Annotated in this window: 47 protein-coding genes and 3 pseudogenes (1 of these 50 only partly in view); 21 read left to right on the top strand and 29 right to left on the bottom strand. The window is 39.9% G+C overall.

Going from position 1 to position 47,255, the window contains the following annotated elements; genetic code table 11:
* A pseudogene (locus FTT71_RS07665) lies at window positions 1-117 on the top strand (transposase); the annotation flags it as partial.
* Between the two features lie 47 nt (window positions 118-164).
* Here the strand turns inward: FTT71_RS07665 and FTT71_RS07660 are convergent.
* Window positions 165-518 carry a hypothetical protein gene (locus FTT71_RS07660; protein WP_004973479.1) on the bottom strand — a complete coding sequence of 118 codons (354 nt, stop codon included), beginning with the start codon at window positions 516-518 and terminating at the stop codon, window positions 165-167.
* Window positions 519-783: 265 nt separating this feature from the next.
* Between FTT71_RS07660 and FTT71_RS07655 the strand changes: the two genes are divergently transcribed.
* The 3 genes and pseudogenes from FTT71_RS07655 to FTT71_RS07645 all read left to right on the top strand — a co-directional run bounded on the left by FTT71_RS07655 (window position 784) and on the right by FTT71_RS07645 (window position 2,897).
* Window positions 784-1,089 carry a DUF4298 domain-containing protein gene (locus FTT71_RS07655; protein ID WP_154320729.1) on the top strand — a complete coding sequence of 102 codons (306 nt, stop codon included), beginning with the start codon at window positions 784-786 and terminating at the stop codon, window positions 1,087-1,089.
* 237 nt (window positions 1,090-1,326) lie between these two features.
* Window positions 1,327-1,527: pseudogene (locus FTT71_RS07650) on the top strand (I78 family peptidase inhibitor); the annotation flags it as partial.
* A 188-nt stretch (window positions 1,528-1,715) separates the two neighbouring features.
* Window positions 1,716-2,897, top strand: a complete 1,182-nt coding sequence (locus FTT71_RS07645; protein WP_180160840.1) for an MFS transporter — start codon at window positions 1,716-1,718, stop codon at window positions 2,895-2,897.
* 83 nt (window positions 2,898-2,980) lie between these two features.
* Here FTT71_RS07645 and FTT71_RS07640 read toward each other — a convergent pair whose 3' ends face one another.
* Window positions 2,981-4,471, bottom strand: a complete 1,491-nt coding sequence (locus tag FTT71_RS07640) for an amidase (protein WP_131261947.1) — start codon at window positions 4,469-4,471, stop codon at window positions 2,981-2,983.
* Between the two features lie 51 nt (window positions 4,472-4,522).
* Complete coding sequence (locus tag FTT71_RS07635) at window positions 4,523-5,956, bottom strand: GGDEF domain-containing protein (protein WP_207973578.1); 1,434 nt, start codon at window positions 5,954-5,956, stop codon at window positions 4,523-4,525.
* A gap of 230 nt (window positions 5,957-6,186) precedes the next feature.
* Between FTT71_RS07635 and FTT71_RS07630 the strand changes: the two genes are divergently transcribed.
* Window positions 6,187-6,669, top strand: coding sequence for a hypothetical protein (locus FTT71_RS07630; protein ID WP_004973490.1), 483 nt, complete (start codon window positions 6,187-6,189; stop codon window positions 6,667-6,669).
* Window positions 6,670-7,156: 487 nt separating this feature from the next.
* On the opposite strand, the gene FTT71_RS07625 is transcribed toward FTT71_RS07630, so the two are convergent.
* The 7 genes from FTT71_RS07625 to plsB all read right to left on the bottom strand — a co-directional run bounded on the left by FTT71_RS07625 (window position 7,157) and on the right by plsB (window position 16,237).
* Complete coding sequence (locus FTT71_RS07625) at window positions 7,157-8,443, bottom strand: mechanosensitive ion channel family protein (RefSeq protein WP_096901601.1); 1,287 nt, start codon at window positions 8,441-8,443, stop codon at window positions 7,157-7,159.
* 273 nt (window positions 8,444-8,716) lie between these two features.
* Window positions 8,717-9,250, bottom strand: a complete 534-nt coding sequence (locus tag FTT71_RS07620; RefSeq protein ID WP_004973493.1) for a DUF2058 domain-containing protein — start codon at window positions 9,248-9,250, stop codon at window positions 8,717-8,719.
* Window positions 9,251-9,265: 15 nt separating this feature from the next.
* Window positions 9,266-9,940: a YoaK family protein gene (locus tag FTT71_RS07615; protein ID WP_131261946.1), complete on the bottom strand. Its 675-nt coding sequence runs from the start codon at window positions 9,938-9,940 to the stop codon at window positions 9,266-9,268.
* A gap of 37 nt (window positions 9,941-9,977) precedes the next feature.
* A complete protein-coding gene (sstT, locus tag FTT71_RS07610; protein WP_179988981.1) occupies window positions 9,978-11,174 on the bottom strand; it encodes a serine/threonine transporter SstT in 1,197 nt (398 codons plus the stop codon).
* Window positions 11,175-11,386: 212 nt separating this feature from the next.
* Entirely contained in the window at window positions 11,387-13,111 is a 1,725-nt protein-coding gene (locus tag FTT71_RS07605) for a SulP family inorganic anion transporter (RefSeq protein WP_136143917.1), read from the bottom strand.
* Between the two features lie 118 nt (window positions 13,112-13,229).
* Window positions 13,230-13,541 carry a metalloregulator ArsR/SmtB family transcription factor gene (locus FTT71_RS07600; RefSeq protein WP_154320733.1) on the bottom strand — a complete coding sequence of 104 codons (312 nt, stop codon included), beginning with the start codon at window positions 13,539-13,541 and terminating at the stop codon, window positions 13,230-13,232.
* A 191-nt stretch (window positions 13,542-13,732) separates the two neighbouring features.
* On the bottom strand, window positions 13,733-16,237 hold the full coding sequence (gene plsB / locus FTT71_RS07595) for a glycerol-3-phosphate 1-O-acyltransferase PlsB (RefSeq protein ID WP_004973503.1): 2,505 nt from the start codon (window positions 16,235-16,237) through the stop codon (window positions 13,733-13,735).
* A 242-nt stretch (window positions 16,238-16,479) separates the two neighbouring features.
* Between plsB and cysK the strand changes: the two genes are divergently transcribed.
* Window positions 16,480-17,478 (top strand): cysteine synthase A, encoded by a 999-nt coding sequence (cysK, locus tag FTT71_RS07590; RefSeq protein ID WP_179988979.1) that lies wholly within the window; start codon window positions 16,480-16,482, stop codon window positions 17,476-17,478.
* A gap of 180 nt (window positions 17,479-17,658) precedes the next feature.
* On the opposite strand, the gene FTT71_RS07585 is transcribed toward cysK, so the two are convergent.
* Window positions 17,659-18,267, bottom strand: coding sequence for a TetR/AcrR family transcriptional regulator (locus FTT71_RS07585; protein WP_004973506.1), 609 nt, complete (start codon window positions 18,265-18,267; stop codon window positions 17,659-17,661).
* Between the two features lie 438 nt (window positions 18,268-18,705).
* Between FTT71_RS07585 and FTT71_RS07580 the strand changes: the two genes are divergently transcribed.
* Window positions 18,706-19,875, top strand: a complete 1,170-nt coding sequence (locus tag FTT71_RS07580; protein WP_096901606.1) for a thiolase family protein — start codon at window positions 18,706-18,708, stop codon at window positions 19,873-19,875.
* Between the two features lie 99 nt (window positions 19,876-19,974).
* Here the strand turns inward: FTT71_RS07580 and pcaD are convergent, their stop codons facing one another.
* The 12 genes from pcaD to FTT71_RS07520 all read right to left on the bottom strand — a co-directional run bounded on the left by pcaD (window position 19,975) and on the right by FTT71_RS07520 (window position 31,209).
* Window positions 19,975-20,754: a 3-oxoadipate enol-lactonase gene (pcaD, locus tag FTT71_RS07575; protein WP_096901607.1), complete on the bottom strand. Its 780-nt coding sequence runs from the start codon at window positions 20,752-20,754 to the stop codon at window positions 19,975-19,977.
* Window positions 20,755-20,824: 70 nt separating this feature from the next.
* Entirely contained in the window at window positions 20,825-22,030 is a 1,206-nt protein-coding gene (gene pcaF, locus FTT71_RS07570; protein ID WP_070155120.1) for a 3-oxoadipyl-CoA thiolase, read from the bottom strand.
* Window positions 22,031-22,168: 138 nt separating this feature from the next.
* On the bottom strand, window positions 22,169-22,822 hold the full coding sequence (locus FTT71_RS07565) for a 3-oxoacid CoA-transferase subunit B (protein ID WP_104851987.1): 654 nt from the start codon (window positions 22,820-22,822) through the stop codon (window positions 22,169-22,171).
* Between the two features lie 22 nt (window positions 22,823-22,844).
* Window positions 22,845-23,531 carry a 3-oxoacid CoA-transferase subunit A gene (locus FTT71_RS07560; RefSeq protein WP_180009200.1) on the bottom strand — a complete coding sequence of 229 codons (687 nt, stop codon included), beginning with the start codon at window positions 23,529-23,531 and terminating at the stop codon, window positions 22,845-22,847.
* A gap of 27 nt (window positions 23,532-23,558) precedes the next feature.
* Complete coding sequence (benE, locus tag FTT71_RS07555) at window positions 23,559-24,779, bottom strand: benzoate/H(+) symporter BenE (protein WP_004973520.1); 1,221 nt, start codon at window positions 24,777-24,779, stop codon at window positions 23,559-23,561.
* 59 nt (window positions 24,780-24,838) lie between these two features.
* A complete protein-coding gene (gene benD, locus FTT71_RS07550) occupies window positions 24,839-25,624 on the bottom strand; it encodes a benzoate diol dehydrogenase BenD (protein ID WP_131261939.1) in 786 nt (261 codons plus the stop codon).
* 38 nt (window positions 25,625-25,662) lie between these two features.
* Window positions 25,663-26,679: a benzoate 1,2-dioxygenase electron transfer component BenC gene (gene benC, locus FTT71_RS07545; RefSeq protein ID WP_019837573.1), complete on the bottom strand. Its 1,017-nt coding sequence runs from the start codon at window positions 26,677-26,679 to the stop codon at window positions 25,663-25,665.
* A 95-nt stretch (window positions 26,680-26,774) separates the two neighbouring features.
* Window positions 26,775-27,266 (bottom strand): benzoate 1,2-dioxygenase small subunit, encoded by a 492-nt coding sequence (gene benB / locus FTT71_RS07540; protein WP_154320736.1) that lies wholly within the window; start codon window positions 27,264-27,266, stop codon window positions 26,775-26,777.
* On the bottom strand, window positions 27,263-28,651 hold the full coding sequence (gene benA / locus FTT71_RS07535) for a benzoate 1,2-dioxygenase large subunit (protein WP_180005949.1): 1,389 nt from the start codon (window positions 28,649-28,651) through the stop codon (window positions 27,263-27,265). Before benA ends, benB begins: the two co-directional genes overlap by 4 nt.
* Before the next feature lie 74 nt (window positions 28,652-28,725).
* On the bottom strand, window positions 28,726-29,646 hold the full coding sequence (catA, locus tag FTT71_RS07530; RefSeq protein ID WP_180060056.1) for a catechol 1,2-dioxygenase: 921 nt from the start codon (window positions 29,644-29,646) through the stop codon (window positions 28,726-28,728).
* A 149-nt stretch (window positions 29,647-29,795) separates the two neighbouring features.
* Window positions 29,796-30,086 (bottom strand): muconolactone Delta-isomerase, encoded by a 291-nt coding sequence (gene catC / locus FTT71_RS07525; RefSeq protein ID WP_096901615.1) that lies wholly within the window; start codon window positions 30,084-30,086, stop codon window positions 29,796-29,798.
* A gap of 13 nt (window positions 30,087-30,099) precedes the next feature.
* The gene (locus FTT71_RS07520; protein ID WP_004973532.1) at window positions 30,100-31,209 is read right to left on the bottom strand and encodes a muconate/chloromuconate family cycloisomerase; all 1,110 of its coding nucleotides are present in this window, start codon (window positions 31,207-31,209) and stop codon (window positions 30,100-30,102) included.
* Window positions 31,210-31,325: 116 nt separating this feature from the next.
* Here FTT71_RS07520 and FTT71_RS07515 point away from each other — a divergent pair, with 116 nt between their 5' ends.
* From FTT71_RS07515 to FTT71_RS07505, 3 genes are all read left to right on the top strand, one after another.
* Window positions 31,326-32,240 (top strand): LysR family transcriptional regulator, encoded by a 915-nt coding sequence (locus FTT71_RS07515; RefSeq protein WP_179988978.1) that lies wholly within the window; start codon window positions 31,326-31,328, stop codon window positions 32,238-32,240.
* 288 nt (window positions 32,241-32,528) lie between these two features.
* A complete protein-coding gene (locus FTT71_RS07510; RefSeq protein ID WP_163145796.1) occupies window positions 32,529-33,902 on the top strand; it encodes an MFS transporter in 1,374 nt (457 codons plus the stop codon).
* A gap of 108 nt (window positions 33,903-34,010) precedes the next feature.
* Entirely contained in the window at window positions 34,011-35,360 is a 1,350-nt protein-coding gene (locus tag FTT71_RS07505; protein ID WP_225530761.1) for a DcaP family trimeric outer membrane transporter, read from the top strand.
* Between the two features lie 76 nt (window positions 35,361-35,436).
* Here the strand turns inward: FTT71_RS07505 and FTT71_RS07500 are convergent.
* A pseudogene (locus FTT71_RS07500) lies at window positions 35,437-36,860 on the bottom strand (PLP-dependent aminotransferase family protein).
* A gap of 207 nt (window positions 36,861-37,067) precedes the next feature.
* Here FTT71_RS07500 and FTT71_RS07495 point away from each other — a divergent pair.
* The 5 genes from FTT71_RS07495 to FTT71_RS07475 all read left to right on the top strand — a co-directional run bounded on the left by FTT71_RS07495 (window position 37,068) and on the right by FTT71_RS07475 (window position 39,946).
* Complete coding sequence (locus tag FTT71_RS07495) at window positions 37,068-37,217, top strand: hypothetical protein (RefSeq protein WP_004973540.1); 150 nt, start codon at window positions 37,068-37,070, stop codon at window positions 37,215-37,217.
* Window positions 37,218-37,404: 187 nt separating this feature from the next.
* Complete coding sequence (locus tag FTT71_RS07490) at window positions 37,405-38,292, top strand: DMT family transporter (protein WP_096901623.1); 888 nt, start codon at window positions 37,405-37,407, stop codon at window positions 38,290-38,292.
* A 141-nt stretch (window positions 38,293-38,433) separates the two neighbouring features.
* Window positions 38,434-38,811: a hypothetical protein gene (locus FTT71_RS07485; protein WP_096902818.1), complete on the top strand. Its 378-nt coding sequence runs from the start codon at window positions 38,434-38,436 to the stop codon at window positions 38,809-38,811.
* Window positions 38,801-39,259, top strand: a complete 459-nt coding sequence (locus tag FTT71_RS07480; RefSeq protein WP_228274460.1) for a hypothetical protein — start codon at window positions 38,801-38,803, stop codon at window positions 39,257-39,259. Before FTT71_RS07485 ends, FTT71_RS07480 begins: the two co-directional genes overlap by 11 nt.
* 198 nt (window positions 39,260-39,457) lie before the next feature.
* Window positions 39,458-39,946: a helix-turn-helix domain-containing protein gene (locus tag FTT71_RS07475; RefSeq protein WP_004973550.1), complete on the top strand. Its 489-nt coding sequence runs from the start codon at window positions 39,458-39,460 to the stop codon at window positions 39,944-39,946.
* 31 nt (window positions 39,947-39,977) lie between these two features.
* Here FTT71_RS07475 and FTT71_RS07470 read toward each other — a convergent pair whose 3' ends face one another.
* The 4 genes from FTT71_RS07470 to tusD all read right to left on the bottom strand — a co-directional run bounded on the left by FTT71_RS07470 (window position 39,978) and on the right by tusD (window position 41,460).
* Window positions 39,978-40,289 (bottom strand): TusE/DsrC/DsvC family sulfur relay protein, encoded by a 312-nt coding sequence (locus FTT71_RS07470; RefSeq protein ID WP_026438386.1) that lies wholly within the window; start codon window positions 40,287-40,289, stop codon window positions 39,978-39,980.
* A 58-nt stretch (window positions 40,290-40,347) separates the two neighbouring features.
* Entirely contained in the window at window positions 40,348-40,632 is a 285-nt protein-coding gene (locus FTT71_RS07465; RefSeq protein ID WP_179994191.1) for a DsrH/TusB family sulfur metabolism protein, read from the bottom strand.
* A 65-nt stretch (window positions 40,633-40,697) separates the two neighbouring features.
* Window positions 40,698-41,048 carry a hypothetical protein gene (locus FTT71_RS07460; protein ID WP_004973555.1) on the bottom strand — a complete coding sequence of 117 codons (351 nt, stop codon included), beginning with the start codon at window positions 41,046-41,048 and terminating at the stop codon, window positions 40,698-40,700.
* A 43-nt stretch (window positions 41,049-41,091) separates the two neighbouring features.
* Entirely contained in the window at window positions 41,092-41,460 is a 369-nt protein-coding gene (tusD, locus tag FTT71_RS07455; protein ID WP_154320742.1) for a sulfurtransferase complex subunit TusD, read from the bottom strand.
* A gap of 61 nt (window positions 41,461-41,521) precedes the next feature.
* On the opposite strand from tusD, the gene FTT71_RS07450 reads away from it, so the two are divergent.
* The 5 genes from FTT71_RS07450 (at window position 41,522) to FTT71_RS07430 (ending at window position 45,669) form a co-directional block, all read left to right on the top strand.
* On the top strand, window positions 41,522-42,526 hold the full coding sequence (locus FTT71_RS07450) for an SDR family NAD(P)-dependent oxidoreductase (protein WP_180037746.1): 1,005 nt from the start codon (window positions 41,522-41,524) through the stop codon (window positions 42,524-42,526).
* A gap of 173 nt (window positions 42,527-42,699) precedes the next feature.
* On the top strand, window positions 42,700-44,094 hold the full coding sequence (fumC, locus tag FTT71_RS07445; RefSeq protein ID WP_096902814.1) for a class II fumarate hydratase: 1,395 nt from the start codon (window positions 42,700-42,702) through the stop codon (window positions 44,092-44,094).
* Window positions 44,095-44,227: 133 nt separating this feature from the next.
* A complete protein-coding gene (locus tag FTT71_RS07440) occupies window positions 44,228-44,416 on the top strand; it encodes a type II toxin-antitoxin system HicA family toxin (RefSeq protein ID WP_004973562.1) in 189 nt (62 codons plus the stop codon).
* 2 nt (window positions 44,417-44,418) lie between these two features.
* A complete protein-coding gene (locus tag FTT71_RS07435) occupies window positions 44,419-44,802 on the top strand; it encodes a type II toxin-antitoxin system HicB family antitoxin (RefSeq protein ID WP_180009042.1) in 384 nt (127 codons plus the stop codon).
* 375 nt (window positions 44,803-45,177) lie between these two features.
* The gene (locus tag FTT71_RS07430; RefSeq protein ID WP_004973565.1) at window positions 45,178-45,669 is read left to right on the top strand and encodes a hypothetical protein; all 492 of its coding nucleotides are present in this window, start codon (window positions 45,178-45,180) and stop codon (window positions 45,667-45,669) included.
* A 104-nt stretch (window positions 45,670-45,773) separates the two neighbouring features.
* On the opposite strand, the gene FTT71_RS07425 is transcribed toward FTT71_RS07430, so the two are convergent.
* On the bottom strand, window positions 45,774-46,691 hold the full coding sequence (locus FTT71_RS07425; RefSeq protein ID WP_180160838.1) for a LysR family transcriptional regulator: 918 nt from the start codon (window positions 46,689-46,691) through the stop codon (window positions 45,774-45,776).
* Window positions 46,692-46,784: 93 nt separating this feature from the next.
* On the opposite strand from FTT71_RS07425, the gene FTT71_RS07420 reads away from it, so the two are divergent.
* Window positions 46,785-47,255 carry the 5' portion of an acyl-CoA dehydrogenase family protein gene (locus tag FTT71_RS07420; protein ID WP_004973568.1) on the top strand. The gene runs 771 nt beyond the window's last position, so the window shows 471 of its 1,242 coding nt (coding positions 1-471); it begins with the start codon at window positions 46,785-46,787; the stop codon falls past the right edge of the window.

Below are 47,255 nucleotides of genomic sequence, written 5' to 3'. Positions count from 1 at the left end.
TGGAAGCAGATGAAATATTATTGGCGAGATTTTCAAGTCATGACAGCTGATAAAATAGAGCAATGGGTGGAGAGAGTATCAAACCAATTCGGAAAAGAATACATGTTTACTTTTTAATGACAGCTTACTTTCGTCCTTATGTATGCCTAAAATCAGCAAAAAATCTATTTTTTAAATTCAGTAATATTAATAGGCTGATCTTTGACTAACTCAAGTACTCCTTCACCACCTTTAAAGTGAATAGATACACCATCATCATTGCTCAGTAAAATACCGCTACCAGATACAGCACGTTTTAAATGATAAACTGTGTCTGAATTATCTACCATTTCTGCAGTTTCAAAATTATCTGAAGATTTTAATTCAATGGTTAAATCTTGTGGGCCATTAAAATAAATAACTTGTGTTTCTGCAGGTGCATTACTTTGTACTTTTTCTTGGCTCACTTCATTATTTAAATTTGAGTTACATCCCATTAAACCGAATGCAAGTAATGTTGCCCCTAAAATATATTTCATTTTTGTACCTTTTCTAAAAAATTGAAGCAAACTTATACTAATGACTTTAACTTTTGATAAAAAGATGGAATTACACTTTTATACTAAATTTTACTGAAAGTAATGAAGCTAAAGTTGACTAAATAAATCAGGAATTGTCTTCTTTAAAAATTAATGCAAAAAAATATAGCAATATATGTTTCTTTAAATAAAACCTACATACACTCACATTCCTTGATCTTGAATTATTGTACGCTCATGTCATCTTAATTTTTGAATTTCAGCTATGAGTAAAAATAAAATGTACGATGCTCAAGTTTTACAGCAACAATATGAGCAATGGCATGATTTACATCGACAGATGCGAGAAGCGCAGCAAAAATGGCAAGCTGCAGAAAAGCTCTGGCAAGAATTACAGGCCTATTATCAAAGTGAACAATGGCTTGAGGACTATGAAAATGCGCCTGAACTTAGCTGCCGCGAAGGGGAATATTCTATATTATCGCAAGATACGCTATGGAATGCTTTAGAAGAGCGTCGCCAACATGCAATTGATTGGATGAAACTGAGTTTAAGTGTGATTGAGAATTAAACTTAATCCAAACTTACATCTAATTTATTTTGATCAATAAAACTATCATCACAGTTTTATTCAGTAAATTTACTGCATATTTAATCAGTTATGTTATTTTGAGTTGGTTTGAAGAAATTAAAAACGAGTATCAACATGAAAAAGTTATATAGTGTTTTGGCTGTTTTAAGTGTGGCAACTTTAGCTGCGTGTAGTAATCAGCCTATCAATGAACAAACTCAGGTGCCACAGACCATGCAAAATTGTGTCCCAGAATCTGCTGCGCAGTTAGTTGGTAAAACAGGTTTGACTGAAACACAAATTAAAGCGCTTACCCGAGCTGAAATTGTGAGAATGGTTACACCAGGTCAGCCTGTAACAATGGATTATCGTATGAATCGCGTCACTGTGGTGGTCGATCCGAAAACTAAAATTATTCTACAAGCTTCTTGCGGCTAAACAATTTTAAGAAATTTTCTCAATATTACCCTGAAAATTTGATCTGATTTTCAGGGTTTTTCGTTTTAATCAGCCAATCACTCAAAATTAAAGTACTACAGTGTTAATATATCGGTTGTCTTAAAATTTTAGATCAGGTTAGAAATGCACTTATTTATGTGTTTGAAAAATCAAGGAAATATACATTGATGCAAGCCTTGAATATATCGACACGTTTAGGTGGATTCTACTTTTTCTACTATGCAATTGTTGGGACGTTTTTGCCTTTTTGGAGCCTGTACTTAGAAGATCAAGGCTTTAATTATCAGGAAATTGGTGTTTTATCTTCCATTGCCATTTTAACGCGCTTTTTCGCGCCTTTTATTTGGGGATGGATTGCCGATAAATCAGGCAAACGGATGCTTTTGGTACGCATCGCAACTTGGATGGAAGCCAGCATTTGGTTGCTGATTTTTATTGTTCCGAATAGCTTTCAGTCTGTTGCATTACTCATGCTGATTTTTAGCTTTTTCCAAAATGCAATTTTGGCACAATTTGAAGGCGTGACTTTGTTTTGGTTGGGCGAGAAACGTGCAGAACTCTATGGCAAAGTGCGAAAATGGGGTTCTATAGGCTTTATTGTCGGGGTTTTTGGCATAGGTGCTATTTTAGAAATTATACCAATCTCCATGTTACCGATGTTGCTACTCAGTATTTCTTTACTGGCATTTCTATGGTCGTTCAGTATTCAAGAACCAAGCACCGCACCCATTGCACAAAAACAACTTGAACCCTTATTGCCCATTTTAAAGCGCCCAGTGGTCTATTCATTTTTTATTATTGAATTGATTTTGCTGTTTTCGCATGCACCATTTTATAGTTTTTATAGTAATTTTTTAAGTCAGGCAGGATTTAGCACAAGTCAGATCGGTTTATTGTGGTCTGTCGGGGTGGTTGCTGAAATCATTATGTTTGCCTATGCGAGTTTGTTTTTAAAGCGTTGGTCTTGGCGTTCACTGGTTGCCGTATGTTTAATTTTAACAGGCTTACGTTGGGTGATAGTTGGTTTATTTCCATCCATATTTTTTGCACATTTTTTTGCACAAAGCATCCATGCCTTTAGTTTTGGATTATTTCATATCATTGCCATGCGGGTGATTTTTCAAAACTTTTTTGCAGGGCAACAAGGTCGTGGGCAAGCACTTTACAGTACCATGTGGGGTTTAGGTGTTGCACTGGGGAGTATTTTGGCAGGGCATTATTGGGATATTGTTTCAGGCGAATGGATTTTTATTTTTGCAGGATTATCTACACTCGTTGGTCTGTGTTTTATTTGGGGATTGCCAAAGCAATTAGAATCGCAGTCAATGTCGAGTGATACCAAAGCCTAGTTGGTAATAGCGTTCTTTTATCAAAAATAGAAGCAAGCAACGTTGGATTAGCATAGTTTGCTTGCTTCTTACTCATTGCTACATCAAATACGGATTTTAGCGTATTGATGCCACCACGGTTGAGCCGTTTCAAGTTGTGCAGCCAGTTGTAAAAGCACATCTTCACGTGCAAAAGGCGCAATAAACTGCGAACCCAATGGTAAGTTATCTTTATTCCAATACAATGGCACAGACATTGCTGGCAGCCCAGTAATATTGGCAAGTTGAGTAAATGGCACCCATTTTAGGTTTTCTTTGACAATGCGATCGACCAATTTACCTTGCGCTAACCAATGTGCTTTACCTGCATGTAATAGTGTTTTTAAAATTGGTTTTTGCCATGCAGGAGTTTTAACTTCGCCATTTTTTGGTGCAACTGAGGCAGTTGCAGGGATGAGGTATAAATCATAACGCTCAAAGAATTGATTCATTTGCGCGACATATACCCCCCAATTATTCAAATTACGAATGTAATCTACTGACGTGGTTTTTGCGCCAAAGGCAGCCAAAGCCAAAGAGTCGAGCTCAAAATTATCGGAATGATTTGGCAGGCGAGTTTGAATTTCAGCAATTAAATAAGCAAATTGGCTAAACCATGTGGTAATAAAATCTTTGGCCAATTGCATACCATCAATAGCCGGGCGGTCTTCAACAACTTCATGCCCTAAAGATTCTAAAAGCTGTACGGTTTTTTGAATGGCATTGATCGCATCTTGTGAAACAGCTGTACCAATCGGAGATTGGGTCGAATATGCGATTCTTAATTTTTTTGGCGCTTGCTGAATTGCATCTAAATAACTGCGTTCAGGAGCTTCAATTTTGAAAAGTGAATGACCATCTGCGCCATGCGTTGCATCGAGCATTGCCGCACTGTCACGTACACTTTTACTTAAAATATGTTGCATCGCTGCACCATGCATGGCTTCACTGAGTTGTGGCCCCCACGGGGTGCGTCCACGACTTGGTTTTAAACCAAACAAACCACAGTAAGACGCAGGAATACGAATTGAACCACCGCCATCACTTGCCCCTGCAATCGGCACAATACCTGCCGCAACTGCAGACGCAGAACCACCAGAAGAACCACCACTATTGTGTTTCAAATTCCATGGATTTTTACATGCACCCCAAGCATCTGGCTCGGTTATCCCTTTAATCCCAAATTCAGGCGTGTTGGTACGTCCAAAGGTAACGATTCCGCTATTTTCCCAACGATTTACAATTTCTGCATTTTGTTCTGCAAGATGATGCGCACGTTTTAAACCCTGACAACCAAATGAAGTCGGATAGCCTGCATATTGTTGAAATAAGTCTTTGACTAAAAAGGGCACACCTGCAAATGGGCCTGTTAATTTTGTTTGTGTGCGCTGCCGTGCATGTTCATGCATAGGAATAATAATGGCATTTAATTGTGGATTGGTTTGTTCAGCACGTTGTAACGCAATATCTAATAATTCTGAGGCCTGAACATCCTTTTTGGCAACCAGCTCTGCCAAGCCTAAAGCATCATATTGGAGGTATTCTGCAAGTTTCATTTCAATCCTGAAAATCTGTATTGTCAAATTGATGTTGTATGCTATTTTTGTTTAAGAAGCAAGAATGACCCGATTACGACCTTGCATTTTTGCCTGATATAGCGCCTGATCTGCCTGAATAATTAAATCTTGTAAAGGGAGATTGGTGGGTAAGTGTGTATGTGACACGCCCATGCTTACTGTAAAATGAATGGGTTCAAGGTTTTCTAAATTTAACGCTTGATGTTCAATACACATACGAATACGTTCTGCAATGCGTTGAGTTTTATTTAAGTTATTATTGTTCAGCAAAATAATGAACTCTTCACCACCAATGCGACAAAATAAATCGTGATCACGTAAATTGCTTTTAACGATGTTAGAGAGATGTTGCAAAGCACGGTCACCGACATAATGCCCATATTGATCATTCATTTTTTTAAAATCGTCGATATCTAACATAATTAAAGACAATGAATGATTGTTTTTATGCTTTAAAGCTTTTTCACTTAACTGAGTAAAACTACGGCGGTTCAGTGTTTCGGTTAAACTGTCATGATTTGCCAAATACAATACTTCTCTATACAACTGATTTCGGTTTTGGCTAATCACACATAAAATTAACGTGGCAAGACCTAAAATAATTAAACCCACACGAATAGAAATAATGGTGGTTAAATAACTCGAATTCACTTGATCTATAAACAAGCCTGTGACGCTGTGATACAGAGTTAAACAGACCAAGCTATTAATCAGTGCCAAATTAAAAAGTTGATAGCTGGCAGCTGCCCAAATTAATGCAGCCAATGGATACAACAATGCACCTGGTCCATAAAAAATATGGGTGCAGGCGATAGAGATCAGTAATGCAAAAAAGGGCAAGATATCCTGAATTTGAGTTTCTTTAGCATATTGATTATTTATAAGTTTTTTGAATTTAGACCAGCCTGGGGCAGCCAAAATTAAAGGTAAGACAATTACCGCATTTAAAATTTCACCAGACCACCAAGTAAAAAAATCAATCCAACGATTTTCTTTTAACATAAAGGTGTGCGGCAAATTTGGCAGCAGAAGAATGGCAAATAAAGCCCCAAAGAAACAGCCTAAAGTTACAGCAATAATATGTGGATATAGCTCTGACACATTATTATTGCTCGCTGGAAGTTTAGCGCGGGCAAAATTAAAGAAAAACAACCCACTAAAAACAGCTACAAAGTTGGAAAGCGTTAAACCTAGCGTCATCAGGAAAGTATTGTCTGTGACCAAATCGGCGCCCATATAGCCAAAAAAAGCACCCAAAATTCCACCAAAACTTTTTAAAGATGGAAAGCGAATGAGTAGCCCCAACAAGAGGGCGTTGCTTGGCCAAAAAAAAGAAAAGTAGCTAAGTGGGCGAGTAAAAATACCCAATAAACAAGAAAAAAATACCACAACGGCTAGCAGTCCAAAGGCAAATATTTGCTTTTGAGTCGAAGATATAGTTTGCGGTATGCTAAAGTTTTGCAAGTACTAAACTCACTTTTGCAATGGGTTGATAATTAAGAAAAAAACTTGAATTAGTGTGACGTTCACAACAGAAAGGCGATCATATCAAATAACCATTACCTACAAAATCGATTAAATGTAAACTAAGTCACATTTTCGTTAAATAAAATTGTTGTCTTATGTTTATGCTTGCAGATTTGGATTAAAAATATGCTAAGTTGTCTAAACGGTTTATATCTTTAAATAAATGTATGAAAAAAATATATCTAACCACAGTTTTAAGCTTATGTTCTGTCTGCGCGATTGCGAATGAAAATACAACAATAGATTCAGCCAAGTTAACGCCAGTAGCAGCAGAAACGACCAATAAATTTCGTGTGGTGACCCGTCCAGAAATTGTGGGGCTGTGGGGCATGCAAATCCCAAATAATCGTAAATGTATTGAATATTACAACTTTAAAAGTAATAGCGATGTGGTGATTAAAAGCGGTCAAGAATGGTCTGCAGGTGTATATGATTATCAACCTTCACAAGACCCTGCAAATTCGTTACCGGCTTTAATTTTGCAAGTTAAATATGACAATAATGAAGTGGATTGTTCTGGATATCAGGAAGACCAAACAGGGGACATTTCACAATATTTTGTAAAATGGAAAAATGCGCACACCATTAATTTCTGTAGTAATGAAAAAGCAGAACAATGTTTTGCGACGTTGTACCGCGTCCTGCCTTAAACTTTTCATTATTTAGTCTATTAGAGATCTTTTATAAACTCGTACCCCTCATCCTGTAGCGCGTGTATTGATCATCTAGAGCGCTAAAGCACAAAAGTAGTGAATTTCAATCTTTCATTAGACGAATTATTGATGATCATTTTTCGAATCCAGAATCAATTAACAAGAGCGACACATTTTAGTGAGTTGAAAAGTTAGGTGAATTCTTAGAATCATTAGACTTTTTCAACCGGCAATGACCTTATTACATAAATTTGGAGCAAGCTGTGATTTAAAGGTTTGAGGAAATTTAAATATAATTAAAACATAGTGTTAGATATTTGTTTCAACAAAGCTCTTACAAATAAGACTTTATTTTCTCTTATTCATATACGAGTGTACGAGTGCATTTTAATTTAATGAAAATTTTATCGTCTTGCTGAAAATAAAAACGGCTACTGAGCCATGCAAGCATTTTGCGACACATGGCTCAGCAATAAATCCATAATTATGCCTCGTCAATTTCTAAAGGATTTAGACTTTGGACAGAACTTGCTTTAAATGGTGCAGCAATTTGCTTTAAATCTGAACCCGATGGGGCTTGATACACTTTTAAGCCAAACTCCGGAATAATTGCCAGCAAATGATCAAAAATATCGGATTGAATACTTTCATATTCTTTCCATGCAGTGGTTTTGGTAAAGGCATAAATTTCTAGTGGTAAACCTTCACTGCTTGGCTGTAGTTGACGAATAATCAATGACTGAGATTGATTAATACCTGGATGTTGTTTCAGATAAAACTCAACATAGGCGCGGAAAGTCCCTAAATTGGTTAAACGGCGTTGGTTGTATTGTGATTGATTTGCTAACTGCTGATTAAACTGCTCAATTTCTTCATTTTTGCTATGTAAATATTGATCCAATAACAAAAACTCTTTAAGTTTGCTTTGTTCATGTTCAGTCATAAAGTGCACAGAACTTTGATCAATTAAAATGGCACGTTTAATACGTCGGGCACCAGCTTCCTGCATGCCACGCCAGTTTTTAAAGGTATCGGTAATGAGTTTATTGGTTGGAATAGTGGTCAGGGTTTTATCCCAGTTTTGCACGGTGACTGTATGTAATGACATATCAATGACATCACCATCGGCATTTAAAGAAGGCATTTCAATCCAGTCACCAATCCGTACCATATCGTAGGAAGAAATTTGTACCGAAGCCACTAGAGATAAAATGGTATTTTGGAAAACCAACATCAAAACAGCAGCCATCGCACCAAAACCTGCGAGTAAGGTAAACACATCTTTTTTCAGGAAAGTGCCTAAAATCATGAGGGCACAGACCACATAAATAATGAGTTTAACTAACTGCAAATAGCCCTTAATTGGCTTGTTGCGTGACTTAGGGTTGCGTTGATAGAACAGGTTAAAAATATTTAAAAATTCAGAAATTGCCAATGCAATGGTCAGGAATATAAAGGCTTGCGCACCCATTTGCACAAAGCTTTCTACTTTATCTGACAAATGCGGTACGGTGGTGATGCCGTTCATAATCACGACAGCTGGGACAATGTTGGCAATACGTCGGATGACACTATGCTGTGAAATAATTTCACTATTGGCAAAGGTCATTTTAGAAATCAGTTTGCGAATCCCGCGCACTACAATTTGCTTGGCAATAAAGTTGGCTAAAATTGCCAGTAGAATCACAATACTGAGTGAGGTCAGCATTTCTAACCAAGGGTATTGGTTATACCATTCCTGAATATTTTGAATAAAATTAAATTCTTGCAAAAGGTCCTCGCTTTAAGGTTGCTGATTTTCGTCTGCACGGCACTTAGAATTTTGGCCTGCAATTCACCTTAATTCTTCATTGATGTATGAAATTGTTAGATAGTGTATCGACTAAAGTTTAAATTTGAAGGTTGAGTAACTTTTTGCTACATTTCAATTATTTGTTTTTACTGAAAGTTTTCAATCAAGTTGCAGTCATAATAAAAAAGCCAGTACAGATACTGGCTTTGAATAGATACCTAGCATAAATATTTGCATAAATACTTGCGTGATCTACCACATTAAATCATCTGGAATCACATAGGCTGCGTATGGATCTTCTTCATCTGTCGTGGCTTCATTTTTCTCGGCATTATTGACAATAATAAAGCCTTCCATTTTGCTATTAATACGTTCAGCTAAAGCTTTAGGCAGGAACGCATAACTGTCATTTTCTTTGGCAATCACCAAACTACCTGCCACGAGTGCATTGTAAATTTGTTGATTGATATACACTTTTTTAATCTTGCCATCTAAAAACTGATAAGCCACTTCACCATCGGTATCACGAATTTTATGCTGCTGAATCATTTGCATAATTGCTGCTTTCAGTTCTTTTTCCTGTAAAGCGGCTTTCTTTTCTTGCTCAATAGCTTGGTCTTTGGCGAGTTTTTCTTGCTGTGCCTGTGCAATTTTGGCTTTCACTTCAGCATCTTTACTTTCACCTGTGCGCTGTTCGTGTAAGGTTTGTTTAGACAGTTTTTTTGCTTTTTTATTATCCACTAAACCCGCTTTGAGCAATTGTGCCTGTAGTGCATTTTTAACCATGATAATTTCCGAAACTTAATGTTGAAGATGTCGATAGCGAAAATAAATAATCCAATACACCAAACTCAAACTTAGGCTGAGTCCTGCAGGTACCAGAAAAGAATTCAGTTTAAATGTAGGATAAATGGCTGCAGCGAGTAATCCACCCACAAAGAAACCAATTAAAATCAGTAGGTGTAAAACAATACGCCTTTTTTCAACTTGTAAGCCCCGCACTCGATAACCGAGAGCTAAGCCTAAATCGGTCAATACCCCAGATAAATGTGTGGTGCGGATGATGGTGCCTTTATAGTAGCTGATCATGGCATTTTGTATGCCCATGGCAACCGATGCCCAAAGCAGGGCATAACGTGGGAAATAAGGCAATAATGCCCAGCAGATTAAAATAAAAAATGCCACCAAACTCATGGGCAAACCATAACGACGCCCTAAGCGAAAATTGCTATTTCCTAAAATGACGCCGCTATAAAATGAGCCAATCACATAGCACAAAATCACCAGAAACAAGAAAATCATGGCTTCTGGTTTCCAGTCGATTAGCGCCATCGCCAAGATACTAACGTTACCAGTCATGTGCGAAACGGACTGGTGCAATACGGTCACCAATCCGAGTACGTTAATAATTCCAGCATTGACGGCTAGAAAAAAAGCACCAAATTGCACCCAAAGGGGTAAAGTTTGAAAAGGCATAATGAGTGATTGCGTAAGTTTCCTAACGCATTGTATCTTAACTCAAACCACGGTCAACCGCAGTAGTAAATAGCACATCGGTAGATGAGTTAAGTGCAGTTTCGGTTGAATCTTGCAATACGCTAATGACCATACCAATTGCAACAACTTGCATGGCAATATCTGAAGAAATACCAAATAAGCCACACGCTACAGGAATGAGCAGTAACGAGCCGCCCGCAACGCCTGAAGCACCACAGGCCGACACCGTTGCAACCACAGATAAAATCAGCATGGTGCTAAAATCGACAGAAATTCCTAAAGTATTTACCGCAGCTAAGGTCAAAACGGTAATGGTGACCGATGCGCCTGCCATGTTAATTACTGCACCTAACGGAATTGCAACACTCGCGGTTGATTCCTGTACGCCTAAACGCTTGGCTAAGTCTAAATTGACAGGGATATTGGCTGCAGAACTACGGGTAAAGAAAGCAGTAATGCCACTTTCGCGTAAGCATTGAAAAACTAAAGGATAAGGATTGCTGCGGGTCACAAATGCCACCATGATTGGGTTGATGACCAACGCGACAAAGAACATCGTACCTAACAAGACTGCCAATAATTGAGCATAACTGGCTAAGGTGCTCAAGCCTGCATCGGCAAATGTCACGGCAACCAAGCCAAAAATACCGAAAGGCGCAAAGTTAATCACCAAGCGAATAACGCGATTGACTGCATTGGCTGCATCATTCAACAATGCTTTGGTGGACTCTGTAGCATGGCGGAAGGCAATCCCTAAAGCCACAGCCCAAGCCAAAATACCAATAAAGTTGGCTTCGGCAATGGCAACTACAGGGTTAGCAACAAAACTAAGTAAAAGATTTTTCAAAATTTCAGCAAGACTGCCCGGCGGGGTTAATTCTGACTGTGTTGCAACATCTAAAAATAATGTACTTGGGAAAAGCGTACTTGCAATAACTGCACTGAGCGCAGCCAAGAACATACCAATCGCATACATCAGCATAATCGGTTTGATATAAGCATTGCTGCTTCCAATTTTAAAATTGGCAATCGATGCCATGACCAAAATAAACACTAAAATTGGCGCAACAGACTTTAGGGCTTTAATAAATAAATCACCCAAAAGGCTTAAATAAGGCGCAGATTCTGGAAATAAAATTGCAACAGCCACACCGAGTACAATTGCAATCATAATTCGGGAGACTAAACTCAAACGCAAAAAAGCTGAAAACATACGAAAATAAGGTAAAAGAAAAGCGGCTATTTTATACTGAAATATCCATGTGCTTAAAAATAATTTTGATTTAAAAGTTAAGTCTATATTTTTAAAAGTGATATTTATTAAACTGTTTAAATTTCAGCAAGATAAAAGTACTCATTGATCAAAAAGTATGTGTGTTGAACATCCAGTTTTAAAGATAAAATTAAAGATCAATTTCTTGATCTTTAAGTCAGTTCAGGCGCAAGCTCTTGCATGGCTAAATAATGTGAAAAAAAAACTTTTCCATTTAAATGCTGCAAAAGTTTTGAGTGTTGTAATTTGTCCATTACCGGGCCTTTAATTTCAGAAAAATGCAGACAAATATTCAATTTTTTTAGTTCAAGATTTAAATCTTCCAGCATTTCGAGTGCGCTTAAATCAATACTGCTAATACTCGAACAATTCACCACTACATGCTTTAACTGAGGGTTTTGGCTGACTTGATTAATAAAAAAGCCTTTTAAAGTATTGGCATTTAAAAAGGTTAGATTTTCATCAATTCGCATGGATAGCACGTGTGGCGCGGTACGCACTTGATGCCGCTGAATATTACGAAAATGTTGTGTGCCTTCAAGTAAACCAATTACCGCAATATGTGGTCGGCTAATACGCCACAACATTAGAATAAAGGTGGACACAATCCCAATAATTAAACCTGTCGAAATATCAATGAATACAACACCAAAGAACGTCACCCACATGGCCAGACCATCGGCTTTGGAATAACGCCAAGTTTCTTTAAAAGATTGGAACTCGACCAGTTTCCAAATTGAAACAATAATGGTTGCAGCCAAAACAGCCAGTGGTAAGTCTTGGAAAAATCCCGTGAAGTATAAACTGACAATAACAATCACGATGGAGGTAAATACACCTGCCATTGGTGTTTTTGCACCTGCATCGGCATTGACCACGGTACGCGACAAACTGCCTGTGACGGGAAAAGAGGAGCTAACACCTGCGCCAAAATTGGCTAAACCGAGTGCAATCAGTTCCTGATTGCTATTTAAGTGACTACGTTGTTGTAAGGCGGTGGCTTGCGCAATAGACAGAGATTCCACAAAACTGATCATGGCAATCATGGCTGCGCCAGGAAGGAGTTGTAGAACAAGTTGTGCATTCCATTCAGGGAATTGAATAGGCGGAAATCCTGAAGGAATTTCTCCGACTGTTTTAATGCCGATTTGTTGCAAATGCAATGAATAAACCAAAGCAATTGAACCGATCACCAATACCAATGGCAAGGCTTTTAAGATAAAGCCGCTACCTCGAACACGCTCACGAATGGCATTACTGTTGATGATTTTAGGGGCATAAATTAGAAATAAAATGGCAGCAACACCCAAGAGCACGCTATAAAAATGGGTTTGTCCCACATATTTCCAAAAGCTGTATAAGAACTCAGGTAAGTTATTGGCTTTAAGGGGGATGTCTAACACAAATTTAAGCTGTCCAATCGCAATCATTAATGCAGAGGCAATAATGAAGCTTTTAATAACAGGATGGCTAATGAGTTGAATTAAAAAACCGAAGCGAAAAATCCCTAAAAGTAGCGAAATAATGCCGACCATCACAGCAAGTAAACAGGCTGCTTGAATATAAGCTGCCGAGCCGACTTCAAATAATGGATTGAGCGTCGCAAAGGTCATCATGGAAATAATGGCGACTGGGCCAATGGACAAAGTTGGACTGCCACCAACCAAGGCGTACATGATCATGGGGATCACGCTGGCATATAAACCCATGACAGGAGGTAAACCTGCAAGCATGGCATAGGCCATTCCTTGAGGTACAAGCATGGCAATGACGATAAACGCAGACAGCAGATCAGATTTCAATGTTTCTGCATTGTATTTTCGCAGCCATTGCCAAGCAGGCAGTACACGAGCCAAACGTGAATTGAAATCTGACATACTGAAATCTAAATCATAAATTTAGATATATTATGAACAAAAAATGCTAAGAAGTCTTTGAAATAGCAGGAGAGTATTCAAGTTTTATGGTGATGCCTGATAATACAGGCATTATCATTTAGTCCTGCGGGCAATAAAGTGCATAGAGGGTATTAAGTACCTGCACCATTTTTTCATCTTTAATTGAATAAAAAATTTGCTTGCCATCACGGCGGGTATTCACCACATCACTTTTACGCAGCATCATTAATTGTTGCGATAAAGTAGGCTGATGAATTTGAGTTATTTCTTCAATTTGCGATACGTTTAATTCTTGTTGAGATAAATGACAAAGAATTAAAAGACGGTCACTATTCGCCAAAGATTTTAAAATTCCAACAACGGTATCCGCAGATTCACGCATTGATGTGATTTCAAGACCATCGTTCATTGTTTTATTCTCTTAATTTACAGCTAACCCAATATATATTAGGCGGGAGTGGAAGATAAATTATATAACATAAATCATTATTTATATATGAGAACAAGTATCATTTAAGAAAAGATATCAGCCAATCATAAATAATGGGCTGATATTCTAATCAAAAAATTGATAAAAAAGTGGCTGAGTTACAATAAAACCTATTTTTTCACTTGTTCAAAACTTTTTAATTCTTTCTCACTAAATTCACTCGATGCAGCTAACAATTCGTGAATTTCTGGGTTATACCAAGCAAAGTATTCAGACATTTTGGCACTAAAAGTATCATCTAGGCTTATCTGCGCAGCATTGTGTTGCAACAAGGCTTGCTGATCTAAACTGCTGATAAAACTTTTTAAGGTGGCACTATCAAAATAATATGCAGACTTAAATTGTGCAGAATCTGCAGCGCGTTGTAATACGGTTTTGGTCATTTTTTCCAAAACTTTCAGATTTAAAGGGATGTGTGCGCTATAACGCTGCAAAAGCCCTTGAATCAATACGAAATTATTTAAACTTGGTTTTGCCAGTTCAGCTAAGGCATAGAGTTCATGCTGTGTAGCTGGGTTCGGCTGTAATTGCAGATTTGCTTCTGTAACCCAATTTTGCTGAATAAAGTACGCCACAATTTTTTCGATTTCTTGAGAAAGTTCTTGCGCCGTCCATGCCAAGAAAAACTCTTGCTTCAAATATGGATAAATCGCCTGCAGTTTTTGCATTAAATCTGCGCATGATAATGCTAAATTTTGTTCATTAAACTGCTGCACAATTAATGCTACACACGCAGGCAAAATAAAGCAGTGCAAAATATTATTGCTAAAATAGCTCAATAAGATTTTTTGGCTTTCTGCGACTCGAATCTGTTCTACACCATCTTGGTTATAACGCTCAACTTGTTTAAGTTTTAGCGCATATTCAATAATTTCTTGTGGATTTAAACCCGTAATAATCATACGTGGGTCGTAGCACAATTGTTTGAGCAAACGTCGATATTGTTCAATTCGGGTGAGTAGTTCATCTTGCGTCAATGCGTGCTGATCGGCATTTAATAAAATCAGAGAGATGAGGGCGATTGGGTTAATCACCACCGCTTTATTGATATTTTCCAAGATTGCATGCGCAGTATGATCTACCGTGTGAATCACAGAGGTCGGTAGTTCATCATTTATGTTCAGTTTTACATCGCGTGCTTGGTTGGCAGTTAAAACATCATCTAAAAATACAGGTTCGCCAAAGTTGACATAGACCTGACCAAAGACTTTTTCAATTTTACGGGCAGAGTTTAAAATACCCCATAAAGATTCGGCTTCTTTCGGTTTGCCGTTTAATTCATTTAAATAAGATGTGCCTTCAATCAGTTTTTCATAACCAAAATACGTTGGAATAAATGCAATTGGTTTGGTTGCTCCGCGTAAATGGCTTTGAATGGTCATCGACAACATGCCTTTTTTCGGCGGTAACAATAAACCTGTACGTGAGCGTCCACCTTCAATGAAGTATTCGAGTGGGGTGTTGCGTGACAATAAACTGTGTAAATATTCTTTAAATACCGAGGTGTATAATTCATTGCCGCTGAAAGTACGGCGAATAAAATACGCACCTGCACCACGCATTAATTGACCCACAATTGGTAAATTTAAATTAATACCTGCTGCAATATGCGGCACCATCAAGCCACGATTAAAAATCACATAAGACAGCAACAAATAGTCGATGTGGCTACGATGACAAGGGGTATAGACGATTTCATAGTCTTTGGCGAGTTCGCGTACCGTGTCAAAGTGATGCACTTCAATGCCATCATAGAGCTGTGTCCAAAGCTTGGTCAGTGCCAGTTCAGCAAAACGCAAAGTCGAATAAGAAAAGTCCGATACAATTTCAGTTAAATAGCTTTTAGCACGGTTTTCTGCTTCAAACATACTGACTTTTTGTTCGATACTTTCTTTACGAATAGCTTGTTGTACTGCTTCACTTTTCATCAACGCATGAATCAAATTACGGCGGTCAGATAAGTCTGGGCCTAAAATCGCTTCTTTGTGTTGATTAAAATTGTGTTCCAGATGTTGCTCAATAAAGTGCGCAGGCGATAAGTGTGGTTGTTGTTGTGTGGCTTGTTCAATAAGCTGACGTAAGGAAATTGCTTTATGAAACTCGATGTAGTTATCACGTGAATAGAGCGAAATATTAATGGTTTGTTTAAGCTTGTTTGGCGTAGACCATGCATCGGCAAATAATGCTTTAAACCAAGAGTCTTCGTATTCGGGTGAACGTCCCCAAAGTACAGTTACGGGAACTAACAACACATCATGTTCAGGATGTTGCTCTAAGGTTTCAATGAGTCGAATCAATTTAGCAGAGTAGTGATAAGCACTGTGCTGTGGGTTTTTCTCACGCAAGACCAAAATGGAATCGTCTTCCTGATGCTCGGCAATGTTTAAAGGCGCATACACAGAAGGTAAACCACGAGATTGCGTCTGCTGATCAATCAATACGGTATTGCTGAGAGAGGCATCTTGCAGCACATAACAAAATTGTGTTTTTTCAGAGCTTTGTGCAACACGATGTTCTAATTCTGCAGTCGTGCCTAATACTTGTGGCGTCACAATCTTATCTAAGATTTTTTTAGTGAAATTACGATAAAGCTGACTGTAACGTTTATTAGACATTGCATTCCCTACATTTTGTTATGTGTTGCTATTGTCAAAAAATAAATAGCAAATTTCAAACCCAAGTGCCGAGAAAATCGACAATTAAACTGAGGTCGTCATCTCTTTATTCTAATTCGCATTTTGTTGAAAGCTAATCATATTTTTGTATAAAACAATTTTCGTGAAACATCGGCAAAAATTTTATAAAAAGGTATGATAATTTAAATTTTGTTTATATAGATATAACTTAGGGAATAATCATGACCACAGATGCAGCTTTTTCAACACCAGCAAATTTAGGGATTGCCGTATATAGCAATAATGCAGAAGCGATTGGTAACACGCCATTGGTACGCATTAACCGTTTAATTTCTGGCGATGCAACGGTTTTAGCCAAAGTGGAAAGCCGTAACCCTGCATTTTCTGTGAAATGCCGTATTGGTGCTGCTTTAATTGCCGATGCTGAAAAACGTGGCGTGTTAAAAGCAGGTATGCATATTGTAGAACCGACCAGTGGTAATACAGGAATCGCTTTGGCATTTGTAGCTGCAGCAAAAGGTTATGAGATTACACTAACGATGCCTGCAAGCATGAGTATTGAGCGCCGTAAGGTGTTGAAAGCGTTGGGTGCAAATTTGGTGCTGACTGAGCCTGCAAAAGGTATGAAAGGCGCGGTGGATGAAGCAGAGCGTTTGGCAACCGAACATCCTGAAACTTATTATTTGCCGCAGCAGTTTAATAACCCTGCCAATCCGCAAATTCATGAAGAAACCACAGGCCCAGAAATTTGGGCAGCAACAGGCGGCAAGGTCGATATTCTTGTTGCAGGTGTAGGTACAGGCGGTACGATTTCTGGTATTTCGCGTTATTTCAAAAAGGTAAAAGGTCAGGCATTGCATACTGTTGCAGTCGAGCCTGCTGAATCTCCAATTATCGCTCAGGCCAAGCGTGGTGAAGCCATTACGCCTGCACCACATAAAATTCAGGGGATTGGCGCTAACTTTATTCCAAAAAACCTAGATTTAGATTTGGTGGATGAAGTGATTGCGATTGAAAGTGCTGAAGCAATTGACTGGGCGCGTAAAACAGCAACCCAAGAAGGTATTTTAGTCGGTATTTCAAGTGGTGCAGCAATGGCTGCTGCTGCAAAATTGGCGGCACGTCCTGAAAATGCAGATAAAAATATTGTGGTGATTTTACCTGACAGTGGTGAGCGTTATTTATCTTCAGTATTATTTGAAGATATTAGTGCAGAATGATGTGTCTTTAGACAGTCAAAAGAATTTGAAAAATCCCAAAGTTTGAACTTTGGGATTTTTTATTTAGAGAATAAATTTATGAGGTGAGTTAATACGTTCTGAAAAGCAAATTTCTTTCTACTTAGACGCTAATATTTAGCGGGATCAGCAATGAATCCAACGAAGCTAACTATGTAAAAATCAAACAATCGCAGATACTTTATCTGGCGTCATCAGTGCTTGATTAATATATAGCTTGATTAAGCGTTCACGTGACCCAATAGCTTTTTGATAATGGGTAGAATTGAGTAATAACGACGCACCATAAGTTACTGTCCAAATATAAGACAGATAATCACGGATCGACATCGCGCTGTTAAAGGACTCTAAATAGGCTTGGGTGATGTCCTTAATTTCTAAAATACGCTGCTCACGAATATCGTATAACTGTTCAAACAATTCATTTAGTTTACGTTCATTATTGGTTAAGCGTTCTTCAATCGAGTGCAGCAAAATCGTACGGTTGGAATTAAGCATGTTATACAGCATGTACTGCGAAACATAAGTTTGAAAGTTATGGTGATACTGTTTGGAAATATCCAATAAACGCTGTTCATTTAAAATAATTAACTCTAAATAGAGCTGATTTTTACTTTTGAAATATTTATAAATTGTGCCTTTGGCAATATCTAACTCTGCAGCCAACTCACTTAATGTAATATCATTATGATTTTCCAGTAATAAAACCTCAGCCATTGCCAAAATTTTCTCTTTACGACGTCGGAAATTTTCTTGGCGTAGAGTCGTCATCAATCAATATTCCAATTACAACCAATTAAGCATGTTGGAGTCTAGTGCAGTTTGAGCAACTTGAAAATAGCACCAAGGTCTTGAAAAGGTAAGTTTTAACGTATGTTCATCAGTGAACCAATGAATTTAAAAAATATCATGTGAAAAATAGCACAATCCATAAGCCAAATCGGTTGTCAATAAAACTGAACCAAACAGGTCATTTTAGTGAAATAAAATTGGATTTCTAAAACTTTTATTCTATTTTTCATAAGCAAGGCCTAAAAGTCTAAGATCAATCAAGCATAGCAATTCAGCACTTTGCGAGATTGCAATGCTCATCTTTTGATTTACATTTAACGTGAATTACTTGCTAACTCACAGGGATGTTATTTGTAATTTTAAAAAGCATGGCTTTTACGGTAATCACTTTAAAAAGACGGTAATAAGGGACTAAAAATGATTGTAATTGTAGATGCTGTACGTACCGCAATGGGCGGCTTTCAAGGTTCACTGGCAAGTTGTACAGCACCCGATTTAGGCGCGGTTGCAATTCAACACGCAGTTGCACGTGCAGGTTTAAGTGGGACTGACATTGATGAAGTAATTTTTGGTTGTGTATTGCCTGCAGGTTTGAAGCAAGGCCCTGCACGTCAGGCGATGCGTCAAGCGGGTTTACCCGATAGTACAGGTGCAACCACCATCAATAAAATTTGTGGCTCTGGCATGAAAGCTGTTATGCAGGCAGCCGATGCTATTCAGGCAGGTTCAGCGCAGATTGTGGTCGCTGGCGGTATGGAATCTATGTCGAATGCGCCGTATTTGCTAGATAAAGCACGTGCAGGTTTCCGTATGGGACACGGCAAAGTCACAGACCACATGTTTCAGGAAGGTTTAGAAGATGCTGAAACAGGCTTGTCGATGGGCGTGCTGGCGCAAGACATGGCAGACAAGAAAAACTATACCCGTGAGCAGCAGGATGAATACGCAATTCGCTCTTTAAACCGCGCGGTAGAAGCCATTCAAAACGGTTATTTTAAAAATGAAATCGTGCCTGTCACTGTTCATTCACGTAAAGGTGATGTGATTGTCGATCAGGATGAACAACCGTTAAATGCCAAAGTCGATAAAATTAGCAGTTTGCGTCCCGCATTTAAAAAAGATGGCACGATTACAGCCGCCAATGCCAGCTCTATTTCAGATGGCGCATCTGCTCTGGTGATTACATCAGATGTGGTTGCGGCAGAGCGTGGCTTAAAACCGCTTGCAAAAGTTGTGGCATACGCGACACATTCACAACATCCTTCTGAGTTTACTCTTGCTCCTGTAGGGGCGATTCAAAAAGTGCTAGATAAAGCAGGGTGGTCGGTTGCCGATGTAGATTTGTGGGAAATTAATGAAGCCTTTGCCATGGTAACCATGCTTGCGATAGATGCTTTTGATTTAGACCCTGCCAAAGTGAATATTCAGGGTGGTGCATGTGCTTTGGGGCATCCTCTAGGTTCTTCAGGTTCACGTATTATTGTGACGCTCATTCATGCATTGCAACGTATAGGCGCGAAAAAAGGCGTGGCATCTTTATGTATTGGCGGTGGTGAAGCCACAGCGATTGCGGTGGAGTTAGTTTAAGTCCAGCTCGTCTAACTGCAGATTCATCTATAAAAAATAGAGTTCTCGAAAGAACTCTATTTTTTTAACTTTTAACTTATTAACAATAACAATGAAGTTTTATGCTTGGATAAACTGCTTCACTGCTTGGTTAAATTCATTTGGCAATTCTACGTTAGAAATGTGCGATGCATTGATTTCAAACAATTGGCTATTGGCAATACGTTCAACCATAAATTGACCATCGACAACTGTTGTCACAGGGTCTTGCTGACCTGCAACCACTAAAACAGGCACAGTGATGTCTTTAAGTTGTTCACGTACATCCGCTTTAGCCAAAGCTTCGCAACAGCTCGCATAACCTTCGGCGCTGCCAGCTGCCAAGTCGTTTTGAAGATTGTTGACCACTGTCGCGTTGCTTTGGATAAAGGGTTCAGTAAACCAGCGTGATGCTGCAGTCGAAGCAATCGGTTGTAAACCTTGTTCACGTACCAATGCGGCACGGTCATTCCAAGCCTGTTCTTGACCAATTTTTGCCGCAGTATTACACACCACCACCTGATTAAAACGTTCAGGGCGATGAATCGCTAACCATTGACCTGTTAAACCGCCCATAGAAATACCACAGAATGCCGCTTTTTCAACATTTAAGTGATCGAGTAGATTTACAACATCTTGACCCAATTGATCAATGCTATATGGACCTTGCGGAGCTGATGATGCACCGTGACCACGTGTGTCGTAGCAAATTACAAAAAAGTCTTGCTGGAAAAAATCAATCTGTGCTTGCCACATTTTGAAGTTTGTACCCAGCGAGTTTGAAAAAATCAGTGCAGGTTTTGTAGCATCACCAAAAGTTTGGTAATTGATTTGCGCATCATTTGAGGTAAAAGTTGGCATTTTTTTTAAATCCTTAATCTTATAAATCCCCCTAAATCCCCCTTTATGAAAGGGGAACTTTTAATGAGGATTAAACACGTTCAATAATCAAAGCAATACCTTGACCAACACCGATACACATTGAACATAAACCGTATTTACCGCCAGTTTGTTCAAGTTGGTTCAGTGCTGTAGTGACTAAACGCGCACCAGATGCACCAAGTGGGTGACCTAAAGCAATTGCACCACCGTTTGGATTGACTTTCTCTGAACCATCTTCAATGCCTAAGTCACGAGTACATGCTAATGCTTGTGCAGCAAAGGCTTCGTTCAGTTCAATCACGTCCATTTGTTCAATGGTCAAACCTGTTTGTGCCAACAATTTTTTGATTGCAGGCGCAGGACCAAAGCCCATAATACGTGGTTCAACACCAACAACAGTTGAAGCAATGATTTTGGCACGTGGTTTTAAGCCGTGTTGTGCAACCGCTTCTTCAGAAGCAATCAGTAGGGCAGCCGCACCATCGTTAATACCTGACGCGTTACCTGCAGTCACAGTACCGTCTGCTTTTACCACTGGCTTTAATTTTGCCAATGCTTCTGCTGTGGTTGATGCACGTGGATGTTCGTCTGCAGCAACAACGACAGGCTCGCCTTTACGTTGTGGAATTTCCACTGCAATAATTTCTTTGTCAAAGAAACCGCGTGCTTGTGCAGCAGCAGTACGTTGTTGGCTGGTTAGAGCAAACAAGTCTTGATCGGCACGGTTAATATTGAACTGTTCCGCTACATTTTCAGCAGTTTGCGGCATAGTTTCTACGCCGTACATTTCTTTGAGTTTCGGGTTAATGAAACGCCAGCCCATTGTGGTGTCTTCAATTTTTTGACTACGACCATAAGCAGATTCTGATTTACCCATCACAAATGGAGCACGGCTCATTGATTCAACACCACCTGCAATAATCAGGTTTGCTTCACCTGCTTTAATTGCACGTGCGGCCATTGCAATTGCGTCTAGCGATGAACCACATAAACGGTTTACAGTGGTTGCTGGCACTTGGTACGGTAAACCTGCTAAAAGTGCAGACATACGACCCACGTTACGGTTGTCTTCACCTGCTTGGTTGGCACAGCCGTAAATCACGTCATCAACTTGTTCCCAGTTTACAGATGGATTGCGTTGCATAAGTGCTTTGATCGGTAATGCGCCTAAGTCATCAGCACGGACTGGAGCTAAACCACCTGCATAACGACCAAATGGGGTACGGATGGCATCGACGATATATGCGTTTTTCATATTTTATTTTCCAAATATCTTAATCTCTCCCAACCTCCCTTTAAAAAAGGGAGGAGATTCCCACCTAAAATTACTTGATGGAAGTCCCCCTTTGAAAAAGGGGGATTTAGGGGGATTAAAAATTATATTTAAAGACGATTAAGCCTGAGTCGCATCAATCAGCTTTGCACCAGTCAATGACTGTAATTCCTCAAAGCTCAAGCCTTCAACTTTTTCAAGAACTTTCATGCCTTCAGGAGTTACGTCAATCACACATAAGTCAGTGTAAATGCGGTCTACACATTTCAAGCCAGTTGCTGGGTAAGTCAATTCAGCCACGATTTTTGGTTCACCTTTTTTGGTGACGTGATCGGTTGTGATAAAGACTTTTTTCGCACCAACGGCTAAGTCCATTGCGCCACCAACAGCAGGAATCGCATCTGGCGCACCTGTGTGCCAGTTTGCCAAGTCGCCATTTTCAGCCACTTGGAATGCACCCAATACTGCGATGTCTAAGTGACCGCCACGCATCATGGCAAAAGAGTCACCATGATGGAAGAATGAGCCGCCTGTTAGCATGGTCACGAATTCTTTACCTGCGTTGATTAACTCAGGGTCTTCTTCACCTGCAGGAGGTGGTGGACCGAAAGCCAATAAACCGTTTTCAGAGTGTAAGAATACGTCTTTGTCTGAAGGCAGGTAGTTTGAAATTTTAGTTGGTAAGCCAATGCCGAGGTTGACATAAGCACCGTCTGGAATGTCTTGTGCCACACGTTCAGCGATTTGATCACGTGTTAATTTGGTATAGCTCATGATGTTCTCCTTCACGTGACAGTTATGCAGATTGTTCAGGTTGTTTTGCGCCAACGGCAACAACGTGCTGAACGAAAATACCCGGAGTGATGATGTGTTCAGGATCTAACGCGCCTAACTCAACCACTTCAGAAACCTGTGCAATTGTCACATCGGCAGCCATCGCCATGATTGGGCCAAAGTTACGTGCAGATTTACGGTACACCAAGTTACCCCAACGGTCGCCTTGCTGTGCTTTAATTAAAGCAAAGTCTGCGCGGATTGGGTTTTCTAGTACGTAGTCTTTACCTTCATAATTTAAGATTGGTTTGCCTTCTGCAAGTAAAGTACCAAAACCTGTAGGGGTATAGATTGGACCTAGACCCATACCTGCAGCCTGAATACGGCATGCCAAGTTACCTTGCGGCACCAGTTCAAGCTCGATTTTGCCTGCGCGGTAAAGTTCATCAAATACCCAAGAGTCAGACTGACGTGGGAATGAACAGATAATTTTACGTACCGCGCCAGCTTTTAGCAGTTTCGCTAAACCGTAGTCACCATTACCTGCGTTGTTGTTTACAATAATTAAATCTTTGATGCCAAGTTCAATCAAACCATCAATGAGTTCCGCTGGCTGACCTGCGGTACCAAAACCACCAATCATGATGGTTGAACCATCTTTAATTTGCGAAAGGACTTCTGTTAAAGAAGTTTGACTTTTATCAATCATAATGTGTCCTAGACAATTGCCTGTCCATTAACTTTTGGAACTTTGAGTTGAAGGTAGGGGTGCTGCTGAGTTGTCGCGTTTGGTTAATACCCAATGTGCGATCAAACCAATACAGATGCCCCAAAATACAGAACTTAGCCCTAAAAACTGCATGCCAGAGGCAGTTGCTAAAAAGGTGATGAGGGCTGCATCACGCTGTGATTCTTTACTCATTGCAACTGAAATATTGGTGGCAATTGCACCCAAAAGTGCAAGTCCAGCCAAAGCTGCAATCAGTTCTTTGGGCAATAGGCTAAATAGCATGACGATGCTACCCGCAAATAACCCACCTAAAATATAGAAAATACCGTTTGCAACACCTGCAATATATCGCTTTTCTTTCAGTTCGTGCGCATCTTTACCTAAGCATAATGCTGCAGTAATAGAGGCAAGTACAATGGTAATTCCTCCCACACACGCAACGGCAAGAGAAGCGATACTGGTCGCACTAATAATAGGCTTAGCAGGCATGTCATAACCGCTAATTTTAATAATTGCCATACCCGGTAAAAACTGCCCAGACAAGCTGACTAAAATTAAAGGTAATGCCAAGTTTAAGGTTGAATTCCACGTCCATTCAGGTGCAATAAACTGTGGAATTGCCAAACTAAAATTGGTGGTGACAGGGTTAATTTTACCGAGCATTAAGCTGAGTATAATGCCTGCAGCAAGCACCCAAATCATGGCATAACGTGGACTAAAACGCTTTGCCAATAAAAATACCGCTAGCATCCCAAATACAATGTATGGCAGGGTATCGGTTGCAGTAAATAAGCCTAAGCCAAATTGAACCAAAATACCTGCCATCATGCCTGCTGCGACTTCTTGCGGAATCCAAGACAGGAGTTTGTCAAAATAACCTGTGATTCCAATCAAAAAAATCACCACAGCAGAGGTGATGTAGGCTGCAACTGCTTCATTCAGGGTAATATCGGGAAACAGTGTGACCAGCAATGCGGTACCGGGTGCAGACCAAGCGGTGACCACAGGCACTTTGTATTTAATGGACAAAAAGATACCTGCGACAGCAGCACCAATAGAAATTCCCCAAATCCATGAAATCATCATGTCTGGGGAAACTTGGGCTTGCTGTGCCGCTTGGAAAAAGATGATCAATGGCCCTGAATAGGAGATCAGCACTGCTAAGAATCCTGCAACAGTGGCTGAAATTGACCAGTCATTTTTTAAAGTTTGGAACAGGTGACTCATTGACGATTTGCCTCCTTGCGTCAAGCAATGATCCTGTTGAAGTTGGTCATGATCTTGGCTTAGCCCTGATCACCACCACCTACAGGTACAACGGTACCTGTCATGTACGATGACTCATCAGAAGCAAGGAACAGAATCGCATTCACTTGTTCCTGAATGGTGCCATAGCGACCCAAGAAGGTACGATCAATGGTTTGATCGACCACTTGTTGCATCCACTCTTTTTCAGATTCTGAAAGTGGGTTGGCATTACGTGGCACTTTACGTGGTGGCGCTTCTGTACCGCCAGTTGCAATAGCATTCACACGAATACCATCTTTGGCATGTTCAAAGGCGAGGGAAGCGGTTAAACCGTTTACACCACCTTTAGACGCCGAATATGGCACGCGGTTAATACCACGTGTTGCAATTGAAGATACGTTTACAATGGTACCTTTCTGGTTTTTCACCATTTCAGGCAATACTGCGCGGCAGCACCACATAGTAGGGAACAATGAACGATTCACTTCTTTGATAATTTCTTCTTCAGAAAATTCTTCAAAAGGTTTCATCCAAATTGCACCGCCTACGTTGTTGATGAGCACATCAACACGACCATAGGTTTCAAGTGCTTTAGCAACCACAGATTCTGCACCTGCAAAAGTTTCAAGATTGGCTTTTACAGTAACAGCATCGCCACCAAGCTCTTCAATTTCAGCTAACACTTCTTCTACATAGGGAGAAAGGTCTGCCATAACCACTTGGGCACCTTCACTTGCCACTTGTAAAGCCACACCGCGACCAATGCCTTGAGCGGCACCAGTCACGATTACAACTTTGTTTTCAAATCTTTTTGTGCGATTCATTGTATTCTCCGACTATGTTTCTAGACTGTATAACAAACTTAGTTGGCAGAGAATTTTTCAAATAGGAAGCTTGCAGGTTTAACACCTTCTGCATCTAACCAGCCACGTACCGCTTCTACCATTGGCACTGGACCACATAGGTAGATGTCTACATCACCACCGTTGAGCCATTCGTTTTCGATATGGCCAGTCACGTAACCTTTACGCTCGTGTGCAGATTCTGGATTTGCCACTACAGTGCGGTACTCGAACCAAGAGAATTTTTCTTGTAGTTCGTTTAATTTTTCAATTGCAACCAAGTCAAAGTCATTGGTCACACCAAAAACTAAACGTACAGGGTGCTCAGAACCTTTTTCTTCAAGTACTTGCAGCATAGACATAAATGGTGCAATACCTGTACCACCTGCTAACATCACTACAGGGCGTGCTACATTACGTAAGTAGAAGCTACCAAATGGACCCGTAAAGGTCATTTTGTCGCCAGCTTTGGCATTTTGGCTTAAGAATTCGCTCATTTTGCCGTTTGGTACGTTACGTACTACAAAACCAGTTAAGCGGTTACCTGGCTTAGAGCTGAAAGAATATGAACGGGTTTCTGTTGTACCAGGAATACCCACATTCACGTATTGACCTGCAAGGAAGTGAATGTCTGGTTGACCTTCATCTAACTGAATGTCAAAAGTAATGGTCGAGTCAGATAAGTTTTCGACACGAGCCAAAGTACCTTCAAATGCATGAATTTCAGTTTTACATACATCAGAAGTTGCTTGAATTTGGAATACTGCGTCAGAAGTTGGTTTACATTGGCATGCAAGAATGTAGCCTTGTTCAGCTTCTTCTGGTGTCAATGCATCTTCAATATAAGTTTCTTCAGGCATGTCATACGAACCTGATTCACAAAACGCACGGCACGTTCCACATGCACCGTCACGGCAGTCCAAAGGAATATTGATCTTTTGACGGTAAGCTGCGTCTGACAGTGTTTCACCATCTGTAACAGAAATAAAACGTGTAACGCCATCTTCAAATTGAAGTGCAACATTGTGGTTTGACATGGCTGAATATCCTATATAAATCTTTGAAACTAGACCTTTCAGCCAAGATTCCATCTGGCTGAAAGGTTTTTACCTTGCTGTAAATGAATACAGTCTTAGAGGTGGTAGATATCGATTACTTGGTTGATGTAATCGTTTTTCAGCACCACGTACTTGCTTAAAATTTGCGGTTTGTCGCCAGAAAAATCGATTTCATAGCGTGACATACCAAAGTAGCTGTAGTTAGTTTTGTAACGGAAACTTAAAGTGTTCCAGTTAAAACGTACAGTGACTTTATCGCCATCACGTTCAACAATTTCAATGTTGCTGATGTTGTGGCTTGTGCGTGTATCTGGCATGGTTGCAGATGAACGCTCAGTTTTGATACGGAACACACGGTCTTCTAAACCTTGACGGTCTGGATAGTAAATCAAAGATATTTCAGACTGTGGATCTGTGGTTAATTGGTCATCGTCATCCCAAGCTGGCATCCAGAAAGAAGCAGTAGGAGCGTAGCACTGTAACCACTCATCCCATTGCTCATCATCTAAAAAGCGAGCTTCTTGATAAAGGAACTGCGCAACTTTTTCTAAAGTGATGTCGCTCATGCGTTTTCTCCTTCAGTAGATGCCGCAATTTCTTTTTCAGTTGCGATGCCTTGTTTGATGAGTTCTAACCAGTGTTGGTGCTGAGCAAGGTATAAACCTTCGTCTTCAGTTTTAATACCAGACAGTTTTGGTTTTAAACCAATTTCGTTGGCTGCATCGTCTGGACCTTGGATCCAATGCTTAGAGCCACGGCACATATCGTTCCACTCAAGTGCGATACCTGCGTAACCTGCTTGACATGCACGGAATTCTTCAAGATCGTCTGGGGTTGCCATACCTGATGCGTTAAAGAAATCTTCGTATTGACGGATACGGCGTGCGCGTGCTTCTGGCTCTTCACCTACAGGTGCGATACAGTAAATTGTCACTTCAGTCTTATCTACAGACAGCGGACGTAACACACGAATTTGTGAACCGAACTGATCCATGAAGTACACGTTTGGATAGATACACAAGTTACGTGAACGTTCGATCATCCATTTCGCCATTGCTTCACCGTATTGCTCGGTGTATTCATCTTTCTTGGCAAAGTTAGGACGGTCTTCTGGGTTTGCCCATTGTGTCCAAAGTAGCATGTGACCATTTTCAAAGCCGTAAGAACCACCGCCTTGTTTGCCCCATGAACCTGCGCTCATAGCACGAATGTTGTCACCAGCTTCTTTTTCTTTACGTTGCTGAGTTGTTGCAGCGTAGTTCCAGTGTACTGCTGACACGTGGTAACCATCGGCACCGTTTTCAGCAGTTAACTTCCAGTTACCTTCATAGGTGTAAGTTGAAGAACCACGTAAAACTTCAAGACCTTGTTGTGATTGACCTACAATCATGTCAATGATTTTAGTTGCTTCACCTAGGTATTCTTCTAAAGAAGGAACATCTGGGTTTAAGCTACCAAACAAGAAACCTTTATAGCTTTCAAAACGGGCAACTTTTTTCAAGTCGTGTGAACCGTCTTTGTTGAAGCAATCTGAATAACCCGCATCGGCAGGGTCTTTCACTTTTAACAACTTACCAGAGTTGTTGAAAGTCCAACCGTGGAATGGGCAAGTATAAGTTGCTTTGTTACCACGCTTGTAACGACATAACTGTGCACCACGGTGTGAACACGCATTGATCATGGCATTTAATTCACCATTGCGGTTACGTGCAATGATGATTGGCTGACGGCCAATGTAAGTGGTGTAGTAGTCATTGTTGTTTGGAATTTGGCTTTCGTGTGCCAAATAAACCCAGTTGCCTTCAAAAATGTATTTCATTTCTAGGTCAAACAGGGCTTGGTCTGTGAATACTGAACGGTGTAGTTTAAATTCACCAGATTCAAAATCATCAACCAATAGCTCATCAATGCGGTCTAAGTGGCTGGTGTTAATTACAGGAATACGAGGCATGTCCTTTCTCCGACTTTCCAAGGAGGGGAAGTCATCGGGATGAATCTAATGATTACATCCCGATTCCATTCAAATTATGCGCTTGCGCGGCGACGTTCAACTTCAGTAGAAGGAGCGCCTTCTTTATCTTTCTGAAGAATAACGTTGAATTGGATGTATTTGAAAGGACCTTTCAAACCACGACGTGCGATTTCAGCTTCGTCAGTTACGTCTACAGCTTCAGCAACTAGACCTTCACGAGTACCGAATGCGAAGTCGTCCCAAAGGTATTTATCACCTTCGATGTTGAACTGAGTCGTAAGCTTACGGTAGCCAGGTGCAGAGATGAAGTAGTGCACGTGAGCTGGACGTTGACCGTGACGAGAGATTTGGTTCAATACACCTTGAAGTGGACCTTCAGGGTTTAAGCCATAACCTACAGGCATAGTTGTTTGAGCAACATATTGACCTTTTTCGTCAGCTAAGATTGAGCGACGTAGGTTGAAGTGGCTTTGTGACTTATCAAAGAATGAATAGTTACCGTGGCTGTTTGCATGCCATACTTCAACTTTAGCACCAGGAATGATGTTGCCGTCAGTGTCAGTTACTGTACCGTCAATGATTAAAGTCGGGATTTTGCCTTCTTCAGAACCATCGTCCATACGAGCAAAACCAGTAGATTCAGGCGCACCTGCAACATACAATGGACCTTCAATTGTACGTGGCGTACCACCAGTCAAGCCTGCTTTCGCGTCAGCTTCGTCAGCACGTAAGTCTAGGAAGTGTTCAAGACCTACAGCAGAACCCATCAATGCAAACTCATCAGCTTTTGCAATATCAATGATAGTTTCAATACCTTTCCAAACTTCTGATTGGCTTAAATCTAAGTCTTCAATCGCTTGGAATAAATCTGTAACTAAACGAACAAGTACCTGTTGTACACGTGCATTTACTGGACCTTCTGAAGTGTCCACGTTACAAGCTTTAACTACATTTTCAATGGTTTGACGATCCATTTTGTTACTCCTTAGGGGTGTGCGCTGTGGTGGCGAATATCTCTGGACTAAAAACGAGATAATTGGCTGCCACTTTCCTTGTTTACTTGGTTTGCTAAATGTTTACTTTGGTGCTGGAGTAAGGTGCTTACTCCAGTTTCCGAATTAAATCAGGTGTCATCTTCACGAATTGATGAAGGGTGGCGGTTCAATGCCATCACTTCAATATTCATGTAAGGGTAGAGCGGAAGACCTTGCAGAATGTTGTGCAGTTCTTCATTGCTCTCAACATCAAAAATACTGATGTTTGAATACTGGCCAGTAATACGCCAAATATGACGCCATTTACCTTGACGCTGTAATTCCTGCGAATATGCTTTTTCAACGGCTTTAATTTCGTTAGCAGTTTCTGCTGGCATATCCAATGGAATGTTTACATCCATACGTACGTGGAAAAGCATGGGTTTCTCCTAATTACTGACGACGCAAGTTGTCAATTTTGTCTTCATCCAACTCAATACCTAAACCTGCACCTGTTGGAAGGTGTAATTCAAAGTCTTGGTACTGAAGTGGAGTTTTTAAAATTTCTTCGGTCAGCAATAACGGACCAAATAATTCTGTGCCATAAGCTAAATTCTGGAAGGTCGAGAACACATGCGCAGATGCAATCGTGCCGACAGGGCCTTCAAGCATTGTGCCGCCATATAGGTCGATGCCTGCCAACTGTGCAATTGTTGCAACTTCACAACCTTCGATTAGACCCGCAGATTGGGCAACTTTAACTGCAAATACAGATGCAGCATTACGTTTTGCCAATTGATAAGCGCTTTGTGGGCCCATCAATGATTCATCTGCCATGATGGCAATATCAAATTTACGTGTTAAACGCTCCATGGCATCAATGTTGTCAATTGCACATGGTTGTTCAATTAAATCGACACCACCATCTTGTAAAAGCTGGATGCCTTTAATTGCTTCAAGTTCTGACCAAGCACGGTTTACGTCTACACGAATAGAAACGTCTTTACCCAATGCTTGTTTGATTGCCAATACGTGTTCTACATCTTGCTCTACTGGGCGTGAACCGATTTTGAGCTTGAATGTGTTGTGGCGTTTAGCCGCAATCATTTTTTGTGCTTCAGCGATGTCTTTTTCTGTATCGCCAGATGCAAGTACCCATAACACAGGAACCGAGTTGCGTAGGCGACCACCTAAAATTTCACTTAAAGGTTGGTTTAAGCGCTGCGCTTGAATATCTAATAAAGCAGTTTGAATGGCACATTTCGCGAAACGGTTGCCATTGATATTCTTTTTAATGACCTGTAAAGTTTGCGCAACATTCAAGCCAGCTAAAGTTTTTAGCAATGATGCGAAATATGTTTCGATATTGGTTTTTACGCTTTCTGGGCTTTCTTCACCATAGCCCAAGCCGCCAATCGTGGTTGCTTCGCCCCAGCCAACAAAACCATCTTCAGTGGTGATTTTGACTAATACAAGGGTTTGGGTTTGCATGGTTGCAACCGCCATCTTGTGTGGACGGATGGTTGGTATTTCCACCAGCAAAGTTTCTACTGACTTATACATGGTTTGCCCTTCATATCATTGCTTTATTACAGTTATGTGATATACCTTAAAAGAATAAATTGCATTGGTCGAAGATCAAATATGCATTTTTTTATACTTAAAAGGTATTTTGAGCTATGGAACTCAGACATTTACGTTATTTTGTTGCTGTTGTAGAAGAGCAAAGTTTCACCAAGGCAGCAGAAAAACTCTTTATTGCTCAACCACCTTTGAGCAGACAGATCCAAAATTTAGAACAAGAGCTTGGAATTCAACTATTTGAGCGTGGAAGTAGACCGCTTAAGACCACCGAAGCAGGCCAATTCTTTTACCAACATGCCGTTAAACTTTTGTCTAATGCGGAAGAAATCAAGTCGATGACAAAACGTGTCGGTATTGCTGGTCGTACTGTGACTATTGGCTTCGTTGGTTCTTTATTGTTCGGATTATTGTCAAGAATTGTGTATTTGTTTAAGCAGCAGCATCCGCATTTAAAAATAGAAATGGTGGAAATGACCACCAATGACCAAATTCAGGCACTTAAAGAAGGGCGCATAGATGTTGGATTTGGACGCTTAAGAATTTCTGATCCTGCAGTTAAACGTATCTTATTACGTGAAGAACGCTTGATGGTTGCAGTACATTCGAGCCACCCATTTGCGGCACAAAAAGAAGGTGTATATTTGGCGGATGTTGTTGATCAACAAGTATTTTTATATCCAAATCACAACAAGCCAAACTTCTCTACCCAAATTCGTGGCGTGTTTTCTGAGTATGGTTTAGAACCTCGCAAAATTCGTGAAGTGCGTGAATTACAATTGGCGTTGGGTTTTGTTGCTGCAGGTGAGGGCTTGTGTATCGTGCCAGAAAGCGCACAAAGTATTCATTTGGCACATTTGCACTTTATACCTTTATTAGATGACTCGGCTGTAAGTCCTGTGTTTATGGCAATTCGTAATATGGATGAAAGTGAAGACATTCGATCTTTGTTTGACTGCATTTATCAAGTTTATGATTTGGAAGCATTTACTTATGATCGCAATGTATTCTAGTAAAGCCATATAAAACAAATATTTATAACTATATTTTTTATATAAAAGCACAGATATTTTTAACAAAATACTGTTATGTGAATTGCCTGAAAAAACTTTTTTAAGCATCACATTACAGTATTTTTTTCGCCTTGTTATTTTTATCTATTTTAAAATCAATATCTTACAAATTATAGACTTTTTAGGTATGTATCCATGCCTATTCAGTTTTGGACAAATTTTAACTTATTATTCATTGTGTGCATCTGAGTTGGAGTAACGGACTTCACAATTAGGAGGTGAAGCAAGATGCAAAGCAATAAAATTAATATTAATACCTTGATTGACGAGGCCAAGTTCACGCCATTCCATTGGGGCGTATTGTTTTGGTGTTTGATGATCATTATTTTTGACGGTTACGATTTGGTCATTTATGGGGTTGCATTACCATTACTTATGCAAGAGTGGGCGCTCAGTGCGGTACAAGCAGGTTTACTGGCCAGTACGGCATTGTTTGGCATGATGTTTGGTGCCATGACCTTCGGTACGTTATCGGACAAGTTGGGTCGTAAAAAAACCATTATGATCTGTGTGGCTATTTTTAGTGGCTTTACCTTCTTTGGCGCATTTGCGACTAACCCTGTTGAATTTGGTATTTTACGTTTCCTTGCAGGCTTAGGTATTGGCGGTGTAATGCCAAACGTAGTGGCATTAATGACTGAATATGCGCCAAAGCGTATTCGTAGTACTTTAGTTGCACTTATGTTCAGTGGTTATGCGATTGGTGGTATGACATCAGCATTGTTGGGTGCATGGTTAGTGCCAGAGTTTGGTTGGAAAATCATGTTTTACATCGCAATTATTCCATTGGTGGCTTTACCATTAATTTGGAAATTCTTGCCTGAGTCACTCATGTATTTGACCAACAAGAAAGAAATTGAGCAAACCCGTAGTATTGTGCAAAAAATTTCACCAAGCCAACAATTAAATGGTGACACTGAGTTTGTACTGAATGAAGTGACTAAAGGCGATGAAGCACCTGTAAAAGCATTGTTCCAGCAAGGCCGTATGTTCAGTACGTTCATGTTCTGGATCGCATTCTTCATGTGCTTGTTAATGGTTTATGCTTTGGGCAGCTGGTTACCAAAATTAATGATCCAAGCGGGTTATTCATTGGGTGCAAGTATGATCTTCTTATTCGCACTGAATATTGGTGGCATGATTGGCGCAATTGGTGGTGGTGCATTGGCTGACCGCTTCCATATCAAAAAAGTACTCACCATTATGTTTATCTGTGGTGCAGCAGCATTAATTCTGCTTGGCTTTAACAGTCCACAAATTGTGTTGTACACCTTAATTGCAGTTGCTGGGGCAGCAACCATTGGTTCACAAATCTTACTTTATACTTTCGTCGCACAATATTACCCATCTACTGTACGTTCTACAGGTATGGGCTGGGCGTCAGGTATTGGTCGCATCGGTGCAATCGTTGGGCCAGTACTCACAGGTGCACTATTAACCATGAATTTACCGCACCAAATGAACTTCTTTGCTATTGCGATTCCAGGTGTAATTGCTGCCTTAGCAATCTTCATGGTGAATTTAAAAACGTCTGTAGAAGCTAAAGCCGCTGCGGAGCCTGCTGTAGAAAGCAATCCAGTCGCACAAAAAGCAACCCAATAATTTCTTTACCTTTCCATTAATCTACAGTCATCAATGATATAGATCGCCATCGTAAGCGATGGTGATCTGTTGCTAGAATTTGATGGCACAATAACAAGCGAGTTTAGGATGAACGCGAAAACATTAACCCAATCTTTTAATTTTCAATCTACAACGGTTCGACCAACAATGCAGCGCACGCTCATGATGAGCATGATTGCATTGAGTATGGGTGGTATGAGTGTTGCAGCTCAGGCGCAGACCCAACAGCAAACGGAAATTGAGCAACTAAGACAGGAAGTTCAAGCTTTACGTGGTCTGATAGAACAGCAAAAAGTACAAAATGCGCAAACAGCAAGTGCAATTGCCAATGTACAACGCAGTTCAGCAAGCCCGAGTCCAATTCTGAAAACAGCCAAAGGTGCTGAGTTCAACTTATATGGTAATGTGCGTTTAGATGCGTCTTATCAGGTTGAGGGCAGTAGCCGAGATTTGCCATATAACCACATTAATGCAGTGGCGTTAGAAGGCAATAATGAAAGTAGTGATCGTTTAAGATCAACGCTTTCTGCTACACGTTTAGGTTTGGATTTTAAAAGCCCAGTGGGCGATCGAGACGTAAAAGGTAAAATTGAAGTCGATTTCTTGGGCGGTTCAAATTTTGATAATTTACGTATTCGTCATGCTTACTTAAATTATGGCAACTGGTTAATTGGTCAAACTTGGTCAAACTTTGCCATTCCAGACTATATGCCAGAAACCATTGATGCTTTGGCATTTGTAGGTGGTGCAGTAAAACGTACACCTCAGGTACGTCATACTACAAAATTTAGTCCACAAACTAATTTGGTGGTGGCTGCTGAAGACCCTAAAGATGCCACAATTAGCCAGCGTTTACCTGCATTAACAGCACGTTTAAATCATCAATTTGCAGATAATTTAAATGTTAGTGTTCGTGCTATGGGCCATGAAAAACGTGTTAATTCTGAAGAAGAAATGGCATGGGGTGTGGGCGTAGGTGTAAAATATGAAGTTGTCCCTGGCACAACCCTTAAAGCAGATTATTACCATGTTAAAGGTGATAGCAGCTTTGTGTCATTTACAAACAGAGGCGTAGTTGCTCAAGCAAATGGTGATCTTATTCAAAGTGAATTTGATTCAATTATGGTGGGTATAACTCAAAAATTCAGCGATAAAATACACGGCACACTTGGCTATGGTTATATGAGTTTTGATGAAAATCAAAGTTATACTAATATTTTGAAAAACTCTTTTCCAAAAGATTCAACGCAATCTGATGCGACTCGTGCTAACAAAGAATTATGGCAAGGCTGGGCAAATATTTTCTATAGCCCGCGTAAACCATTAAGCTTTGGTCTAGAGTATGTCTATGGTGAACGTACTGCTTTAGAAGCTGTTAATGGTAGTAAAACAGGTGAAGATAACCGAATCAATGCAGTCGCAATTTATAACTTCTAAAATAGCCCTGTCAATCACAAAAGAGCTGAGCCAAAACTCAGCTCTTTTTTATTGTCGGGTGATCGGCTCTGTAATTTTAGGCATGAGTATATTGGGTGATGTGTTGCTGTATTACCGCAGACAAAACATCCAGTGCAGTCGCAATATCACTGTTCCAAGCAAAAGAACAGTTTAAACGAATAAAGTTCTGGCTGACCTGTTCAGAACGGAACAACTGACTTGGCGCAATGCCAATCTTATTTTGAATCAATTGCTGATAAATCGTATAGCCATCTATATATGCAGGCAGTTCAATCCATAAAAAGTAACCACTAGAATAGTAGTGAATTTTACAAGCTGGGTTTAAGCGCTGTTTCAATTGCTGATAAAACACTTTTTTATGTTTTTCCAATTGTTTGCGTAATTGACGCAAATGTTTTTCATAATGATGATGCGAAAGAAAATCCACCAAAGTATTTTGCAGTAAGGGACTTGCAGAAACCGTGCTCATGAGTTGCAAATGCTGAATAGCATTGGAAAATTGACCTGCATAAACCCAACCGACCCGCACAGCAGAACCCAAAGTTTTAGAAAAAGAAGCGCAATGCAGTACGCGTTGTTGTCGGTCAAAATACTTCATGGGCAGTGGTTTTTGCGTACCGTAATACAATTCTTGATAGACATCATCTTCAATTAAATACACTTGATATTCTTCAAGCAAACTCGCAATACGTTGCTTAATTTCATCTCTGACACTAAAGCCAATAGGGTTATGAATATTCAACATCAACCAGCAGACTTTAATTGGGTATTGTTTTAAGGCTTGTTCAAATGAGTCTAAATCGAAACCTGAAACAGGGTGTTCTGGAATGGTAATCACCTGTAAACCAAGACGTTCAGCCGCTTGCCATGCACCATAAAAAATAGTTTCTTGTAATAGAAAAAATCTCCAGGTTTGGTCAAAGCTTGTAATGACAAATTGAGCGCATCTAATGCGCCAGATGTAATGACAATGTCATTTGCATGGGTGGGTATGCCTTGTAAACAGTAGCGATTTGCAATTATGGTTCTTAATTCATAATTGCCCGGTGGCATGTGGTCGTGGCTAAAATAACTGCTTTTTCGCTTGGCGTGCTGCGCTAAAATTTGCATTAACTTTGGGTTAAACAGTAATTCTGCATTGGGAAAGGCAGAGCCTAAAGGACTGACATCTGCAGACTGAATTGATTTTAAATAGCCAAAGACCAAAGAGTTCATTTGAATATGTGCATTTAAACTCAAACTGCTTGGTACAGGTCGTTCAGTTTGATTGAGACGTTCTGCGACATAAAACCCCGACTTTTGTTTAGCGTAAACCAATCCCTGAGCTTCAAGTTCTTGATAAGCGTTTAGCACGGTCATTAAGCTATAACCACTGATTTGTGATTGTTCTCTTAACGAAGGTAACTTGCTATGTGCTTTCCATGCACCATTTTCAATGAGTTGCCGAATGTTCAACGCCAATTGTTCAGATTTATACATGGTATGACTCAAGCATTTTTTGCAGCTGTTACTTATTTTGATCTATTTTTAGGTTTAAAACATTAAATAATTTCTGTTTTTATAACAGATTGGCATGTATCTAAAATCAACTGTTATAGTTTTTAATGAATATTTTGTATCTACAGCAATGCTTTAGAATTTTACATAATCTGTATATCCCCATAATCTGGCTAGATTGGAGTCGATATGCAAGAAGATAACTCACGCAAACCACAGAAATATGCCGATAGCAGTATTTCAGACAAAGCATTTAAGCACATGATTATTTGGTTTACCGTGTATGTAGCTTTATTTTGTATCGGCGTGGCTGTTGTGGTGAATTTAGATAAGTTCTAAACAGTTTTTGAATAACAGCACACCTATAATCGCTTCAAGATATGAAAAACATTCATTTGAATTTTAATGAATGTTTTTTTTGTTTATAAAAGAGATCGTAAGCGCATAACTCAAAAGCAATAAAGATCGCAAAAATAACGGAATAGGCGTAAATTATAACTTTATCAGTAAAGCATTTGTGGTTGCAATGATTTCGAGTTGGGTGCTCTTTACCTTAATGGCTGCATTTATGCAGGCATGGCGCAATGCCTTTCAAAAACAACTCAGCACAAGTGTAGATGTTTATGGCGTGACTTTGGCACGTTTTATTTTTGCCTTGCCTTTTGCATTGGCGTATTTAAGCATTTTACAATGGCAGCAGCCTGTTCAAGCCAAACTACATTTTAGTTCGGTGTTTTGGCTGTATATCATTATTGCAGCAGTGTGTCAGATTTTAGCCACGGCTTTAATGGTAAAACTGTTTCAACAAAAAAATTACGCAGTAGGTGTCGGGCTTGCCAAAAGTGAAGCAGTTTTAGCCGCAATTGTAGGCGTGATTTTCTTACAAGAACATTTAAGTGCATTGGCTTGGTTCGGCGTTGCGATAGGCGGTATTGCGGTATTTCTACTCAGTAAAGGCAATCAACGCAGTGATTTTTCATTCACGACTTTAGCCATTGGAATCGGTAGTGGACTCAGCTTCGCGGTGACTTCTTTATTGGTGCGTGAAGCCAGTCTAGAACTCGATTTCTTACCGTTTATTCATCGTGCTGCATGGGTTTTGGTGTGGGTTATTGGCTTACAATGTTTTATCTTATTGGCTTTTTTAGGCATATTTAAACGACATACCTTATATGCCATGTGGCAGCGGGTTGGATTAACTTTTAAAGTGAGCGTCTGCAGTTTTTTAGCATCATTGGGCTGGTTTAGTGCCATGAGTATGCAAACTGTGGCGATTGTGAAAACACTCGGACAAATTGAAATATTATTCAGCTTACTTATTTCAGCGTATTTCTTTAAAGAAAAACTTGCTCGTACCGATCATTGGGGATTGGGATTGGTCGTGCTTGCGGCAATGTTGGTTATTTGGGCGTAGCATCATATTTCAAAGCTAAGTAATTTCAAATTCATGTCATATCCGTTGCACTTCATTTGAGCATCTCAGAAATATAAAAATAAAGATTCTCTATCCGTACAATCTCGTTAGAATACTCACAGCTTATCTTAGAGAATTGTCATGTCTAAACCACAGCAAAAGCAAAAAAACTCAGCCTTGGCAGAATTGATAGAAGAACAAAAACTGCTCTGTGAAGAATTTGGTTCAGCCTATATTGCAGTGAGTGGCGATGATGTTGTCGCAGTTGCAGTCCAGACCTTAAATAAAGACCCAATTGTGGGCTTGCGTAAAGCGCCAGAAGGTGAAGAAAAAGTCGCGTGGTACATTTATGGCGGTGAATTGGGTGAAGATGAAGTGAACTTTGAAACCATGCCTGTGCGCGAGTTGCAAGATATTTTGCCTGACGTGCTTCCATATCTGGCTTTAGAACAAGGCTACCGCTTTATGATTGATGCTGATGACTATGAAGATGTCTGGAAAGAAGGCGATGAGTCTTAAGCTTATGCGCATGTCGAACATGGCAAAAATATCGGTGAGCATTATGCTTGGACTGCAAAGTCTGAGCGTAATGGCACAAGGTATTCAAGCGCAGCAGTTGGCACTTGAAGCATCATCGACGCCTATTACAATCCAACACGCAGTCGATGGATTGACCCAAACGCAATATCAATATTTGTTAAATCAATACACGCAAATTGTGAATGACAGCAAAAAAATACTGGATGACCCAGCTAGCCAAGCAACGGCAGAACAACAAAAACAGGCATTTTGTGCACGCTATCACGCCTATAAAAATATTGCTGAAATTTCCGAGTACAATCCAAACTTGTATCCTGCACCTGTGATGTTAATGGTGGCAAGGCGTTATTTAGAACAGCAGCACAACAGTTTCACGGCTTCAGGTATGACTGAACAAGTTTTTTGTGCAGGAGCTATATCTAAATAGTGTGATCTGCCTTATAAGTGAATAGCAAATTTAAAGATTGAAGATGCAGGTGTATAAAGCCCCAAAAACTGGGGATTCCTTTTAAGCAGATTGTGAAGTCATACTTCATTTTTTATCAATTTTCATGCAAAACTAACTTTGCAAAGACTGTAGAATCTTTTAACTTGCAGGTAGTGAACTGAGGGATAGGCGACATAGATGAAATGGGATGAAATTGGCGAGCAGCCTTGTTCGATTGCACGAACCTTGTCGGTGATTGGTGACCGTTGGACGATGCTGATTATTCGTAATGCCTTTATGGGCATGCGTCGCTTTGATGATTTTCAACAACATTTGGGCGTAACGCGGCATGTATTGTCAGATCGTTTAAAGCGTTTGGTGGAACATGAAATTTTAGTCAAAGTGCCTTATGTAGAGCGCCAAGAACGTTTTGAATATAAATTGACAGAGAAGGGCTTGGAGCTTTATCCCTTAATGCTGTCTATGGCAAATTGGGCAGATAAATGGATGGATCAAGGTTTAGGTAAGCCTGTGGAATACATCCATAAAAATTGTGCTAAGACGTTTCAACCTGTCGTGGTATGTTCGGAATGTGGTGAAGAACTGCATGCCAAGCAAGTAAAACCACATTTTACCCCAGTGTATTATCAGTACATCCAAGCACAGCAGAATTTAAAACAAGCCTAAATCAGTGCTGTATTAATCAGCAACAGTTTGTCTATAAGCAGTTGGCTGGTTTAGGAATACCCGCTAAACGACTTAAATGCCGTGCCACCAAACCTGTATTAAATTTTTCCTGCAAAACAGCGTTGTTAATCTCTGGGCTTACAGTTTTCATTAAAAATTTGATTAAAGGACGGGTTGCAGGTGAGTGTCCAAATTGCTGATAAAATTGGCGTACAGCGTGCAAAACTTCAAAATGCCAAGCTGTGAGTTCAAGCTCTAAACTTTGCGCCAATTCTTGCGCCACTTGTTCATTCCAGACAGTGTAATCCAGCAAATGTCCATCTTGATCTAATTCTAGTGTCATCTCTTGTTTCATTCACCCTTAAAAATGCTTTGCATTGGTTTCATATCATTACGGCTTGTTATTTAAAGCTGATACAGCGCTGATGTGTTAAACACAGCGTTGCAAAAGCTGCATAATTAATCGGCTGTACATTTTCCGCCAAATGACCATTCAATATTTCTGCATCATTTTCCAGTACATATATTTTGTCTAGCTGGGCACAGAGTGGATGTTGCTGATGCAATACCGCATCACCCATAAGTACAACGCTGTCTTGCGGAGCATACAAGGCATTTAGCTCTGCTAAAATTGTTGCGGTGCTATCAAAGCTCGCTTGGATTAAATATAAATTTGCGTCAGACATGCTTTTCTCTTTAGATGTTTAGATATGGTCAAATGATCAATCAGATTGTTAAACCACCGATCAACCTACCAATATAAAACCCGATCAAAGGTTTGAATCAGCTCCCGATTCAGTTCCACCCATTCAATTTCATGTACCGTATTTTTGATAAACGGCGAGTTAGCATGTTTATTTTCAATCAAAATTGGGCTGAGGTCATAAAACTCAAAGCTATCGACCAAATTGGATGCCACTTTAAAAGCATGTTTTAGTGAATCAAATGCCAGTTCCGACTGTAATAGGCTTAATGCCGCATCTTGTAATAACACTTTGACTTCACAACCAAAAGTTGCCAGTACCATTGTTGCAGACAAGCTTTCATGCACTTGTAAGCTGTTTAAATTGGCCTGACGTAAAACCACGAGTACAGTTTTCACACAATTTACCTTTTAAATGCAACAGATTTACAAAATGAATCGCTTAAAATTGAATCAGGCGTTCTGTGCTTTGCACTGCATCGGCCAGTTCGCCCAAGCCAACCAATTCAAAGCCTGCGGCTAAATTGTGTTGGCTCAGTTGATGGCGTTTGGCATTGTCTGCATCGCTAATACCACGTGCCAGTGCGGCACTTACACATACGGGTAAACGAATAGACAATTTTTGCCATTCTGTTTTGAGGTTGCGTTGATCATCGGGTACCCATTGCAACTCATTCGCTACAGCAACGCCATCTTGATAAAAAAACACACGAAAAGCCTCATTTTTCTGTTGTAAGGCTTGAGCAAGACCGAGTGCATGCCATGCATGAATAGAGGTTGGTGCGGAGGTTATTAGTAATAAGGTGCTCATCAAAATTCACTAATGCAATGTGCCAAGGCGCATTCAGACTTTATAAAAAAAGGTAGTATAAATGATTTTAGTGACTGGTGGTTTAGGCTTTATAGGCTCACACATTGCATTAAGCCTAATGGCTCAAGGGCAAGAGGTCATTATTGTAGATAATTTATCCAATGCAAGTATGCAGACTTTAGAGCGACTTGAATATATTGCAGGGCGTTATGTGCCTTTTTCCAAACTGGATGTAAGAAATACGCCTGCGCTGAACAAAGTTTTTGAACAATATTCGATTATTGCGGTGGTGCATTGTGCAGGGTTTAAATCTTTAGAAGAATCGGTGCTTAAACCACTGGAATATTATAACGATAACGTCAGTTGTATTATGAGTTTATTACGTTCCATGCAACGTACAGGTGTGCGTCGTTTAGTGCATCTTTCAAGTATAGCGGTCTATGGCAAGTCAGGATTGAATCTGGAAGAAAGCCAGAGTTTTAATTACACCTATGCCAATCCGTATGTGAAATCTCAGCAGATGGTTGAAGAAATCATCCGCGATACTTTTAGAACCGATAATGAATGGAATATTGCTATTTTGCGCTTGAGTAATATAGCAGGTGCATTTGAACACGGCATTTTAGGTGAAGTCGTTGCTCCGTTACCTAAAAATATTATTCCTTTGGCGATGCAAGTCGCAGTACAGCAGCGTGAAGCGATTGAATTACGTCAGCAAGCTAATACTGCAGATCAAACTGTAGAACGTAGCTTTGTGCACGTACTCGATGCCTGTGATGCTGTGATTGCAAGCCTGCATTGGTTATTTGAGCAAACGCATAGCTGTGAAGCTTTTAATATTGCGGGAGAAGTGGTTTCAATTCAACAATTACTTGCACGTATTAGTGAAGTCACTGACACTGAAATTGCTACAGTTCCTGCAATTCATTATGAATATCCTGAGTTAGATCAGTTAGGTGCAGTCGTAGATAAGGCACAACAATATTTACACTGGCAGCCAAAACGTAGTCTGGAAAAAATGCTAGAGGATGAATGGCGTTTTTATCAAAATACGCTTAAGCATTAAAAGTAAGCGCTATAAAATTCGTTGAGATGCGATTCACGAAGCCTCATAGCTGAAACAGATACAATGCAACGGAATTATTGATAATAATTATCATTTACTAGGCTGTCTGTTTTTTATAAGATCGAGATAAGAGCACATGACATCATTGAAATCACGAAGGAATGAGGCTGAACATGCAAACACGTATTGAACATGACACCATGGGTGAGGTTGAAGTTCCGAATGACGCGCTTTGGGGCGCACAAACTCAGCGCAGCTTACAAAATTTTAAAATCGGCAATGAGCGTTTACCACGCGCCATGATTCGCGCTATGGGTTTGGTTAAAAAAGCTGCGGCAATAACCAATGCAAACTTAGGGCAAATCCCTCAAGAGTTGGCGCAGTACATTGTCGGTGCAGCAGATGAAGTCATTGCAGGGCAGTGGGACAGTCAATTTCCTTTGGTGGTGTGGCAAACAGGTTCGGGTACGCAAAGTAACATGAACTGTAATGAAGTGATTGCCAATATCGCCAATCAAAAACTGGGGAATCCTTTAGGTGCACAAAAGCCTGTACATCCGAATGATCATGTCAACCGCGCCCAATCGACCAATGATTCTTTTCCAACTGCAATTCATGTGGCAGCGAGTTTGCAAATTAATGAACTGCTCATTCCTGCAGTAAAGAGTTTGCGCGATACGTTGCATGCGAAAAGTGAAGAATTTTCTGAAATTGTCAAAATTGGACGTACACATTTACAAGATGCGACACCATTAACTTTAGGGCAGGAATTTAGTGGCTATGTATCGCAGCTAGATCATGGTTTAAAACGTCTAGAACAGGCTTTAACAGGCTTGTATGAGTTGCCATTGGGCGGTACAGCAGTCGGTACAGGCTTAAATGCACATCCTGATTATGCGGTACAGGCAGCGGAGCAATTGGCACAGCTAACAGGCTTAGCATTTGTGACTGCACCAAATAAGTTTGAGGCTTTGGCGGGGCGTGATGCTGCGGTATTTGCTTCAGGTGCATTAAAAACTTTGGCGGTGAGTTTAAATAAAATTGCGAATGATATTCGCTGGTTAGCCAGTGGCCCGCGTTGTGGTTTTGGTGAGCTGCGTATTCCAGAAAATGAACCTGGTTCAAGTATTATGCCGGGCAAGGTTAATCCAACACAAAGCGAAGCAATGACCATGGTAGTTGCACAGGTATTGGGCAATGACACCACAATTAACGTGGCTGGTGCATCGGGCAATTTTGAGCTGAATGTATTTATGCCAGTAATTGCATATAACTTATTGCAATCTATTCAACTCTTGGGCGATGCATGTAATAGCTTTAATGAGCATTGCGCCGTTGGCATTCAAGCAAACCGTGAAAAAATAGATCACTTTTTGCATGATTCACTCATGTTAGTGACCGCTTTGAATCCTGTAATTGGTTATGAGAATGCAGCGGAGGTGGCAAAAACAGCTTATAAGGAAAATAAAACCTTAAAGCAAGTTGCAGTAGAGCTGAATTTGGTCACAGCAGAGCAGTTTGATGAAGTGGTACGTCCTGAACAGATGATTGCTCCGAATACCAAATAGTCAGTTTTAAGTAAATTGAGAGGTCTGTGTTTGTCTGCACATGATGCGAGGTAGACACAGACTTTGTTTATGAAAATCAGGGAAAATTTTGGGCATCCTTCCTTATTAAAATTATGTTGTGTATAATTACACAATGAACAGCAAAGACATTATTAAGCGTCTTGAGCAGGAAGGCTGGTACAAAGTGGGTGGTAAAGGCGACCATGAAAAGTATAAGCATCCTGAAAAGCCTGGACATGTTGTGGTACCACATCCACGTAAAGATATGCCAATAGGAACTCTACGCAATATATATAAACAGGCTGGTTGGGAGTGGAGGTAAAAATGTTATATCCAGTATATGTTCACAAAGATGAAGATAGCGCATACGGTTTAACCTTTCCTGACTTTGATGGATGCTTTAGCGCAGCAGATGAGATGCAAGATATTCAGCGCATGGCACAGGAAGCGGTTGAAGTTCACTTTGATGGTGAAGATATTCCGTTACCAGAACCATCAAGCCCAGAGCAATGGTTAGGTGATGAGCGATTTGAGGGGGGGGTTTGGTTGTTAGTTGATATTGATACAACAAAAGTAAATACAAAGTCTATTCGTATTAATATCAGCATGCCAGAAGCTTTAGTGAAACGTATTGATGCTGTTGCAAAAAAACAACATTTAAGCCGTTCGGCATTCTTAGCTAAAAGCGCGGAAATGGCGTTGCATTAATCAAGTAAAATATACTAAACCCAGCCTAAATGCTGGGTTTTCTATTGCACCTAATTTGAATGTAGAGGGGTAATTCATCCTAATACGATTTTAAATTTATGTGTTGGTGTAAAGACATAATTTGCATAACGGCAGAATAGGCTGCTACAAGGTGCTATCTAAATGTAATAGTTCAAAACCCGTCATTTAGTCGCATTAACCACTTTTAGATGCTTTCTTTTATGTCCGTTCCTTATTCAACTTACATTGATTAAGCTGCCATAATTGCTAGAATACGCAATACTTCAAAATACTGTTTTGCTAAAGTTTTGCATTTATTTTGCAAAATTTAATTTTTTTATAAGCAACTCAATATCTTAACTACGGAAATTTTCAATGCTCTCAATTTATTTAACAGATGTTCAGCAACACGTGCAATTTAAAGATTACCCGGGTGAGCAGCCTGTTAAATTTATCTTGAATTTTAAAAAGATTTTTCCAAGTGTAATGGAGCTTTTACTACCTGTATTGCCTGAAAATGAAAATCTGGAAGAAATGACGTGGGAATCAACCACTGCAGATTTAGAGTTATTTAAATTGCTGCTCAGTGGGTGGGGCGTGATTGAATTACGTTTAAATGCGCTCAGTCAGTTCAAGGGCAAGACATTTGCAGATCAGTTAGTGAAACAAGCCCAACAAAAACGTAAAGATTTCGCCAAAGCACAACAACAATTACAAACTGTGGAGCTAGATTACTTATTTATGCATGAAACACATGCCTTAATTGATGCTGAATTGGTAGAAGTAGGTGAAAAGTTCTATTTGCCAATTTTGCGTGATTTATGGAAAGGCAAAGTATCTACAAAAGTATTGGAAGCGAAGTTTTAAGAACAAACCCATATTAAAAAGCTGTCTCGGCGGCTTTTATTTTTTATAGAATCATACAAGACGATTAGCAACCACTTGCAAATTCAAGATTAATTCAAAATAGCCTAAGCAAAGATTTTAGAAATTTCCTCTCTTAAGAAATAATGCCTTGAATTTTCCTGTAAATCTTTATGCCAATACATCCCCATATTAATTACAGGCAAGTCTACAGGCACATCAAAAATATTCAATTTTTGGCTCATATTCAAATGCTTTAAAATCATTTTAGGAATAGTTAGTATGGCTTGAGGATGCTGCTGTAAAATCTGTAACGCCGTAGAATAGTGCTGACAACGTAAAAAAACCTGCCGTGATAATTGCTTTTGATGCAAATAAATATCTTCTAGCAACATACCAGTACGCCGTGATGAAACCCCAATATGTGCAGAAGATAAATAAAGTGCAGTATTCATTTCTTGTTGTGAACTACAGACCACAAATTGGTCTTGAACTAAGGATTGAAACTGAATTTTATCGCCAAAGTTTTGTTCTAAATCAATTACAAAATCAATTTGTTGTGTTGCTAAATCTGCCAAAACCGTTTTGCGGTCTAATTTTTGGCTCAGAAATTGAAAATCCAAGTTCAACTTTTGAAAATGCGCCACCAATTTAGGAAAAATAATCGGTTCAATTTCATCATGGATAGCAATTTTGAGCGATTGCAACATATTCGGCTCAAATTGCTGTTTCTGTATTGCAATACTTTGAATCGCCAACAAGGCATTTTTAATAGTCGGATAAATTTGCTCGGCAAAAGGCGTAGGCAACATTTTATTGCCACTTCGCACCAGTAAATCATCTTGTAAATGTTGTCTTAAACGCTGCAAAGCATGACTGGCGGCAGATTGGCTAATACACAAAATTTGTGCAGCTTTGGAAATACTGCGCTGCTCATAAATTGCACCAAACATCGGGTATAAATTGATGTCTAAACGATGAAAAACGGCAAGATCAACTTTTGCATTGTTATGAACATGATTCATAGTGTTTTATTGAATTAAATCATTTTGTTCATATTAGTTTTCAAGTTAAGGTGTTGTAAAGCAATGAATACAATATTTTAAGGGATTTGAACCATGTTTGAGCTATCTGCACGCGCCAAAGACTATATAGAACGTACCAAAGCCTTTATTGCCAAAGAAATTGAGCCGATTGAAGCTGAATTCTGGGCAGAAGTTCACGAATTAAATCAGGGTGGTGACTGGACTAAATGGCAATGGCCAGCACAATTAGAACAATTAAAAGCCAAAGCCAAAGCTGCAGGTTTATGGAATATGTTTTTACCTTGTCCAGAATTAGGACAAGGTTTGTCGGTACAAGAATATGCACACATTGCAGAGTTGAGTGGACGCAGTTTGATTGCGCCAACCGTATTTAACTGTAATGCACCCGACAGCGGCAACATGGAAGTTTTATGGCGCTATGGTTCTGAAGCACAAAAGGCAGAATGGCTGACACCGCTGCTTGAAGGTAAAATTCGTTCTGTGTTTTGTATGACTGAACCTGCAGTGGCTTCAAGTGATGCGACCAATATGCAGGCAACAGCA

Origin of the sequence: Acinetobacter sp. YH01004, assembly GCF_013420455.1 — a bacterium.
Lineage (GTDB): Bacteria > Pseudomonadota > Gammaproteobacteria > Pseudomonadales > Moraxellaceae > Acinetobacter > Acinetobacter towneri.
Note: the sequence above shows the minus strand (reverse complement) of the source record. Positions and strands in the feature narration are given on the sequence as shown.

What these genes read in the sequence shown, in the direction of transcription:
- cysK (WP_179988979.1), top strand. Translation starts at nt 16,480, where the DNA reads ATGACCACAGATGCAGCTTTTTCAACACCAGCAAATTTAGGGATTGCC.
- FTT71_RS07640 (WP_131261947.1), bottom strand. Translation starts at nt 4,471, where the DNA reads ATGAAACTTGCAGAATACCTCCAATATGATGCTTTAGGCTTGGCAGAG.
- FTT71_RS07565 (WP_104851987.1), bottom strand. Translation starts at nt 22,822, where the DNA reads ATGAGCTATACCAAATTAACACGTGATCAAATCGCTGAACGTGTGGCA.
- FTT71_RS07600 (WP_154320733.1), bottom strand. Translation starts at nt 13,541, where the DNA reads ATGAACGATGGTCTTGAAATCACATCAATGCGTGAATCTGCGGATACC.
- FTT71_RS07520 (WP_004973532.1), bottom strand. Translation starts at nt 31,209, where the DNA reads ATGTATAAGTCAGTAGAAACTTTGCTGGTGGAAATACCAACCATCCGT.
- FTT71_RS07475 (WP_004973550.1), top strand. Translation starts at nt 39,458, where the DNA reads ATGAAATGGGATGAAATTGGCGAGCAGCCTTGTTCGATTGCACGAACC.
- FTT71_RS07580 (WP_096901606.1), top strand. Translation starts at nt 18,706, where the DNA reads ATGATTGTAATTGTAGATGCTGTACGTACCGCAATGGGCGGCTTTCAA.
- FTT71_RS07495 (WP_004973540.1), top strand. Translation starts at nt 37,068, where the DNA reads ATGCAAGAAGATAACTCACGCAAACCACAGAAATATGCCGATAGCAGT.
- FTT71_RS07470 (WP_026438386.1), bottom strand. Translation starts at nt 40,289, where the DNA reads ATGACACTAGAATTAGATCAAGATGGACATTTGCTGGATTACACTGTC.
- FTT71_RS07450 (WP_180037746.1), top strand. Translation starts at nt 41,522, where the DNA reads ATGATTTTAGTGACTGGTGGTTTAGGCTTTATAGGCTCACACATTGCA.
- FTT71_RS07515 (WP_179988978.1), top strand. Translation starts at nt 31,326, where the DNA reads ATGGAACTCAGACATTTACGTTATTTTGTTGCTGTTGTAGAAGAGCAA.
- tusD (WP_154320742.1), bottom strand. Translation starts at nt 41,460, where the DNA reads ATGAGCACCTTATTACTAATAACCTCCGCACCAACCTCTATTCATGCA.
- FTT71_RS07585 (WP_004973506.1), bottom strand. Translation starts at nt 18,267, where the DNA reads ATGACGACTCTACGCCAAGAAAATTTCCGACGTCGTAAAGAGAAAATT.
- FTT71_RS07660 (WP_004973479.1), bottom strand. Translation starts at nt 518, where the DNA reads ATGAAATATATTTTAGGGGCAACATTACTTGCATTCGGTTTAATGGGA.
- FTT71_RS07510 (WP_163145796.1), top strand. Translation starts at nt 32,529, where the DNA reads ATGCAAAGCAATAAAATTAATATTAATACCTTGATTGACGAGGCCAAG.
- benE (WP_004973520.1), bottom strand. Translation starts at nt 24,779, where the DNA reads ATGAGTCACCTGTTCCAAACTTTAAAAAATGACTGGTCAATTTCAGCC.
- FTT71_RS07440 (WP_004973562.1), top strand. Translation starts at nt 44,228, where the DNA reads ATGAACAGCAAAGACATTATTAAGCGTCTTGAGCAGGAAGGCTGGTAC.
- catA (WP_180060056.1), bottom strand. Translation starts at nt 29,646, where the DNA reads ATGGATCGTCAAACCATTGAAAATGTAGTTAAAGCTTGTAACGTGGAC.
- catC (WP_096901615.1), bottom strand. Translation starts at nt 30,086, where the DNA reads ATGCTTTTCCACGTACGTATGGATGTAAACATTCCATTGGATATGCCA.
- FTT71_RS07465 (WP_179994191.1), bottom strand. Translation starts at nt 40,632, where the DNA reads ATGTCTGACGCAAATTTATATTTAATCCAAGCGAGCTTTGATAGCACC.
- plsB (WP_004973503.1), bottom strand. Translation starts at nt 16,237, where the DNA reads ATGTCTAATAAACGTTACAGTCAGCTTTATCGTAATTTCACTAAAAAA.
- fumC (WP_096902814.1), top strand. Translation starts at nt 42,700, where the DNA reads ATGCAAACACGTATTGAACATGACACCATGGGTGAGGTTGAAGTTCCG.
- FTT71_RS07505 (WP_225530761.1), top strand. Translation starts at nt 34,011, where the DNA reads ATGAACGCGAAAACATTAACCCAATCTTTTAATTTTCAATCTACAACG.
- pcaD (WP_096901607.1), bottom strand. Translation starts at nt 20,754, where the DNA reads ATGCCAACTTTTACCTCAAATGATGCGCAAATCAATTACCAAACTTTT.
- benC (WP_019837573.1), bottom strand. Translation starts at nt 26,679, where the DNA reads ATGTCAAACCACAATGTTGCACTTCAATTTGAAGATGGCGTTACACGT.
- pcaF (WP_070155120.1), bottom strand. Translation starts at nt 22,030, where the DNA reads ATGAAAAACGCATATATCGTCGATGCCATCCGTACCCCATTTGGTCGT.
- FTT71_RS07560 (WP_180009200.1), bottom strand. Translation starts at nt 23,531, where the DNA reads ATGATTGATAAAAGTCAAACTTCTTTAACAGAAGTCCTTTCGCAAATT.
- FTT71_RS07430 (WP_004973565.1), top strand. Translation starts at nt 45,178, where the DNA reads ATGCTCTCAATTTATTTAACAGATGTTCAGCAACACGTGCAATTTAAA.
- FTT71_RS07620 (WP_004973493.1), bottom strand. Translation starts at nt 9,250, where the DNA reads ATGGTTAAAAATGCACTACAGGCACAATTGCTCAAAGCGGGTTTAGTG.
- FTT71_RS07485 (WP_096902818.1), top strand. Translation starts at nt 38,434, where the DNA reads ATGTCTAAACCACAGCAAAAGCAAAAAAACTCAGCCTTGGCAGAATTG.
- FTT71_RS07645 (WP_180160840.1), top strand. Translation starts at nt 1,716, where the DNA reads ATGCAAGCCTTGAATATATCGACACGTTTAGGTGGATTCTACTTTTTC.
- FTT71_RS07480 (WP_228274460.1), top strand. Translation starts at nt 38,801, where the DNA reads ATGAGTCTTAAGCTTATGCGCATGTCGAACATGGCAAAAATATCGGTG.
- sstT (WP_179988981.1), bottom strand. Translation starts at nt 11,174, where the DNA reads ATGTTTTCAGCTTTTTTGCGTTTGAGTTTAGTCTCCCGAATTATGATT.
- benB (WP_154320736.1), bottom strand. Translation starts at nt 27,266, where the DNA reads ATGAGCGACATCACTTTAGAAAAAGTTGCGCAGTTCCTTTATCAAGAA.
- benA (WP_180005949.1), bottom strand. Translation starts at nt 28,651, where the DNA reads ATGCCTCGTATTCCTGTAATTAACACCAGCCACTTAGACCGCATTGAT.
- benD (WP_131261939.1), bottom strand. Translation starts at nt 25,624, where the DNA reads ATGAATCGCACAAAAAGATTTGAAAACAAAGTTGTAATCGTGACTGGT.
- FTT71_RS07435 (WP_180009042.1), top strand. Translation starts at nt 44,419, where the DNA reads ATGTTATATCCAGTATATGTTCACAAAGATGAAGATAGCGCATACGGT.
- FTT71_RS07425 (WP_180160838.1), bottom strand. Translation starts at nt 46,691, where the DNA reads ATGAATCATGTTCATAACAATGCAAAAGTTGATCTTGCCGTTTTTCAT.
- FTT71_RS07490 (WP_096901623.1), top strand. Translation starts at nt 37,405, where the DNA reads ATGATTTCGAGTTGGGTGCTCTTTACCTTAATGGCTGCATTTATGCAG.
- FTT71_RS07630 (WP_004973490.1), top strand. Translation starts at nt 6,187, where the DNA reads ATGAAAAAAATATATCTAACCACAGTTTTAAGCTTATGTTCTGTCTGC.
- FTT71_RS07615 (WP_131261946.1), bottom strand. Translation starts at nt 9,940, where the DNA reads ATGCCTTTTCAAACTTTACCCCTTTGGGTGCAATTTGGTGCTTTTTTT.
- FTT71_RS07655 (WP_154320729.1), top strand. Translation starts at nt 784, where the DNA reads ATGAGTAAAAATAAAATGTACGATGCTCAAGTTTTACAGCAACAATAT.
- FTT71_RS07605 (WP_136143917.1), bottom strand. Translation starts at nt 13,111, where the DNA reads ATGTCAGATTTCAATTCACGTTTGGCTCGTGTACTGCCTGCTTGGCAA.